This window comes from Plantactinospora sp. B24E8 (genome assembly GCF_039871735.1).
Lineage (GTDB): Bacteria > Actinomycetota > Actinomycetes > Mycobacteriales > Micromonosporaceae > Plantactinospora.
In genome coordinates this window covers 1-56,259 of record NZ_JBDPMH010000003.1, presented here as the reverse complement: position 1 = coordinate 56,259, position 56,259 = coordinate 1, and the positions used below count along the sequence as shown (strand labels likewise).

53 protein-coding genes (1 of these 53 only partly in view) are annotated in these 56,259 nt (G+C 70.2%); 16 read left to right on the top strand and 37 right to left on the bottom strand.

What is annotated here, in order from left to right:
- Positions 1-632 carry the 3' end of an aldehyde dehydrogenase family protein gene (locus tag ABGB21_RS06455; RefSeq protein WP_347676753.1) on the top strand. Its footprint begins 859 nt before the window's first position, so the window shows 632 of its 1,491 coding nt (coding positions 860-1,491); the start codon falls outside the window, past its left edge; it ends in the stop codon at positions 630-632.
- A 79-nt stretch (positions 633-711) separates the two neighbouring features.
- On the top strand, positions 712-1,374 hold the full coding sequence (locus tag ABGB21_RS06450) for a class I SAM-dependent methyltransferase (RefSeq protein WP_347651042.1): 663 nt from the start codon (positions 712-714) through the stop codon (positions 1,372-1,374).
- Positions 1,375-1,407: 33 nt separating this feature from the next.
- On the opposite strand, the gene ABGB21_RS06445 is transcribed toward ABGB21_RS06450, so the two are convergent.
- Genes ABGB21_RS06445 through ABGB21_RS06435 form a run of 3 tightly spaced genes read right to left on the bottom strand, consistent with a single transcriptional unit; the run spans position 1,408 to position 3,430 of the window.
- Positions 1,408-2,955, bottom strand: coding sequence for a hypothetical protein (locus ABGB21_RS06445; RefSeq protein ID WP_347676751.1), 1,548 nt, complete (start codon positions 2,953-2,955; stop codon positions 1,408-1,410).
- Positions 2,956-2,979: 24 nt separating this feature from the next.
- Positions 2,980-3,228, bottom strand: coding sequence for a hypothetical protein (locus ABGB21_RS06440; protein ID WP_347676749.1), 249 nt, complete (start codon positions 3,226-3,228; stop codon positions 2,980-2,982).
- A 25-nt stretch (positions 3,229-3,253) separates the two neighbouring features.
- Positions 3,254-3,430, bottom strand: a complete 177-nt coding sequence (locus ABGB21_RS06435) for a hypothetical protein (protein ID WP_347651045.1) — start codon at positions 3,428-3,430, stop codon at positions 3,254-3,256.
- A 277-nt stretch (positions 3,431-3,707) separates the two neighbouring features.
- Between ABGB21_RS06435 and ABGB21_RS06430 the strand changes: the two genes are divergently transcribed.
- Together ABGB21_RS06430 and ABGB21_RS06425 are read left to right on the top strand one after the other, a co-directional pair.
- Positions 3,708-4,607 carry a helix-turn-helix transcriptional regulator gene (locus tag ABGB21_RS06430; RefSeq protein ID WP_347677163.1) on the top strand — a complete coding sequence of 300 codons (900 nt, stop codon included), beginning with the start codon at positions 3,708-3,710 and terminating at the stop codon, positions 4,605-4,607.
- Entirely contained in the window at positions 4,594-4,797 is a 204-nt protein-coding gene (locus ABGB21_RS06425) for a DUF397 domain-containing protein (RefSeq protein WP_347651046.1), read from the top strand. Before ABGB21_RS06430 ends, ABGB21_RS06425 begins: the two co-directional genes overlap by 14 nt.
- Before the next feature lie 186 nt (positions 4,798-4,983).
- On the opposite strand, the gene ABGB21_RS06420 is transcribed toward ABGB21_RS06425, so the two are convergent.
- Positions 4,984-5,751 (bottom strand): helix-turn-helix transcriptional regulator, encoded by a 768-nt coding sequence (locus ABGB21_RS06420; protein ID WP_347651047.1) that lies wholly within the window; start codon positions 5,749-5,751, stop codon positions 4,984-4,986.
- Between ABGB21_RS06420 and ABGB21_RS06415 the strand changes: the two genes are divergently transcribed.
- On the top strand, positions 5,708-7,324 hold the full coding sequence (locus ABGB21_RS06415) for an FAD-dependent oxidoreductase (RefSeq protein WP_347676747.1): 1,617 nt from the start codon (positions 5,708-5,710) through the stop codon (positions 7,322-7,324). The two genes, ABGB21_RS06420 and ABGB21_RS06415, sit on opposite strands and share 44 nt — an antisense overlap.
- 65 nt (positions 7,325-7,389) lie before the next feature.
- On the opposite strand, the gene ABGB21_RS06410 is transcribed toward ABGB21_RS06415, so the two are convergent.
- From ABGB21_RS06410 to ABGB21_RS06375, 8 genes are all read right to left on the bottom strand, one after another.
- Positions 7,390-8,988 (bottom strand): FAD-dependent oxidoreductase, encoded by a 1,599-nt coding sequence (locus ABGB21_RS06410; protein ID WP_347676745.1) that lies wholly within the window; start codon positions 8,986-8,988, stop codon positions 7,390-7,392.
- A 148-nt stretch (positions 8,989-9,136) separates the two neighbouring features.
- Positions 9,137-10,273, bottom strand: a complete 1,137-nt coding sequence (locus ABGB21_RS06405) for a cellulase family glycosylhydrolase (protein ID WP_347651050.1) — start codon at positions 10,271-10,273, stop codon at positions 9,137-9,139.
- A gap of 55 nt (positions 10,274-10,328) precedes the next feature.
- Complete coding sequence (locus ABGB21_RS06400) at positions 10,329-11,216, bottom strand: carbohydrate ABC transporter permease (RefSeq protein WP_347651051.1); 888 nt, start codon at positions 11,214-11,216, stop codon at positions 10,329-10,331.
- Positions 11,213-12,124 (bottom strand): sugar ABC transporter permease, encoded by a 912-nt coding sequence (locus ABGB21_RS06395; RefSeq protein WP_347676743.1) that lies wholly within the window; start codon positions 12,122-12,124, stop codon positions 11,213-11,215. The genes ABGB21_RS06400 and ABGB21_RS06395 overlap by 4 nt, the downstream gene beginning before the upstream one ends.
- A 140-nt stretch (positions 12,125-12,264) precedes the next feature.
- A complete protein-coding gene (locus ABGB21_RS06390) occupies positions 12,265-13,623 on the bottom strand; it encodes an extracellular solute-binding protein (protein WP_347651053.1) in 1,359 nt (452 codons plus the stop codon).
- Between the two features lie 72 nt (positions 13,624-13,695).
- Positions 13,696-14,967, bottom strand: a complete 1,272-nt coding sequence (locus ABGB21_RS06385) for an enolase C-terminal domain-like protein (protein WP_347676741.1) — start codon at positions 14,965-14,967, stop codon at positions 13,696-13,698.
- Positions 14,964-15,860 (bottom strand): NAD(P)-dependent oxidoreductase, encoded by an 897-nt coding sequence (locus tag ABGB21_RS06380; RefSeq protein WP_347651055.1) that lies wholly within the window; start codon positions 15,858-15,860, stop codon positions 14,964-14,966. The genes ABGB21_RS06385 and ABGB21_RS06380 overlap by 4 nt, the downstream gene beginning before the upstream one ends.
- A 201-nt stretch (positions 15,861-16,061) precedes the next feature.
- Entirely contained in the window at positions 16,062-17,060 is a 999-nt protein-coding gene (locus tag ABGB21_RS06375; RefSeq protein WP_347651056.1) for a LacI family DNA-binding transcriptional regulator, read from the bottom strand.
- 139 nt (positions 17,061-17,199) lie between these two features.
- Between ABGB21_RS06375 and ABGB21_RS06370 the strand changes: the two genes are divergently transcribed.
- Positions 17,200-20,481, top strand: coding sequence for a glycosyl hydrolase (locus ABGB21_RS06370; RefSeq protein WP_347676739.1), 3,282 nt, complete (start codon positions 17,200-17,202; stop codon positions 20,479-20,481).
- A 75-nt stretch (positions 20,482-20,556) separates the two neighbouring features.
- Here ABGB21_RS06370 and nucS read toward each other — a convergent pair whose 3' ends face one another.
- Positions 20,557-21,216 carry an endonuclease NucS gene (nucS, locus tag ABGB21_RS06365; protein ID WP_347651058.1) on the bottom strand — a complete coding sequence of 220 codons (660 nt, stop codon included), beginning with the start codon at positions 21,214-21,216 and terminating at the stop codon, positions 20,557-20,559.
- Positions 21,217-21,289: 73 nt separating this feature from the next.
- Between nucS and ABGB21_RS06360 the strand changes: the two genes are divergently transcribed.
- The 3 genes from ABGB21_RS06360 to ABGB21_RS06350 all read left to right on the top strand — a co-directional run bounded on the left by ABGB21_RS06360 (position 21,290) and on the right by ABGB21_RS06350 (position 23,707).
- Positions 21,290-21,919: a DUF4126 domain-containing protein gene (locus ABGB21_RS06360; RefSeq protein ID WP_347651059.1), complete on the top strand. Its 630-nt coding sequence runs from the start codon at positions 21,290-21,292 to the stop codon at positions 21,917-21,919.
- A 65-nt stretch (positions 21,920-21,984) separates the two neighbouring features.
- Positions 21,985-22,833 (top strand): ABC transporter ATP-binding protein, encoded by an 849-nt coding sequence (locus ABGB21_RS06355; protein WP_347651060.1) that lies wholly within the window; start codon positions 21,985-21,987, stop codon positions 22,831-22,833.
- A gap of 22 nt (positions 22,834-22,855) precedes the next feature.
- The gene (locus tag ABGB21_RS06350) at positions 22,856-23,707 is read left to right on the top strand and encodes an ABC transporter permease (RefSeq protein WP_347676737.1); all 852 of its coding nucleotides are present in this window, start codon (positions 22,856-22,858) and stop codon (positions 23,705-23,707) included.
- Between the two features lie 47 nt (positions 23,708-23,754).
- Here the strand turns inward: ABGB21_RS06350 and ABGB21_RS06345 are convergent, their stop codons facing one another.
- Positions 23,755-24,603 carry a 3-hydroxyacyl-CoA dehydrogenase family protein gene (locus tag ABGB21_RS06345; RefSeq protein ID WP_347651062.1) on the bottom strand — a complete coding sequence of 283 codons (849 nt, stop codon included), beginning with the start codon at positions 24,601-24,603 and terminating at the stop codon, positions 23,755-23,757.
- 225 nt (positions 24,604-24,828) lie between these two features.
- Between ABGB21_RS06345 and ABGB21_RS06340 the strand changes: the two genes are divergently transcribed.
- The gene (locus ABGB21_RS06340; protein ID WP_347651063.1) at positions 24,829-26,277 is read left to right on the top strand and encodes a hypothetical protein; all 1,449 of its coding nucleotides are present in this window, start codon (positions 24,829-24,831) and stop codon (positions 26,275-26,277) included.
- A gap of 92 nt (positions 26,278-26,369) precedes the next feature.
- On the opposite strand, the gene ABGB21_RS06335 is transcribed toward ABGB21_RS06340, so the two are convergent.
- Entirely contained in the window at positions 26,370-26,933 is a 564-nt protein-coding gene (locus tag ABGB21_RS06335) for an NAD(P)H-dependent oxidoreductase (RefSeq protein ID WP_347651064.1), read from the bottom strand.
- 105 nt (positions 26,934-27,038) lie between these two features.
- Between ABGB21_RS06335 and ABGB21_RS06330 the strand changes: the two genes are divergently transcribed.
- Positions 27,039-27,608: a MarR family winged helix-turn-helix transcriptional regulator gene (locus tag ABGB21_RS06330; protein WP_347676735.1), complete on the top strand. Its 570-nt coding sequence runs from the start codon at positions 27,039-27,041 to the stop codon at positions 27,606-27,608.
- A gap of 59 nt (positions 27,609-27,667) precedes the next feature.
- Here the strand turns inward: ABGB21_RS06330 and murA are convergent, their stop codons facing one another.
- A complete protein-coding gene (gene murA / locus ABGB21_RS06325; protein WP_347677161.1) occupies positions 27,668-29,107 on the bottom strand; it encodes a UDP-N-acetylglucosamine 1-carboxyvinyltransferase in 1,440 nt (479 codons plus the stop codon).
- 64 nt (positions 29,108-29,171) lie between these two features.
- On the opposite strand from murA, the gene ABGB21_RS06320 reads away from it, so the two are divergent.
- Both ABGB21_RS06320 and ABGB21_RS06315 read left to right on the top strand, forming a co-directional pair.
- On the top strand, positions 29,172-29,744 hold the full coding sequence (locus ABGB21_RS06320) for a cob(I)yrinic acid a,c-diamide adenosyltransferase (protein WP_347651066.1): 573 nt from the start codon (positions 29,172-29,174) through the stop codon (positions 29,742-29,744).
- Positions 29,731-30,162, top strand: a complete 432-nt coding sequence (locus ABGB21_RS06315; RefSeq protein ID WP_347676733.1) for a VOC family protein — start codon at positions 29,731-29,733, stop codon at positions 30,160-30,162. The genes ABGB21_RS06320 and ABGB21_RS06315 overlap by 14 nt, the downstream gene beginning before the upstream one ends.
- Positions 30,163-30,258: 96 nt before the next feature.
- Here ABGB21_RS06315 and ABGB21_RS06310 read toward each other — a convergent pair whose 3' ends face one another.
- Positions 30,259-31,059, bottom strand: a complete 801-nt coding sequence (locus tag ABGB21_RS06310; protein WP_347676731.1) for a response regulator transcription factor — start codon at positions 31,057-31,059, stop codon at positions 30,259-30,261.
- Complete coding sequence (locus ABGB21_RS06305; protein WP_347651339.1) at positions 31,056-32,234, bottom strand: histidine kinase; 1,179 nt, start codon at positions 32,232-32,234, stop codon at positions 31,056-31,058. Before ABGB21_RS06305 ends, ABGB21_RS06310 begins: the two co-directional genes overlap by 4 nt.
- Before the next feature lie 165 nt (positions 32,235-32,399).
- Here ABGB21_RS06305 and ABGB21_RS06300 point away from each other — a divergent pair, with 165 nt between their 5' ends.
- Positions 32,400-33,008: an SAM-dependent methyltransferase gene (locus tag ABGB21_RS06300; RefSeq protein ID WP_347651069.1), complete on the top strand. Its 609-nt coding sequence runs from the start codon at positions 32,400-32,402 to the stop codon at positions 33,006-33,008.
- A 68-nt stretch (positions 33,009-33,076) separates the two neighbouring features.
- Here ABGB21_RS06300 and ABGB21_RS06295 read toward each other — a convergent pair whose 3' ends face one another.
- From ABGB21_RS06295 to ABGB21_RS06225, 15 genes are all read right to left on the bottom strand, one after another.
- On the bottom strand, positions 33,077-33,514 hold the full coding sequence (locus ABGB21_RS06295) for a DUF2550 domain-containing protein (protein ID WP_347651070.1): 438 nt from the start codon (positions 33,512-33,514) through the stop codon (positions 33,077-33,079).
- Positions 33,515-33,526: 12 nt separating this feature from the next.
- Positions 33,527-33,808 (bottom strand): F0F1 ATP synthase subunit epsilon, encoded by a 282-nt coding sequence (locus ABGB21_RS06290; protein ID WP_347651071.1) that lies wholly within the window; start codon positions 33,806-33,808, stop codon positions 33,527-33,529.
- A gap of 111 nt (positions 33,809-33,919) precedes the next feature.
- Positions 33,920-35,167 (bottom strand): LCP family protein, encoded by a 1,248-nt coding sequence (locus ABGB21_RS06285; protein ID WP_347651072.1) that lies wholly within the window; start codon positions 35,165-35,167, stop codon positions 33,920-33,922.
- 260 nt (positions 35,168-35,427) lie between these two features.
- Positions 35,428-36,645 (bottom strand): LCP family protein, encoded by a 1,218-nt coding sequence (locus tag ABGB21_RS06280; RefSeq protein ID WP_347651073.1) that lies wholly within the window; start codon positions 36,643-36,645, stop codon positions 35,428-35,430.
- A 314-nt stretch (positions 36,646-36,959) separates the two neighbouring features.
- Positions 36,960-38,390, bottom strand: a complete 1,431-nt coding sequence (gene atpD, locus ABGB21_RS06275) for a F0F1 ATP synthase subunit beta (protein ID WP_347651074.1) — start codon at positions 38,388-38,390, stop codon at positions 36,960-36,962.
- A complete protein-coding gene (locus ABGB21_RS06270; protein ID WP_347651075.1) occupies positions 38,390-39,328 on the bottom strand; it encodes a F0F1 ATP synthase subunit gamma in 939 nt (312 codons plus the stop codon). Before ABGB21_RS06270 ends, atpD begins: the two co-directional genes overlap by 1 nt.
- Positions 39,329-39,337: 9 nt before the next feature.
- Entirely contained in the window at positions 39,338-40,987 is a 1,650-nt protein-coding gene (gene atpA / locus ABGB21_RS06265; protein ID WP_347651076.1) for a F0F1 ATP synthase subunit alpha, read from the bottom strand.
- An 82-nt stretch (positions 40,988-41,069) separates the two neighbouring features.
- Positions 41,070-41,891 (bottom strand): F0F1 ATP synthase subunit delta, encoded by an 822-nt coding sequence (locus ABGB21_RS06260; protein ID WP_347651077.1) that lies wholly within the window; start codon positions 41,889-41,891, stop codon positions 41,070-41,072.
- The gene (locus ABGB21_RS06255) at positions 41,891-42,454 is read right to left on the bottom strand and encodes a F0F1 ATP synthase subunit B (RefSeq protein ID WP_347651078.1); all 564 of its coding nucleotides are present in this window, start codon (positions 42,452-42,454) and stop codon (positions 41,891-41,893) included. The genes ABGB21_RS06260 and ABGB21_RS06255 overlap by 1 nt, the downstream gene beginning before the upstream one ends.
- 27 nt (positions 42,455-42,481) lie before the next feature.
- Entirely contained in the window at positions 42,482-42,721 is a 240-nt protein-coding gene (locus ABGB21_RS06250; protein WP_347651079.1) for a F0F1 ATP synthase subunit C, read from the bottom strand.
- Positions 42,722-42,788: 67 nt separating this feature from the next.
- On the bottom strand, positions 42,789-43,592 hold the full coding sequence (atpB, locus tag ABGB21_RS06245) for a F0F1 ATP synthase subunit A (RefSeq protein ID WP_347651080.1): 804 nt from the start codon (positions 43,590-43,592) through the stop codon (positions 42,789-42,791).
- A 12-nt stretch (positions 43,593-43,604) separates the two neighbouring features.
- Positions 43,605-43,838, bottom strand: coding sequence for an AtpZ/AtpI family protein (locus tag ABGB21_RS06240; protein ID WP_331212841.1), 234 nt, complete (start codon positions 43,836-43,838; stop codon positions 43,605-43,607).
- Between the two features lie 217 nt (positions 43,839-44,055).
- Positions 44,056-44,445, bottom strand: coding sequence for a hypothetical protein (locus tag ABGB21_RS06235; protein ID WP_347677159.1), 390 nt, complete (start codon positions 44,443-44,445; stop codon positions 44,056-44,058).
- A 238-nt stretch (positions 44,446-44,683) separates the two neighbouring features.
- Positions 44,684-45,961 carry a serine hydroxymethyltransferase gene (gene glyA, locus ABGB21_RS06230; protein WP_347651082.1) on the bottom strand — a complete coding sequence of 426 codons (1,278 nt, stop codon included), beginning with the start codon at positions 45,959-45,961 and terminating at the stop codon, positions 44,684-44,686.
- Between the two features lie 67 nt (positions 45,962-46,028).
- On the bottom strand, positions 46,029-48,431 hold the full coding sequence (locus ABGB21_RS06225; protein WP_347651083.1) for a transglycosylase domain-containing protein: 2,403 nt from the start codon (positions 48,429-48,431) through the stop codon (positions 46,029-46,031).
- Between the two features lie 280 nt (positions 48,432-48,711).
- Between ABGB21_RS06225 and ABGB21_RS06220 the strand changes: the two genes are divergently transcribed.
- Positions 48,712-49,011: a helix-turn-helix transcriptional regulator gene (locus tag ABGB21_RS06220; protein WP_347651084.1), complete on the top strand. Its 300-nt coding sequence runs from the start codon at positions 48,712-48,714 to the stop codon at positions 49,009-49,011.
- A 298-nt stretch (positions 49,012-49,309) separates the two neighbouring features.
- On the opposite strand, the gene ABGB21_RS06215 is transcribed toward ABGB21_RS06220, so the two are convergent.
- The 3 genes from ABGB21_RS06215 to ABGB21_RS06205 form a co-directional block, all read right to left on the bottom strand.
- A complete protein-coding gene (locus ABGB21_RS06215) occupies positions 49,310-50,257 on the bottom strand; it encodes an aldo/keto reductase (protein WP_347651340.1) in 948 nt (315 codons plus the stop codon).
- Between the two features lie 139 nt (positions 50,258-50,396).
- Positions 50,397-51,203 (bottom strand): maleylpyruvate isomerase family mycothiol-dependent enzyme, encoded by an 807-nt coding sequence (locus tag ABGB21_RS06210; RefSeq protein ID WP_347651085.1) that lies wholly within the window; start codon positions 51,201-51,203, stop codon positions 50,397-50,399.
- Positions 51,204-51,230: 27 nt separating this feature from the next.
- The gene (locus ABGB21_RS06205) at positions 51,231-51,788 is read right to left on the bottom strand and encodes a TetR family transcriptional regulator (protein WP_347651086.1); all 558 of its coding nucleotides are present in this window, start codon (positions 51,786-51,788) and stop codon (positions 51,231-51,233) included.
- A 76-nt stretch (positions 51,789-51,864) separates the two neighbouring features.
- On the opposite strand from ABGB21_RS06205, the gene ABGB21_RS06200 reads away from it, so the two are divergent.
- On the top strand, positions 51,865-52,671 hold the full coding sequence (locus ABGB21_RS06200; protein ID WP_347651087.1) for a hypothetical protein: 807 nt from the start codon (positions 51,865-51,867) through the stop codon (positions 52,669-52,671).
- A gap of 122 nt (positions 52,672-52,793) precedes the next feature.
- On the opposite strand, the gene ABGB21_RS06195 is transcribed toward ABGB21_RS06200, so the two are convergent.
- Positions 52,794-55,859, bottom strand: coding sequence for an ice-binding family protein (locus tag ABGB21_RS06195; protein WP_347651088.1), 3,066 nt, complete (start codon positions 55,857-55,859; stop codon positions 52,794-52,796).
- Positions 55,860-56,259: the final 400 nt, after the last annotated feature.

The following is a 56,259-nucleotide window of genomic DNA, read 5'->3' as shown; positions in this document are numbered from 1 at the left end:
ACGCGGTGCACGACGCGTTTGTCGACAAGGTGGTGGAGCGGGCCGGCCGGCTCACCGTCGGGGTGGACGGTGCCGACATCGGGCCGATCACCATGCCCCGGCAGATCGAGGTGATCCGGCGGCACATCACCGACGCGGTCGCCCGGGGCGGGCGGGCGGTGCTCGGCGGCCCGGAGGCGGTGCAGCCGCCGTACGTCCGGCCGACCATCCTGCTCGGCGTGCCGGAGGACGCCGACGCCATCCGCGAGGAGACCTTCGGCCCGACCCTGACCATCAACCGGGTCGCCGACGCGGACGAGGCGGTGAGCCGGGCAAACGCGCTGCCGTACGGACTCGGCGGGTCGGTCTTCGGCCGTCGCCGGGCCACCGAGATCGCTGCCCGGATCCGGGCCGGAATGGTCGCGGTGAACTCCACGCTCACCTTCGTCGGAATGTCGACACTCCCGTTCGGCGGGGTCGGGGACTCGGGATTCGGCCGCATCCACGGCCCGGACGGGCTGCGGGAATTCGCCCGGTCGAAAGCCGTGACCAGACGACGTGGACCGTCGCCATTGCCCGCGATGACCTTTGAGCGGACTCCGGCCCAGGTCGAGCGCATTGTGAAAATGGCACGGATATTGTACGGGCGGTGAAATGTAACTAACCGATCGTGGCGACAAACAAGCGACTAGGACATCCCTCGCCGCTGCCCGCATCGGTACCGTTCGCCAAATGGGACTGCACGCGTTGCGATTCCGCCTGGTCGACAGCGAGAACTCCTGGGGAGCCCGGCGGCGACAGCGTCGGGCCGGTTGGCTCGCCGAGACGTTCCCGGACCTGGCCCAGATGTCCGTCATCGACCTCGGCGGCCGGGTGAGCACCTGGGCCCAGAGCGCGGTACGGCCGAAGCACGTGCACGTGGTGAACCTCGAGGAGGCACCGGCCGACGTACCGGACTGGGCCGAGGTCGACCACGGGGACGCCTGCGCGCTCCCGAAGCGGATCGCCAGCCGCCGCTACGACCTGGTCTTCTCCAACTCCGTCCTGGAGCACGTCGGCGGACACGAACGACGGCTCCGGTTCGCCGAGACGGTGCACGCGCTCGCCGACGCGCACTGGGTGCAGACGCCGTACCGCTACTTTCCGATCGAGCCCCACTGGATCGCGCCGGGGATGCAGTTCACCCCGGTCCGACTGCGGGTGGCGCTGGCCCGGCGCTGGCCGCTCGCGCACACCCGTCCGGACAGCCGAGAGATCGCGATCCAGCAGGTCCTCTGGACCGAGTTGGTGGACCGGTCGCAGATGCGGCACTACTTCCCGTACTCGGAGATCCGCGCGGAGCGGCTGGCCGGCCTGATCAAGTCCCTGATCGCGGTCCGCACCGGGCGCCCCTGAGCTGGCCCGGGTCGGCGCCGGAGGTGCCGGCGCTCACCCCGCCGGAGGTGCCGGCCAGGGCGGGTCGCGCAGGACCGGCCGACCGCCCCGGTGGCCGAGCCAACCGGCGAGGGCGGTGCCGAGCAGCGCGAGGGCGGTGCCGAGCAGGGCCGCTCCCCGGTAACCCGTCACCCCGCCCGCCCAGCCGGCGAACGGCAGCAGCGACCCGGCTGCGGTGAGGACGCCGACCGCGACGATAAGCAGCGGCCGGCGGGTCCCCCGGAGCCGTGCGGTCAGGACGACCGCGCCGACTACCCCGACCAGGATCAGCACCGCGCCCAACGGCGCCAGCGCCAGCGCTACCGGGACGCCCCCGATCCGGTACGCCGCGAGGCCGGCCAGCAGGAACGGGAGTCCGAGCACGGCGGTGGCCACGAACCAGCTCACCGAGGCACCGTCCGGTCGGGTCAGCAACCCACAGCCCAGGCAGATCGCCACGCACCCGAACATCAGCCCGAGGGCGATCTCCACTTGGAGCCCGTCGGGCGGTCGGCGCGGCTCCGGCAGCGGGACCGGCCTCGCCACCCTGGCGGAGTAGGCCCTGAACCCGATCCGGGACCAGGTACCGGTAACGTCCCGGACGGCTATCCCGTCCCTTCCGTTCGCCACCACCACGATGTGGCCGCCCGCCACCGAGCGTACCGCCAGCGCCCGGGAAACGACCTCGACGTCCGGGTCCCGTACGTCGTCGTAGTACCGGGCGAGCCATTGCCGATGCGGCTCGGAGACCTCCCAGCTCGTCCGCCAGGTGGCTGCCCCGTCCCGGCTCTCCTCGACCGCCAGCCGACCCGGGACCAGCCGGTAGCAGTGCTGGTCGGGGAGACAGACCTGCCGCTGCCGGACCGAGTCGTCGGGCAACTCCGAGGTCACGGCGTCGGTCTCCTCCGGGGTCATCTCCCGCCAGTCCCGTCCGTCCGGCCCACCGGCCCACCAGTCGAGTTGGTCGTCGCCCGGGCCGTAGTACGCGTTGGCCTCCCCGACCACCAGGGTGTCCCGCCAGACCCCGACGGCCTCCAGACTCGGGTACTGGGGCGCGCTGGTCGCGGCGACCGCCAGCAGCGCGCCGGGCAGCACCACGAACACGCCGATCCGGCGTACCGCCTGCCGGGTCGCCGGCCGGCGTCGGGCCCGGGTGTACGTCCACCAGGCGACGCCGAGCGCCGGCAGCGCCACCAGGTCGGTACGGTCGGCGAGCACCACCGACGGTCCGCTCAGCACACTCCAGAGCACGGACGCGGTCGCCGCCCCGACCGGGGTCGCCTTGACGACCGTGAAGACCACTCCGACCGTGGTCAGGGCGGTGACCGCCAGCGGGGTCGGGGCCAACCGCGGGAGCAGCCCGGCGAGTACGACGGCGAGCAGTGCCGGGGCGAAGAGCAGCCCGGCGACATCGCTGAGTTTGCCGGTGACCAGCCCGGGGTGGGCGGCCTTCCCGACGTGGTCGTTGACCACCAGCACCACCACGGCGAGCAGACTCACCGGACTGCCGAACCAGGCCAGCATCACCTGGAGCGTGTCGCTGCTCCGAACCCTGTCCCCCATGGCATCCACCATGTACGCGAAGAGTCACGAGTCCGCTGCGCTCGGGTGCCGAATCTGACTCGGAAAGTGGTCCGGGATCAGCAGGTCGACGAGGACGAGCAGGGCCTCGGCGGTCATGTCCCGCTGCCAGGCGACCTCGGCGAGCCGCGACATCGCCGCGTAGAAGCGGCTCTCCACCACCAGGTCGTGGGCGGAGAACTCGGCGGGCGGGCCCGTCCCGGCCGGCTCCGCGCCGACCCTGGCAGTGCTGCTGGCAGGTGACCGTCCTGACATTTCCCCGCCCGTCTCCATCGGAGTCTCAGCGGGCCCGGTGTCCGACGGTCGCGACCCGCCGGGACGCGGTCGTGCAGGCGAGGCAGTCGAGCGGGCTGCCGCAGGTGACGCACCACCTGGATTTCACCCTGAACGTCAGCAGTCCGGCGACGAAGCCGAACAGGGCGCAGCCGACGGCCACGAAGAGGATTCCGACCGACATGGTGCCCTCCTGCGGGTGGGAGGTCGGCGGGCAGTTGCCGCTACCCGCCGGCCTCCACGTGGAAGCCAGGGTCGACGCGGTCCCCCGGAGGTGGCCATCCGCCCTGCGCCGGCCCTGTGTCACAACCCGAACATCCCCCGTGACCTATTGCATAGGATGCGCTAGTCGATAGGACTTTGCAAGGTATGCACTAGCCCTATCTTCACTTGCCGACCCTGCCTTGCTGCTGGCGCGGGACGACAGGGACACTGCTAGCCGAAGTCGGAGCAAAGGGGATATCGATTTGCCCGCACGTCGGCAACCACCCACCGTGCGGCTGCGTCGGCTCGCCAGTGAGCTGCGTGGTCTGCGTACCGCCGCCAACCTGACCCGGGAAGAGGTGGCCGAGCAGACCGGTGTCAACCCCGCGACGCTCTACCGGATCGAGACGGCCCGGGTACGGCCACAGCGTCGTACCCTCCTCGCCCTGCTCGACAAGTACGGCGTGACCGACCAGGACCGCCGCGCCGAACTGGTCGACCTCTCCAGGCAGGCGACCCAGCTGGGCTGGCTGCAGGCGTACGAGTCGGAACTCCCCGAGGAGTACACCGCCTACATCAGCTTCGAGGCCGAGGCCCGCGGCGTCCGCAACTACGAGAGTCTGTTCATGCCCGGGCTGCTCCAGACCGAGAGCTACGCCCGGCACGTCATCCGGGGCGCACTCCCGTTGGCCAACGACGAGGAGACCGAACGCCGGGTGGAGGCGCGCCTGCAGCGCCAGGAGCTCATCACCAAGAAGCCACCACTGGAGTTGTGGGCGATTATCGACGAGGCGGCCATCCATCGTCTGGTCGGTGGGCCCGGCGTGATGGCGGGACAACTCGACGCGCTCGTACGGGCGGCCGCACACCCACACGTCACGGTGCAGGTGATCCCTTTCGAACGGGGCGCTCACCCGGGCATGCCTGGCTCGTTTGTCGTTATGGACTTTCCGGACGCGGCGGACCCCGACCTGGTCTACATCGACAGCATGGCGGGGGACCTGTTCCTGGAACGTGAGCCCGACGTACGGCGGTACACGGTGGTCTTCGAGCACCTGCGGGCGCTGGCTCTCGATCCTTCCAGTTCACTGCAAATGATCGAGACGAAAATACAGATTCTCAATGAGGAAGGGGGTTGGGGACATGAACGCCCCTGACCTTGGCGATGTGGTGTGGAAAAAGTCGAGCCGTTCTTCGGGAAACGGCCAGTGTGTCATGACGGCCCGCCTCGACCGGACGGTCGCCGTCTGTGACAGCAAGGATTTCACCGGCCCGGCTCTGGTCTTCGGTTCGGCCGCCTGGGCAGCCTTCACCGGCGCGGTCAAGGGCGACGCCATCGCCCGCTGACCCGGTCGGGAACGACCGTCGGACGTCGGAGGGTGGCCCTACTGGGACCGGGGGCGTGCGGACCCCGCGCACCACTACGACCTGCGGGAACAGGCGACCGGCCGCCGGGCCGACGGATTTCGTCGCGCGGTCCGTCGTGACCGCGGGTGGAAGTCGGGGCGCATGCGCCGCGTGGTTCAGGTCCAGTCAGAGGCGGCTGTCGTGCCGGTACTGCGATGGCGACTGGCCGGTGTGGTTGCGGAAGACCCGGCTGAGGTAGAACGCGCTGCGGTATCCACAGCGCTCGGCGATCGCCTGCAGTGTGTCGTCGGTTTCGGTCAGCAACTCCCGTGCCTTCTGCAGCCGGACTGTGCGGAGATATGCGACCGGCGTGACGCCCCGGACGGCTCGGAAGCGTCGGGAGAGCTGCGTTGGACTGATGCCGAGTGCGGCGGCCAGGTCGCCGAGCGAGAGGTCCGGAGAGGTGAAGTGGTCCAGGATCAGGACTGTCGCTCGCCGCACCAGTTCGTCTCCGGGCGCGTCGCGGCGGGCACGGAGCATCATCAGGATGAGGTCGGTGACAACATGAGCGGCCACCAGCCCGGGGTGGGCTTCGGCGGCTTCGAGCATCGCGAGATCGGCGCGGAAGCGGTCGACGTCCAGTACCCGGGTACGGCCGATCGGCGGCGCCACCTCTGTGCTGAAGCGCGCGTGGAAGAAGGATGTCGGGGTCCGCATCCGGCGCCAGAGCGTGCCACCCGGCGGGCAGACGACGATGTCGCCGTGCTTCGAAACCCCTCGCGGTCCGCCGGAGATCTCGAAAGTGAAGGATCCGGTCCTCGGCACCAGCAGGCACCAGTCGTCGTACCTGTCGAAGCTGAGGCTGAACTGGTCTCGGGACGGGGCGAGCAGGTAGCCGTCCAGCCTCACCATGGCAAAAAAGTATATGCGGACAGCCGGAATTGCCATGCCCATGGGGACTCCCGCAACGGCAGAGTGCATGGTCATGACCACTACAGCCGATGTCTGTGTCTACGGGGGAACGCCCGCGGGTTGCGTCGCCGCGATGACGGCGCGTCAGGAGGGCGCGTCCGTGATCCTCATCGAGCCGGGCCGGTGGCTTGGCGGCATGCTGAGCGCGGGAATCAAGCCCCGGCAGGACTGCCCGATCCCCGCGATCGCGGGCGGCCTGACAAACGACGTGGTCTTCGGCTTCGGGGACGACCCCCACAACGTCATGCTGGCCTTCCACGAGTGGATCGAGAGTGCCGGCGTCGAAGTGATCTTCGAGCGCCGGGTCCGTTCGGTGCGGCGGGAAGGCAACCGCATCACCGCCGTCCAGTTGGAGACCTCGCAGCCGGACCGGTGGGCTGTTCCGTTGCCGGCTTCGGAGTCGGTTCCCGACATCGTCGTGCGGGCGGCGGTCTTCATCGACGCCTCGTACGAGGGCGACCTGATGGCGCTGGCCAAGGTCCCCTACCGTACCGGACGCGAGTCACGAGACGCCTTCGGCGAACAGATCGCCGGCGTTCGCCCGGTCACGAACTGGACACCTGTCGACCCGTACGTCGTACCGGGAGACAGCACCAGCGGACTGCTGGCACTGGTGGAACGGGATCACGGTCTGTCCATCGGCGCGGCCGACGACTACACGCAGGCGTACAACTTCCGCTTCTACCTGACGACCGACCCCGCACGTCGGGCCGAACTCACTCCCCCCGACGACTACAACGCCGACGACTTCGAGCTGGTACGGCGTTACGTCCGACACCTGGGATCCGACGTCGAGGCGCTGCGCGGGATCTTCCCCGGTTGGCTCAACTCGGGTGAGTACAACTACCAGCGCGCGTCACTGATCACCAACGCACCTGTCGGAGTGAGCCGCCGTTACCAGGACGGCGACTGGAACGACCGTTCGCGACTGTGGCGCCACCACATCGACTATCTCCGCGGTATCCACCACTTCCTGTCGACCGATCCCGCCGTACCTGAGCAGTTCCGAGCGGAGACGGCGGCCTACGGCCTGGACGCGAGCGTCTTCCCGGACACCGACGGCTGGCCACCGCAGCTCTACGTGCGGGTGTCGCGGCGGCTCGCCGGGATCTACACGGTCACGTACGCGGACGTTGCCAACCAGACCGATCCCAGCGACAGTATCGGCCTCGCGCTGTTCGGCGTGGACGTCTACCCGGTACGGCGGATTCCGTACCGTGATCCGGAGACCGGGCAGCTCGGTGTGGCGACCGAGGGCGACATGTTTCTCGGCGGCCACCTGGGCACCGGCCAGCCGTACCCGATTCCCTACCGGGCTGTCACCCCGAAGCAGTCCGACTGCGGAAACCTGCTGGTCCCGGTCTGCCTGTCCGCCAGTCACATCGGCTACGCGGCAACCCGGATGGAACCGGTGTTCTGCGTCCTGGCCGAATCCGTGGCAGTCGCCGCGGTGCAGTCCCTGCGCGAACACACCGACGTGCAGGACATCGACGTCGCCCGGCTCCAAGCCCGACTCGTCGAGCGCGGCCAGGTCATCGCCTGGACCGCCACCTAGGCCGTCAGATCCGCACTCCCCACTCCCCGGGCGGTCCGTCGGAAGGTTCACCCTTCCGAGCAGACTCACGGTGCGCGGTGTTTGCGGATCTCGTCCGGCCAGGCGAGGGTGACGCCGAGGGTGTCGGTGAGCAGCCGCTGGTAGTCGGCCTGGTGGGTGTGGTCGGTGCGGACCTTGCGGGGCGGCACGCCCCGGTCGAGGCAGTACGCCGCCATGGCGCCGGCGGCCTCGCCGATGCTCCACTCGACCGGGTGCAGCCGGTAGCAGCCGTTGGTGATGTGGGTGGTGCCGATGTTCTTGCCGGCGGCGAGCAGGTTGTCGACCCGGATCGGGATGAGGGCGCCGAGCGGGATCTGGAACGGGTACGACTCGATGTCGACGTAGGTGCGCCCGGCGGTGCTGGGGTGCAGGTCGATGCGGTAGTGGCCGATGCCGACGCTGTCGACGAAGACCTGGCTGCCGGCCCCGGGTGGGCGGGCATCGACGCCGACGTGCTGTTCCAGGACTGTGAACTCGGCCTGGATGCGGCGTGACTCGCGAATGTAGGGGGCGATGGCAAGCCCGTCGGCGGTGCCGGTGATGTCGCCCCGCAGCCGTAGGCCGGGGTATCCGGTGCCGTCGCCGGCCGGGTGCGGCGCCTCGGTCTGCATCCAGTACAGGAACGACAGCGACAGGTCGCGGGCGCCGTCGAGCGCGGTGGCCCGGGTGGCGTCGTCGACGCCGAGCAGCGGGGTCTGCCAGTAGTCGATCTGCGGCCAGTTGACCAGGGTGACGTCGGCGAAGGCGGTACCGGTGAACTGGCGGGCGGCCAGGATGCGCCGGTAGTGCCACAGGTCGTCGGCGGGCCCGCTGCCGGGGTCACCGCGGAAGATGGGCCGGTTGCGCGTACCGAGGGTGACCGGTTCGACATCGATCCAGGACAGCTGCGGACCGGGCCAGAACGGGGCGACCGCGGTACGCCAGAAGTCGTAGCCTGCCGGGCGGTCGATGGTGTGATCCTCGCCGGGCCGGTGCTCCAGGGCGAAGCACCACGAGATCGCCTGCTGGTTGAGCGGGTCGGCGACCGGCAGCGCGTGAGGTTCGCCGGTGGTGTCCTGGCCTTCGGCGCCGATGACGTGCTCGACCCCGGCCAACGGCAGCAGGTCGCCGAGTTCGGTGGCGTCGAGGATGTAGTCGGCGGTGACGGTGAGGTCGCTGCCGTCGGGGCGGCGCAGGGTGACCGCGGTGACCTGCTCCCCGGCGGTGTCGGCCGCGACCGGTTCGTGCCGCAGCAGGACTGTCACGCGACCGGCGGACTGCCACGGTGCCAGCATCTGATCGATGACGGCAAGGGCGGAGCGGGGTTCGTGGCACAGCCGACTGACGTGCCCCAGGCCCGGGTTGAGCAGCGGATCGGCGGCGGCTCGCGGCGTCAGCGGATAGTTGTCGCGGTAGTGACGGCGGATGCGCCGTCGGAAGTCGGCGTAACTGACAGCGGTCAACTGGGTCTCGATCCAGGCGTTCTCGTCCGGTGGCACCGCCTGGCTGGTGAGCTGGCCGCCGAGCCACTCGGTGGCCTCGGCGAGTATCACCCTGCGGCCGAGCTTGGCGGTGGCCAGTGCGGCGGCAACGCCGCCGACTCCCCCGCCGACCACCAGAACGTCCGTCTGCAGCTCCGTACTCATGCAGTCGCTTTCCTTTCGCACCTCGGTGCATCGCCCGGTCTGCCCGGGGACGGGCTCCACCGGCGGTGGCGCCGCGGCCCAGCTGGTGTATGAGCTGACGTGGGGAGGGGGTCCCGGTCCGACGCAGGCAGCCGAGGGCCGCCGACACTCACCGGCGGCCCTCGCGTTCGATGCGTGGGCCGGCATCGGTTCCGAGCTGGGCGAACCATTCCGAGGCGAACTCCAGGTCCGGAACAGTTCCCAGCGGCAATCCGATGCCAGGTACGACACGTTCGGGTGGCGTGGGGTGAACCCGCAGCTCAGCGATCACGTCGCGGACCCGCGCCCCGACCGGCTTCACGACGTTCTCCGTGTCGATGAGACCGAGCCCGTACTCGAGTTCGTCGAAGCCGCGGAATCGGCGATCGATGTCATGTGACGCCCACCAGGTCACGGCGGTGACCTCCGGGATCGCGGCGATCCGCCGCAGCATCCGTTCGGCGAAGTCCGGCACCGTCGCCCGCTCGAGCCAGAGGTCGGACACGCCGACCTCCTGCACCCACAACGGCTTCCGCCGTCCGCCGAGAACCGCCAACGCGATCTGGGCAAGGTAGTCGGGGATCGCCCACGCGCCGCGCTCCTGCTCGCCGAACCGCGCCAGGGCCCCGGTGAAGTACGGCCAGGCGTGGATGGCGACCAGGTCCGAGACGTCGACCACCGTCTCCGCGGTGAGTGGGCAGTCACCGGTCATCCAGGGCTCGTGATCGACACCGACCGTCACCGGTACGCCCGGGGCCCCGGCGCGCGCCGCTGTGACCATGCGGCGCGCCCAGTCGTCGCAGGCGCCCGGTCCGAGCCGGGACCGTCGCATGAGGACGTTCGGCTCGTTCGCGATGTCAAGACACCACAGGGCCGGATGCGCCGAGACGGCCTTGGCGACCGCGGTCACCACCATCGCGGAGGCTTCCACCGCGACGGGGTCGGTGAAGGGATCGGCATCCCGCAACCAGGCGGGACGGAAGTCGAAGCCGCTCAACCAGCCGTCGAGCACGGTCGGGCAGACTGCCAGGCCGCGCGCTCCGGCGAGGTCGAGCAGGCGTACGAGCCGGTTGAGCATGGCCGAGGAGACGTACGCCGGGTTCGGTTGGAACAACGGCCACAGACATTGGATGCGTATGTGGTCGAAACCGAGGCCGGCGATGACGTCGAGGTCACGCGCGAGGTCGGCCTCGTTCCAGTCGACCCACGCGTACCACCAGTCGCGGCTGGGCAGGTAATTGACGCCGTAGCGAACCGATGTGCTCACCGGCCCAGCCGATCCGCGAGGAACGACGCTCGGAGCGGATTGCCGAGGTCCACGCTCACCCCTTCAGCGCTCCGGAGTTGCCGGCCGCCCTGAGGAACTGCCGCTGGAACACGAGGAAGAGCACCACCGGGATGATCACGGAGATGAACAGGGCACCCATGAACTGCGCGAAGTCGCCAGCGGTCTCCAGCCGCGGCAGGGCGACCGAGATCGGTTGGTCCTCCGGATTCGGCAACACCAGCAATGGCCACAGGAACTCCTTGTACGCCCCGACGAGTGTCAGCAGGCTCACCACGCCCAGGATCGGCCGTGACATCGGCAGCACGAGCGAGACGAAGACCCGGAAGGGACCCGCGCCGTCGATTCGGGCCGCCTCGAACAGATCGGCGGGAATGGCCGCGAAAAACCGTTGCATGAGCAGCACGTTGACCGCGTTGGCCGAGGCCGGCAGCCACACCGCCCACAGGGTTCCGATCAGGTTGACGTGCAGGAGCGGCAGATCCATCACGGTCAGGTAGAGCGAGACGAGCGAGATGACGCCGGGAATGAACAGCGTCGCAAGGATCGCCGCGAACACGGCCTTCGCGTACCTGGGCTTCAGGACGGCGAGGCCATAGCCACCGGTCGTCGCGACGACGAGGCCGAAGAACAGCGATCCCGCCATGAGCCAGAGCGTGTTGACGAAGTAGCGCGCAAAGTCGACCTTTGTCCACACCTCGGCGAAGGTGCTCCAGTGGATCCCGCTCGGCCAGAGCGAGAACGGCGCGGAGAGCGTCTCGGTGGTGGTCGATGTCGCGGCCTTGAACAGCCAGAACAACGGTCCCACACACAGGACGGCGAGAGTGGCGAAGACCAGCACCCGGGCGGCGACCAGGGCGATCCGTACGCCGGGTCGGCGCCGGTCGAGACGGGACAGGATGCTGCGTTCGGCGTCGGCGGTCACGACGTGCTCCAGTGCTTGGTCGCCCAGAGGTAGATCCAGGAGAGGCCCGACAGGGCGATCGCCAGCAGTAGGCTCAGGGCCGTCGCGCGCCCGTAGTCCCCGGAGACGAAGGCGTACCGGTAGATCAGCATGAGGATCGTGACCGTGCGGTTCTCGGGACCGCCATTGGTCATGATGTAGGGCTCGGTGAAAACCTGGAAGGTGCCGATCAACTGCAGTAGCAGCATCACGAGCAGCACGCCGCGCATCTGCGGCAGGGTGACGTGCCAAAAGCGCCGGAACGCACCCGCCCCGTCGGTTTCCGCAGCGTCATACAGCTCGGTCCGGATGCCCATCAGCGTGGCGAGATAGATGATGGTCGCGGTGCCGAACGACGCCCAGGTGGCCTGCAGCACGATCGAGGGCATGGCGAGGTCTCCGTCGTTGAGCCACGACAACGGGCCCAGCCCCACCCACCCGAGGATGGTGTTGAGCACGCCGGTCGGGCTCGGGTCGAAGAACGCCTTCCACAACAGGACGGCGACCACGGGCGGGAAGATCACGGGCAGGTACACGAGCGCCGAGGCCAGTCCCCGGCTGCGACGCAACTCCGCGATGAAGACCGCCAGGATCACCGGCACGGGAAAACCGATCACGAGTGCCAGCAGCGCGAACCACAGCGTGTTGAACGCCGCCGTCCCGAGCAGCGGATCGGCCAGGACTCGGGCGAAGTTGTCGAGGCCGATCCACTCGGTGGTGAGGAAATTGGTGCGCTGGAAGCTGAGCGGCAGTGACCGGAGGATCGGCCACCACGAGAACAACCCGAACGACAGCAGCAGGGGCAGGAAGAACACGAGCGTGGACAGTCCGCCCCGGCGTACCCAGCTGACGAGGCCGCGGGAACGACGGCTCGGCACGACTTCGGGCATGCGGTACGCCGGCCTGGACCGGGCAGGGGCGCTCAGGGGAATCACCTCGTCTGTTCGCGGGCGGATCTCTGTCGGGCCCCGGGATCCGCGCCGCGACAGGGACGATCGGGCAATGACCCTTCTTCGAAAAGGTTCAATGATCAGCCAGCGTCGATGATCGCCTGGACCTTGCGCTGGGCGTCCTTCAGCAGCGCGTCGATGTCGGCGTCCTGGCGGGTCAGGACCGCCTGGACCACGGTGTCGAGTGTCCCGTACGTCTCCTGCGCCTTTGCCGGCGGCTCCGGCACCAGGGCCAGCGTCTGCGCCGTGGCGAAGTACGCGGCGTAGTTCTGCCGCGGCACGTTGATGTAGTCCTTGACCCAGCCGAGGTACCGGTCGGTCGTCGCCTGGTCGAACAGCGGCAGCGCCGGGTCACCCACCGGTTGCTTGTCAGCGACCTTGGCCTTCGCGTCCGCGACGGCCTCCGCCTCGCTGTCGTACTTGCGGAAGTTGACGAACTCCAACCACTTGATCGCCGCTCTGGTCTCGGCGGCCGAGGCGCGCGGGTTGACGATCGCGACCGTACCGCCGCCGAGCGTACCCAGCCCCTGGGGCCCTTGCGGCAGCGGCGCGATGCCGAAGTCGTCGGGCTTCATGCCCATGTTCGCCACGACCACCTTGTACGCGTCCGCGCCCTGCACGAACATCCCGACCTTGCCGCCCGCGAACGCCTTCGTGGTGTCGTTGTAGCCGGTCAGGAAGTTCGCGCCGAAGGTGTTGTCCTCCCACCGCAGCGAACGGTAGAACTCCAGGACACTGCGGGTGGCGTTGTTGTCGACGGTCGCGTTCCTGCCGTCCGCCGACGCGATCGTGCTGCCGTTGGCGTAGCTCATCGCGGTGAGCACCCAGCCACCGGTGTTGTCCTTCGTCATGCTCGCGAAGCCCTGTACGCCGGTGGCCGTCTGGATCGCCTTCGCGGCGGCGCGTACCTCGTCCCACGTGGTCGGGGGCTTGTCGGGGTCGAGGCCCGCTTTCTTGAACAGGTCCCGGTTGTAGAACAGACCCATGCTGTACGCCTGGATCGGCACGCCGTAGATGCGGTCGCTCGCGTCCTTGGTCACCTTCAGGATGGCCGGGTTGATCCGGCTGACCACGGAGTCCGCGCCGATCGCGCTGGTGACGTCGGCGACCTGCTTACGGGCGATGAGGCCCTGCATCTCGGTGAAGGGGACGTAGAAGACGGTCGGCAGCTTGCCGCCCGCCAGCAGCGCCTGGAACGTCCGCACATCGAAGGTGGCCTCGTCGCCGACGACCTTGATGTCGGGGTTCGCCTTGGTGAACTCGGAGATGTTCCGGTTGAAGTTGTTGAGCTCCTCCGGGTGCCGACTCGTGGGCATGCCCGCGACGGTTATCGACACGGGTCCGGACGACTCGCTGTTCGACCCGCCGCATCCGGGGACGAGGGTGAGCGCCGCGCCGGCCAGGGCCAGCGCGAGCAGCCGGGTTCTTGTGCTTGTCATGACACTCCTCGGACAGTATTGGTGGTGGATCACTCGGTGTGGGTGGTACTACCGGTCAGGGAGCGCCGCCGGTCAGGGAGCGATGAGTCCGCCGTCCCGGCCCCGGACCCGCGCAGCCCACGCGTCGTGCCCGGAGAGCCCGGCGGGGAACCGGGCGGCGGCGGCCTCGTCGAGGTCGATTCCCCAGCCCGGCGCCTCGTTGGGGCGCAGCCAGCCGCGCTCGATACGCAGCGTCCCGGGGAAGACCTCGTGCACGGCGGGGGTGTACACGTGGCCTTCCTGGATGCCGAAGGCCGGGCTGGTGATGTCCAGCGCGACGTTGGCCGCCGCGCCGATCGGCGACGTGTCGCCCGGGGCGTGCCACGCCGTGCGTACGCCCACCAACTCCGCGGCGGCGGCGATCTTGCGTGCCGCGGTGAGGCCACCGATGCCGGAGATGTGGGAGCGGATGAAGTCGACGCCTCCGCCGAGCACGAGGCGCGCCGCGTCCGTCAGTGAGGTGGTCAGCTCGCCCACCGCGAGGGGCACCGGCGAGGCCGCCCGCACCTCGGGCAGGCGGTCCCAGTGCTCGGGGGCGATGACGTCTTCCAGGAAGTACAGGCGGTACGGCTCGAGCGAGCGGGCGAGCACGACGGCCTGCTTCGGTGAGAGTCGCGAGTGCACGTCGTGCAGCAGGGCGATGTCGGGGCCGAGCCGGGCTCGGGCCGCCGCGAAGAGTTCGGGGGTCCGCCGGAGGTACTCCTCGACGTCCCAGCCGCCCGGATACTGATGGTCGGTGGTGGTGGTGTGCGGCACCGCCGGGGCGCCGTAGTGCCCGGCACCCGGCTGGCCCGTCTGGAGCCGGATGTGCCGTAGCCCCTCATCCCGGAGACGTTCCGCCTGGTCGAGCGTGTCCTCGACGGTCGCGCCGGCGGCGTGTAGGTAGGTGTCGGCCGCTCCGCGTACCTTGCCACCGAGAAGTTCGTGCACCGGCCGCCCGGCCCGTTTTCCCGCGATGTCCCACAACGCCTGGTCGAGCCCGGAGATCGCGTTGTTGCCGACCGGGCCCTCCCGCCAGTAGGACGAGAACCGGGCGAGGCGAACGAGGTCCTCGATGTCGCCCGGGTAGCGGCCGACGACCAGCCGGGCGAGGTGCTCCTCCACGTAGGTCGCGACCGCGTGCCAGCGCTGGGTGAAGGTGGCGCAGCCCAGCCCGTACAGGCCGTCGTCGCTCGTCTCGACCTTGACGACCAGCAGTGGAATACCCTCCGGCGCGGTCGCGATCGCCCGGACCCGGGTGATGCGTACGTCGTCGGGCGCCTCCCAGGGCTGGGCGAAGGGGGACGCCCCGTCCTGCGTGCTCATGCGGTTGCCTCCAGGATGGATGTCTCGCCCTCGGCGAGCGAGACGACGGGAGCCCAGCCGAGTACCCGGCGTGCGGCGGACGTGTCGATCGGCGCGCGTCGCCCGTCGAAGCGTTGCCTGCGTTCGACGTCGGCGGCGTAGCGGTCGAGCAGGTCCTCGGTGGACTGGTCCAGGATGGTGTCCGCCGCGGCCACGAGCAGCGTGTGCATCCCGGAGATCGGCTGGGTGAGGCCGCGCAGGATCGCGTCGACGGCATCCGCCATCTCCAGGTACGCCCACCCCTCACGCGCGAGGCGCGCCTGTTCCCCGGGTATCGCGATCATGCGCCGCACCGTGTCCCGCAACGCCGCGAGTTCGCGGACGAGCGGGAAGCGCAGCGCAACGACGGTCATGTCCCAGCGGCTGCAGGCGAACGCGCCGATCCGCTCGTCGACCCACTTCGACAGCGAGTACGCGTCGTCGTGTGCCACCGGCGACGCCTCGTCCAGCGGGTAGTACGCCGGCATCACGTCGTGCCGATTCATCGGTATCCCGAAGGCGTTGATCGAGCTGGCGATGACCGCCCGGCGGATACCCGCCTCCCCCGCGCAGGCGAGAACCGTGAATGTCGCGGAGGTGTTCCCGACGAACACGGCCCGCGGCGTGTCGAGGTCGGGATGCGCCGTCGCCGCCAGGTGGACGACCGCGTCCACGTCCGTCAGCGCGTCCCGTACCAGGTCTTCGTCGGCGGCGTCGCCGGTGAGGACCCGGTCCGCCGGGGTCGGCGCGGACCAGGTACGGGACAGCGCGGTGACGGCGATGCCGCGGTCGACGAGCGCCTCGACCGTCGGCCGGCCAACGGTCCCGTCGGCACCGGTGACCAACACTCGGGTAGGTCGGATGAGCTCAGGCACGCCGGTGATCCTCACTGTCGGGAAACGATGTTGCGAAACTGCTTTCGCAGCAGAGAAGCACACGCCCCGGAGGATGTCAACAGTCGAATGCCGACGACCCGCTCCGGCGCACACCGAGGCATGACAGTCCGCTCAGGACTGTCGTGCGGTCAGGAACGCCGTACGGTGCGACTGCGCCGTCAGGAGGCCGCCAGCAGGCCGTCAGGAGGAAGGACCGAGCACCAGGGTCGGCGTCACGAGGTGCTCGCCGGGTGTCCGCTCGGACGAGAGGACGTCGGCGGCGGCGAGTCGGCCGAGCCGCTGCAGCTCCAGGTCGACGGTGGTGAGCCGGCGGATGCCCTGATCCAGCACGACGCCTTCCCAGTTGTCGACGCCGACGACGGCGATGTCCGCGGGCACCCGGAGGCCGCGCACGGCGCAGACCTCGAGCACACCCAGGCCGATGTGGTCGTTGCCGCAGAAGACGGCGTCGATCTCGACACCGGAGTCGAGCATCTCGGCCATCGCCGCGGCGCCCCAGTCGTGGGACCAGGACCCGTGCCGGGTCTCGCCGGCCTGCTCCAGCCCGGCAGCCTCCAGTTCCGCCCGCATGCCACGCTCACGCAGGCGGACGGCGATGCTGTCCCGACTGCCCGTGATGTGGGCGATCCGGGTAGCCCCGGTCGCCACCAGGTGCCGGGTCGCGAGGCGCCCCGCACCCTCGTTGTCGGGCAGGTAGACGACGTCCTCGAGATGGTCCGACGCGGCGAACGCGTACGTCACAGGGACGCCGAAATGGTGCGTCACCGAGTGCGACACGCGTTCGTGACCGTCCCCGACGACAAGAAGGCCGTCAATGCGACGTGCCTGGAGTGCCCGGATGCTCCTGGTCATCTGGCGCGGGACCAGCAGGTCCTCGTCGAATACCAGAGACGCCTGCTGCAGTTCGCCGAGTTGCAGTACCGCGCCGATGAGGACCGGACCTGCGAAGGTACTGGTCGCGCGGTAGGTCAGGACCCCGATGGTCCGGCTGCGTCCGAGCGCGAAGGAGCGGGCGAGCGCGTTCGGCTGGAAGTCGAGCCGCTCCGCGACCTCGCGCACCCGCGCCCGGGTCTCCGCCGAGATCCGATCTCCCCCGTTCAGGGCCTTGGACGCGGTGGAGATCGACACTCCGGCGATCGCCGCGATGTCGCTCAACCGGACGCTGCGGTTCGACGCCATGCCGAAAGCATACCGGCGCAGGGGCATTGACAGAGTTTGACCACCCGGTAAAAATTGGCGAACCGCGAAACCGGTTTCGCACCGCAAAGCCTCCCCGTCCCCCGATCGTGGTCATCCGATGCCCCATCGAGGAGTGCTCATGCTCAGGACAATCTCCCCGCTTTCCGAAAGGGCGCTGCCCCGCCGAACGCTCGCACTGCTGACATCCCTCGCCGCCGTCGCGGCGCTGCTGTCCGTCCCACAGCCCGCCGCCGCCGACCCCGGGCCCGTCGTGATCGGTGACTTCGAACAGGGCACCACCCCGTGGTTCCCGGTGACCACGGGCGGCGCCACAGCGACGCTGACGACCACCACCAACGCGCCCGCGGGCGGCACCGCAGCCGCCCGCATCCAGGCGAACGCGCCGAGCGGGACGGTCGAGATGGCGCGCGGCATCCCCTCGCTCGACCTGCGAAGACTCGACCTCTCGGTCCGCAGCGCCCAGCTGACCGGCCTGGTCCTGCGCCTCGTCGACAGCACCGGGCAGGCGCACCAGCAGACCCTCGCGCTCTCGCCCGGCACGCAGTGGCAGCAGCTGTCGGTCACCACCTTCGCGGGCGGAACCCAGTACATTCACTGGGGCGGTGCCAATGACGGCGTGTGGCACGGGCCGCTGAAGCAGATCTCGCTGCTGATCGACGCGTTCCGCATCTCACCCGGCCCCGCCGTGACGCTCGACGTCGACGACGTTGTCGTCCAGGGACCACCCCCGCTCGCCATCAAGCCGACCACGCTCGGCAACGTATTCACCACCGGCGATACCGTGTCGTTCGGCGTCGACACGGCCGCCACGTCACTGCGCTGGTCGGCACGGGACGCGTACGGAGGCGTCGTCGCCACCGGCTCCGGCACCCCGGCGCAGCTCGGAAACACCATCTCCCTCGGTACGCTCGGGACCGGCTGGTACACGGTTGACATAACCGCAGTCCAGCCCGACGGCACCACCGTCAACGGCGGCACGGACGTCTCGGTACTGCCCGCGACCACTGTCCGTGAACGACGCATCGGTGCCGCGACGCACTACGGTGGCCTCTGGCCGGGGGCCTCCGCGCCCCTGCTCGGGAAGGCCGGTCTCGGCTTCGCCCGCGACGAGGCGTACTGGTCGGAGGTCGAACGGGTCAGAGGCACGTACGTCTTCCCCGCCCGGGTCGAAAGCGCCACGGCTGCGCTACGCGCGACCGACGTGGACTTCCTGCAGATACTCGACTACGGCAACGCGCTCTACCACGCGGGAGAAGCACCCGCGACCGACGCCGGGCGGGCCGGCTTCGCCGGGTACGCCCAGGCATCCGTCGATCACTTCGGCACCGCACACGCGGCGTACGAGGTGTGGAACGAGTGGAACATCCGCGACGTGAACGGTCCCGCGGGGGCGACGCCGCAGAACTACGTCGCGCTGCTCGCCGCGACGGCCGCGAGAGTGAAGGCGACGCATCCGGACGCGACGCTGGCCGGGCCCGCCCTCGCGCCGATGAACGACTGGCAGGGCTGGCTCGACGGCTTCATCTCCGCCGGCGGCCTCGACCACCTCGACGCGTTCTCGACCCATCCGTACAACTTCACCGCCGAGCCGGAGACGTTCCGGACCCACGTGGCGACCCTGCGCCAGAAGTTCGCCGCGGCGGGCCACCCCGACCTGCCGATCTGGTTCACCGAGCACGGCTGGTACACGACGCCGAACCCGCCCGGCGTGACGCCTGCCGTACAGGCCCGCAACCTCGCGCGCGCACAACTGCTGAGCCTCGGCGACGGGATCGGGCGCTACACCGTCTACGACTTCAAGGACGACGGCACGAACCCGACCGATCCCGAGCACAACTTCGGGATGATCCGCAACGAGGCCGACGTTCGTGGCGCGTACGTCCCGAAGCCCGCGTTCACCGCTCAGGGCGTACTGACACGTCAGACGGCGGAGCGTCCCGTCCGCGCGGTCCTGTCGCTCGGCACCGGCCGCTACGGGGTCGAGTTCGGCCGACGTACCGGCGAGTCCGCTGACACCCGCATGCAGGCCCTGTGGGCACTGACGCCGCAGACCTGGAGCGTCCAGGCGACCGGCTCGGTGACGGTCACCAACCTCTACGGCGGTACGACCGTCGTAGAGCCCGACACCAGTGGACGGGTGCACGTCTCGGTGGGTGCGGAGCCGGTCTATCTGCGGGGCGCACTGGGCACGGTTACGACCGGCTCACCGTTCTCGCTGGCCGTGACGGGTGCCGTCGGTGGCAGCGCGCCGGATGCCACCTGGCACATCGCCAACACGGGGACGTCGGCCCGCCCCCTCTCGCTCGTCTCCGACGGGCTGACCACGCAGGCGACCGTGCCCGCCGGGGCCACGCAGGACGTCGCGGCGGCGCTCGCGCCCGCTCAGGTCGGGCAGCGCACCTGGACCGCGGTCGTACGGGAGGGAGGTCACGCGATCGGCGTCCTCACCGCTGCCGCGCAGGTTCTTCCCGCACTGCAGCTGACGGGTGAGCACGCGCTGAACGCCGCCGGCGCGGACGTGCTGCGACTACGGGTTCGCAACCGCGGCACGCATGCGGTACGCCTCGACGGCGTCACCTGGACCCTCGGCGGTTCGCAGGGAACGGTGCTCGCCGATGCGCAGGTGGCCGGCGGAGCCACGGCCGTACAGGATGTTCCACTCACCGCCTTCGGCGCGTGGTCGGCGACCGTCTCCGGACCTGCGACCGACAGCGTGAGCGGCATCGTCGTGGCGGCGAGTTCGGTGGCGGTGGACGTCCCGTACCAGACGATTCAGGTCGACGGCGTGCTGGATCCCGCCCTGAGGAACCTCCCGGCGCAGACGCTGGGGGAGGACGAGCAGGTGATCACCGGATGGCAGGGCCCGCAGGACCTCGGCGGAAGCCTGTGGATCACACACGACGACAGCCGGCTCTACCTCACGGCGCAGCTCGTCGACGACGTCCACGCGCAGCCCGCCAGGGGTACGGACATCTGGCAGGGTGACAGCCTCCAGGTCGGGTCCTCCCCCGGCTGGCCGGGCGAAGGCGGCAGGCCGGTAGGGGAGGTCGGCAGCGCCCTGACCGACGTGGGACCGGTCGACCTCACCCGGTGGCTGCCGGTGGGCGGCGGGACGGACGGCGTCACGGCCGTGGTGAAGCGGGACGAGCAGACGAAAACGACGACCTACGAGCTGGCTGCGACGTGGGCGGCGGTCGGGGTCGACCCGGCCAGTCGGATCATGGCCGCCACGATCGCGGTCAACGAGAACGACGGGTCGGGCCGCCGCGGCTGGAGCACCTGGGGCAGGGGTGTCGCCGAGGCGAAGGATCCGAGTCTGTTCCACGCCCTGCGGCTCATGCCCCCGGGCGGTGACGAGGTGGACCTGTCGACCCGGGCCCGGACGATCGACCGCCCCTGACAGCCCCCACCTGGACGGCGGCGGAGAGGCCGGCCCTCTCCGCCGCCGGCGGACCCGCCGCACCGAGGTGAGAGGTCAGAAAAGGGTCAGTTCGTCGCGCTTGATGCCGCGCAGCCGGTCGTAGTTGACCACCACGCACCGGATCCCCCGGTCGGCCGCGAGGACCCGGGCCTGCGGTTTGATCTCCTGCGCCGCGAAGACGCCGGAGACCGGCGCGAGCAACGGGTCCCGGTTGAGCAGTTCCAGGTAGCGGGTCAGCTGCTCCACCCCGTCGATCTCGCCGCGCCGCTTGACCTCCACCGCGACCGTGGCCCCGGCGCCGTCCCGGCAGAGCAGGTCGACCGGCCCGATCGCGGTCATGTACTCCCGGCGGATCAGCGTGAACCCGTCACCCAACTCGGTCGGGCTGGCGGCCAGCAACTCCTGCAGGTGCGCCTCCACACCGTCCTTGCGCAACCCGGGATCGACACCCAGCTCGTAGGACGTGTCCTGGAAGATCTCCTCCAGGGTGATCCGCAGTTCCTCGCCGGCCTTGTTGACCACCCGCCACACCCCGGGGGCCTCCTCCAGTTTGCACGGCGGGCTCATCCAGTTCAGTGGCTTGTACGCCCGGTCGTCGGCGTGGATCGAGACCGACCCGTCGGCCTTGACCATCAGCAATCGGGTCGCCAACGGCAGGTGTGCCGAGAGTCGTCCGACGTAGTCCACCGAGCACCGCGCAATCACCAACCGCACCCGACGAGGGTAGCCGAGCCCGCCGGCGACGCTCGGCGGGCCGGGCTGGCGAGTCGGTGCGATCCTGGATGCCGTGCTGGAAGCCCTCACCGGAACCGGTCTCGCCGCCTCGGCCGGACTGAACGCGTACATTCCCCTGCTCACCGTGGGCCTGCTGGCCCGCTTCAGCGACCTGGTCACCCTGCCCGGCGGCTGGCAGTGGCTCTCCAACGGCTGGGTACTGGCGATCCTGGTGGTGCTTCTCGGGATCGAGATCGTCGCCGACAAGGTGCCGGTGGTCGACCACGTCAACGATCTGGTGCAGACCGTGGTCCGGCCGACCGCCGGCGGGCTGGCGTTCGGTGCGGGTTCCGGCGCGGAGACGGTGACCGTGAGTAACCCGGGAGAGTTCTTCGGCTCCCACCAGTGGGTACCGGTCGTGGCCGGGGTGCTGATCGCGCTCGGCGTGCACGGGGTGAAGGCGGCCGCCCGACCGGTGATCAACGCCGGTACCGGCGGCATCGGCGCCCCGGTGGCGAGCACCGCCGAGGACGCGACGAGCATCCTCGCCTCGCTGGCCGCGCTCCTCTTCCCGGCCCTGGTGCTGATCTTCATCGTCGCGCTGGGCTTTTTTGTCGGGTGGATCGTCAGCCGCCGGCGGCGTCGCCGGCGGGAGCGGCAGGCGGCCCGGGCCGCCCGGGACGAGACGCTTGTCGAGTACTGACGGGGCTCGACATCGGGACACACCCGGTGTCCCCCGCTGCCGAGCCGTCACGCATAGTTGATGCCATGAGCGAGCAGGTGGCGATCTCCGTACAGGGGCTCCACAAGGCGTACGGCGGGAACGTCGCCGTGGGCGGCATCGACCTGTCGGTGTACCGGGGTGAGGTTTTTGCCCTGCTCGGGCCCAACGGCGCCGGCAAGACGACCACGGTGGAGATCCTGGAGGGCTACCGCCGTCGGGACACCGGCGAGGTCAGCGTGCTCGGCGTCGACCCGGACCGGGCGGACGCGGCCTGGCGCTCCCGGGTCGGGATCGTGCTCCAGGGCACCGGCGAGTTCGACGACCTGACCGTCGCCGAGGTGGTGCACCACTTCGCGGCGTTCTATCCGAACCCGGACGACCCGGACAAGGTCATCGACCGGGTCGGGCTGGCCGGCAAGGCACGGGCCCGGACACACACCCTCTCCGGCGGACAGAAGCGCCGGCTCGACGTCGCGCTCGGCATCGTCGGGCGCCCCGAACTGCTCTTCCTGGACGAGCCGACCACCGGCTTCGACCCGGAGGCCCGCCGCGAGTTCTGGGAGCTGATCCGCGACCTGGCCGCCGCCGGCACCACGATCGTGCTGACCACCCACTACCTGGACGAGGCCGAGTCGCTGGCCGACCGGGTCGGGGTGATCGCGGGCGGCCGGCTGGTCGAGGTGGCCACCCCCGCCCGGCTCGGCGACCGGGAAAATGCGCTGGCCACCGTCGCCTGGCGTACCCCGGACGGGACCGTGGAGCGCGCGGAGAGCGCGACGCCGACGGCGCTGGTCGCCGAACTGGCCGCGCGGTTCGGCGGCGAGGTCCCGGGCCTGACCGTGACCCGGCCCACCCTGGAAGACGTCTACCTACGGATGATCGGGCACCGATGAGCGAGCGAAGCGAGATCCGGGCATGAGCACCACCGCCACCACCCCGACCGCCGCCGCGCCGGCACCGCCGCGCGCCCGCCGGGTCGGCCCGCTCGCCCTCGCGGTCCGGCAGGGCCGGCTGGAGGTACGGCAGTTCCTGCGCAGCCGGGAGTCGGTCGTCTTCACCATGCTCTTCCCGGTGGTGATGATCCTGATCTTCGCGTCGATCTTCAAGGGCGAGATCGGCGGCGGGGTGCGGTTCACCCAGTACTTCGTCACCGGCATGATCGCCACCGGCCTGATGACCGTCGGGTTCCAGAGCCTGGCGATCCAGATCCCGATCGAACGCGACCGGGGAGTGCTCAAGCGGCTGCGCGGTACGCCGATGCCGAGGTGGGTCTACTTCGCCGGCAAGGTGATCATGGTGGCACTGATCGCCCTCGCCGAGACGGTCCTGCTGCTCGCGGTCGCGACCCTGCTCTTCGACCTCGACCTGCCCGACAGCGCCGCCCGCTGGCTCACCCTGCTCTGGGTGTCCGCGCTCGGCACCACCGCCTGCACCCTCTGCGGGATCGCCTTCTCCTCCCTGGCCCGCAGCGGACGCGGCGCCTCGGCGGTGGCCACCCCGGTCGCCCTGGTGCTCCAGTTCATCTCCGGCGTCTTCTTCGTCTTCACCGACCTGCCCACCTGGATGCAACAGGTTGCCGCGATCTTCCCGCTGAAGTGGATGTGCCAGGGGCTGCGCGCGGTCTTCCTGCCCGACACGTTCGCCGCCGCCGAACCCGCCGGCAGTTTCGAACTCGGCCGGGTCGCGATCGTCCTCGCCGTCTGGTGCGTGGTCGGTCTGGCGCTCTGCCTGACCACCTTCCGCTGGACCACCCGACGCGACGGCTGAGGTGTCGGGGAAGGCCACCTCCCGTACACCCCAGCCCGCGTCGACGGTCAGTAGGAGTAGAAGCCCTTGCCGGTCTTCCGACCCAGGTCACCGGCGGCGACCATGCGCTGGAGCAGCTCCGGCGGGAAGAACTTCTCGTCCGCGGTGTCGGTGTAGATGTTCCTCGTCGCGTTCAGCAGCACGTCCACCCCGGTCAGGTCGGTGGTGGCCAGCGGTCCCATGGCGTGACCGAAGCCGAGCCTGCAGGCGGTGTCCAGGTCCTCCGGGGAGATCACGCCGGACTCGACCAGCTTGACCGCCTCCATCACCAGGGCGGTGATCAGCCGGGTGGTGACAAAGCCGGCGATGTCCCGGTTGACCACCACCACGGTCTTGCCGATCTCCTCAGCGAAGGCCCGGACGGTGGCCAGCGTCTCGTCGCTGGTCTTGTAACCACGGACCAGTTCACAGAGCTTCATCATCGGAACCGGCGAGAAGAAGTGGGTGCCGACCACCGACTCCGGCCGCCCGGTCACCGCCGCGATCTGGGTGATCGGGATCGCCGAGGTGTTCGTCGCCAGGACCGCACCGGGCGCGCAGATCTTGTCCAGCGCCCGGAACACCTCCTGCTTGACCTCCAGCCGCTCGAAGACCGCCTCGACGACGATGTCCGCGTCCGCCGCCGCCTCCAGCTCCGTCGTCGGCTGGATCCGGGCCAGCGTCGCCTCCACGTCACCGGCCTCGATCACGCCCTTCGCGGCGAACTTCTCCAACGAGGTACGGATGCCGGCCAGTCCCCGGGCGGTGGCGGCGTCGTCGAGATCACGCAGGGTCACCCGCCAGCCCGCCTGTGCCGCGACCTGCGCGATACCCGACCCCATCAGCCCGGCTCCGATGACCGCGAGTCGACCCGCCATGTGCTCACTCCTCCGGCTGGATTGTCTTCTGGGAGCACCTTAACGCTCGCTCGGGCCGGCACTCCGGGAGCGATCCCGTACCCCGACCACCCCCGGGCCCGGGAAGCGCCGGAACCGACCGCCATCCAGCTCCGTCGCTGGCTCCCCCGGGCCATGTTTGGCACACTGCCTGTGGCCGTCGTCACGACGCGGCCGGCCCCCAGGACTGACCCGCAGGAGGACCTGTTGTTGAACCCGCCGGTCGCCGACGACATCCGGGAGGAGCCGGAGAACCCGGCCGAGGCCGGGGACGCGGACGCGGCCCGGCCCGGCGGCGCCCCGGACGCCCGCCCGGCCGGCCGGGTGACCGCCTGGGTGGAGTGGGCCCTGATCACGCTCGGCATGGTGGTGCTGGCGATCACCCCGCGCGGCGAGATGATCGGCGACGGCCTCGCCCGCTACCACGCGCTGACCGGGCTGCTCGAGCACCGCCAACTGGCGGACGACGCGTACTCGATGATCGGGCCGCTCTTCGCCACCCCGCTCTGGCTCGTCGGCCAGTGGGCCGGGGACGCCCAGCCCGTGGTGGCCCAGTACAACTTCCTGCTCTTCACGCTCGGCCTGGCAATGATCCACGCCCTGCTGCACCGGCGGATCGACGACCGACTGCTCCGTCGGTTCCTGCTGCTGCTGATCGCCGGCAGCATGATCGGCGCGCATCTGCAGGACTTCTACGGCGAGGTCTTCACCACCATGACGGTCGGCGTCGGGCTGCTCGCCGCGACGCTGCCCTGGACCGGACGCTGGACCCGGTTCGGCGGCTGGGTCGCGGTGGTGCTGGGGGTCGCCAACACCCCGGCCACCCTGCTGGCGCTCGGACTGGTCGTCGGTCTGCTCTGCCTGCGCCGGAGGCGGCTGCGGTACCTGGCGGTACCGCTGGCCGCGGTGCTCGTGATCATGGGCGAGGCGTGGCTGCGCTTCGGCAGCCCACTGCACAGTGAATACCTGGACAACGGCGGCGGCCCGACGGTCATGCCGTACTCGGGTGAGCCGGGGTTCTCCTATCCGTTCCTGCTCGGAGTCGTGGCCATCCTCTTCTCCTTCGGCCGGGGGCTGCTCTGGTTCACCCCCGGACTCTTCCTGCCGATCGGTCGACGGCTCCGGGAGGAGGGCGGGACGACCGGCGACGACGTCCGGTCGTTCTGGCTGCTGTGGACGGTTTTCGTGGCCGGCCTGGTGCTGGTCTACGCGTCCTGGTGGGCCTGGTACGGCGGCATGTACTGGGGGCCGAGGTTCTTCCTCTTCGCCATCCTGCCGGCCTGCCTGGGGCTGGCCGTCTGCCTCTGCGCCGAGCGGGCCGGGCCGTGGGCCAACCTGGCCGCCCTCGCCGCCGTCCTGCTCTCGGTCTGGGGCGCGGCCAACAGCCTGGTGTACGGGCAGGTCCGGCCCTTCGTCTGCTACGACAACAACTGGTACCTGGAAGCGCTCTGCCACTTCACCCCGGAGTACAGCGCGTTGTGGGCACCGTTGATGGAGGCGCCGCCGCTGACCGGGTTGCAGCGTCTCGCGCTCGCCGGTTACGCCCTGGTGCTGCTCTGGTTCACGGTGCCGCTGCTCGGCCGTCTGGGCCGGCAGGCCGGCACGGCCGTCCGGAACCATCCGGAACTGCTGGCCTGGCGCAACTGGCGCTGGTAGCTCCGCCGCTGTCCCGGGTACGGCGATGGAGGGTTCCGTGACCACCGCCGTACCCGGTTCAGACTCGGCGCCGGGTCAGCGGCGCCGTCGGGTCACTGCGCGGCGCGCAGCGGGGCGAGCGCGGCGCTCCAGGCCACGACCTGGTCCAGCATCATGTTCAGCGGGCCGATGTGGTACTCGGCCGGCTTGAAGACGCTGTAGTTCTCGAAGTCGGTGGCCAGCCCGAACGCCACCTGGGTCCGGACGTCCGCCATCATCAGCTCGCCGGCGATCAACCGCAGGTGCTCGACGGCCCGGGTGCCCCCGACCGAGCCGTAGCTGACGAACCCGACCGCCTTGTGGTTCCACTCGGCGAACAGGAAGTCGATCGCGTTCTTGAGCGCGCCGGAGGTGGAGTGGTTGTACTCCGGAGTCACCATGACGAAGCCGTCGAACGAAGCGATCTTGGCGGCCCACTCCAGGGTGTGCGGCTGGGCGTACTGCCCCATGGACGGCGGAATCGCCTCGTCCAGGTGTGGGAGCTTGTAGTCGAGCAGGTCGACCAGCTCGTACTCCGCGTCGCCGCGCTGGACCGCGTTGTCCAGCACCCAGCGGGCCACGGCCTCACCGTTGCGGCCGGGCCGGGTGCTACCGAGGATGATCCCAATCCTGGTCATACTGCTTGTTCCCTTCCAAATCTACGCAAGTTGCATGCGCTGTCGACTCAAGCAAATAGCGATTTTATTGCTTTGTCAAGCAACCGAGGTGGTAGTGTGGTTTCCATGACAGGCTCCCTGCCGCCGCTGAATCCCGAGGAGGAGGCGGTGGTCCGGGCCCTCGCCCGGGCCATCCTGGTCGTACCCCGGGCACTCGATGCCGACCTGTCCCGGGAACAGCGGATGTCGCTCAACGAGTACTCGGCGCTGCAGCACCTCTCGGAGGCCCCGGGCCGACAGATGCGGATGAGCGAACTCGCCGCCGCCTGTGACCTCTCGTTGAGCGGCATGACCCGGATCGTCAGCCGGCTGGAGCAGCCGGGCTACATCGTCCGGGAACGGTGCGTCGAGGACGCCCGCGGTTGGAACGCCGTCCTCACCGACGCCGGCCTGACCCGGCTGGAGCAGGCCTACCCGACCCAACTGGCGAGCGTACGGCGACACATCGTCGACCACCTCGAGGGTCTGGACCTCCGCCAGCTCGCCACCGCCCTGCAGAACCTGGCGACCACCGGAATCTGCGCGAACCATCCGGACGACGGCCGGGTTCCGCCCGCGCCACCGAACGGGCCGGACGACAACCGGCGGGCCGCCCCGGCGAACGGCCGGGCCACCGGTCTCGCGGCCAACTCCTGACTCCCGCACCGGAGCGGCACGGGAGCGGGAGCAGCCGGCCGTCGCCGGACACCGGGCGGTCATAACGTGAACGCCGGCTCTTCCGGCGCGGTGGCCCGCTCGACCTCGACGCCGAGCGCCCGCAGGTCCGCGATGAAGTCCGGGTAGCCACGATCCACGTGGTGTACGTGGGACACCTCGGTGACGCCGTCCGCGCAGAGCCCGGCGATCACCAGGCCGGCCCCGGCCCGGATGTCGGTGGCCCGGACCGGTGCGCTGGAGAGCCGCTCCCGTCCCCGGACGACCGCGTGGTGCCCGTCGGTCTTGATGTCCGCCCCCAGCCGGGCCATCTCGTTCACGAACATGAACCGGCCGTCGAAAATGTTCTCGGTGACCAGCGAGGCCCCCTCGCTGACCGAGGCCAACCCGATCGCCATCGGCAGCAGGTCGGTCGCGAATCCCGGGAACGGCAGGGTCACCACGTCGACCGCGGACGGCCGGCGGTCCAGCTGCACCCGGAACGCGTCGGTCCGGGTCTCCACCAGAGCACCGGCCGAGACCAGCTTGTCCAGCGCGATCTCCAGGAAGGCCGGGCTCACCCCGGTCACCGTCACGTCGCCCCGGGTCATCGCCGCCGCGAAGGCCCAGGTGCCGCCGACGATCCGGTCGCCGACCGTGGCGTGCCGTACCGGCCGCAGCTCGGGGACACCCTCGATCCGCAGGGTGGAGGTGCCGACCCCCTCGATCCGGGCGCCCATCCGGTTCAGCATCGTGCAGATGTCAACGATCTCCGGCTCCCGGGCCGCGTTGTCGATCTCGGTCATCCCGCTGGCCAGCACCGCCGCCATCACGAGGTTCTCGGTGGCGCCGACGCTGGGGAAATCGAGCCAGATGGTGGCGCCGTGCAGGCCCTGCGGTGCCGAGGCGATGACGAAGCCGTGTTCGCCGGAGATGTCGGCACCCATCCGGGCCAGCCCCGCCACGTGCATGTCCAGCCCTCGGGAGCCGATCGCGTCGCCGCCCGGGTGCGCCACCCGGACGTACCCCCGGCGGGCCAGCAGCGGGCCGAGCACGCAGATCGAGGCGCGGAGCCGGCGTACCAGGTCGTAGTCCGCCTCGGTGCCCGGCGCCTCCGGCACGTCGATCACCACCGAACAGGAGCGGGCCCCGTCGCCGCCCGCCGCCCCGACGCCACTGCCGGTGCCGGTGCCGGTGCCGGTGCCGACCGTCGCCGGGCCCACGTCGTCGACGAACGACACCTCACAGCCGAGCCGGCGCAACACCTCGCCCATGATGGCGATGTCGGTGATCCGGGGTACGTTCGTGATCACGCTCCGTCCCGGCGCGAGCAGGGCCGCCGCCATCAGTTTGAGCGCCGAGTTCTTGGCGCCGACCACGTGCACCTGGCCCGCCAGCCGGACCCCGCCACTGACTCTGATCACGTCCACGTCGCAGATCGTAGAGTCGTCGGCTCCCCCCGGCCCGGTACCGTCCGGCCAGCCCTGGACCGCTCCGGCCATCGGGTCCCCGCCCGCGCCCGGCCGGGCGGACGTGGTCGGTGCCGACATCCGTACGCTGTGCGTCATGGCCGTCCACCTCAACCGCATCTACACCAGGGCCGGCGACGCCGGCACGACCAGGCTGACCAACAACGAGAAGGTCGCGAAGACCGACCCCCGGATCACCGCGTACGCCGACGTGGACGAGTGCAACGCGGCGATCGGGGTGGCGCTGGCCCTCGGCCAGCTCGACGAGCGCCTCCGGGTGGTCCTCGGCCGGATCCAGAACGACCTCTTCGACGTCGGCGCGGACCTGTCCAATCCCGTCGAGCCGGAACCGGCGTACCCGCCGCTGCGGGTCACCCAGGAATACGTGGACCGGCTGGAGGGCTGGTGCGACGAGTTCAACGCGGAACTGGCCAAGCTCGACTCCTTCATCCTGCCCGGCGGCACTCCGGGTGCGTCGCTGCTGCACGTGGCCCGCACGATCGCCCGCCGCGCGGAACGTTCCGCGTGGGCGCTCGTCACTCATGAAGCGGATCGAACCAGTCCTCTTCCGGCAAAGTATCTCAACCGGCTCTCGGATCTGCTCTTCATCCTGGCAAGAACGGCAAATCCGAACGGCGATGTGCTATGGGTCCCCGGTGGCGAGCGTTGACCCCGTCCCACCGGTAGGCGGACTGCACCACGTCGAGATCTGGGTACCGGCGCTGGACCGTGCCGTGACGAGCTGGGGCTGGCTCCTCGGCGAACTCGGCTGGACCCCGTTCCAGGACTGGCCGGCCGGGCGGTCCTGGCGACTCGGCCACACCTACCTGGTGTTGGAGGAGTCGCCGGCGCTGTCCTCCCGCCGGCACGACCGGCTCGCCCCGGGCCTCAACCACCTGGCCTTCCACGCCGGCCCGCCCGCCGTCGTGGACCGGCTGGTCGCCGAAGCCCCGGCGTACGGCTGGACGTTGCTCTTCGCCGACCGCCACCCGTACGCCGGCGGGCCGGACAACTACGCCGGCTACCTGGCCGACGGGGCCTGGTTCGAGGTGGAACTCTGCGCCACGGTCCCCACCGGCGGTCACTGACCAGCGCCGGCCATCCGCCGGTGGTGGCCCGGCCGGGTCCGGCCGCCGTCGTCACCCCGGCAGGTCAACGTGCCGTGCCGTCGTCACTCCGGCAGGTCAACGTGCCGGCTGCGGGTCGGCGTCGTCACCGGCGCCGTCGTCACCGGTCCCGTCCCGCCCCGGGCCGAGGTGGCCGGAATCCCGACCGGACCCGGTCCGGACCCGGCCGTCGGGATCGACCGGACGGAACTCGTCGTCGACCAGCCCGAGCCGGTGCGCGACCACCGCCGCCTGCACCCGGTTGCGCAGCCCCAGCTTCTCCATCGCCGCCGAGACGTGCGTCTTGACCGTGGTCACGCCCAGGTGCATCCGGGCGGCGATCTCGGCGTTGGAGAGGCCAGCGCCGACCAGGGCCAGCACCTCACGCTCCCGTACGCTGAGCAGCCGGCGCGCCGACGGCCGGGCGTTGTCGGCCTCCCGCTCGGTCTCCTGGTGGTGTGCCCGCAACGCCCGGCTGACGATCCGGGACAGCACCGCCGAGGCCAGCAGCGGTTCGCCCCGGGCGGCCCGGCCGACCGCGTCGACCAGGTCCTCCGGAGCACCGTCCTTGACCAGGTAGCCGATCGCGCCGGCACCGAGCGCCCCGTAGATGTTGGCGTCGTCGGCGAAGGTGGTGAGGACCAGCACCCGGGTGGCGGGATGCTGGTCGAGGATCCGCCGGGTCGCCTCGATGCCGTCCATCCGGGGCATCCGCAGGTCCATCAGCACCACGTCCGGGCGAAGCCGTTCGGCGAGCCGGACCGCCTCCCGGCCGTCGCCGGCCTCGCCGACGATGTCGAAGCCGCTGGCGGTCCGCAGCAACAGGGTGACCCCGGCCCGGACCAGGGCCTGGTCGTCCACCACGAGGACCCGGATCATCGCCCCGCCCGGCCGCTCTGGTCGGTCCGGATCGGCCGGCACGTCGTCTTCTCCCGGATCGGCAGGTGGGCGGAGAGGCGCCAGCCACCGGCGCTGGTGGGGCCGGCCCGCAGGGTGCCGCCGAGCAGGCGTACGCGTTCCCGCATGCCGGCCAGCCCGTGCCCGGAGGGCGGGAGCAGGTTCGGTCGGGGATGCTCCGGACCGGTGTCGAGGACCTCGACCAGCAGGCCGGTGTCGTCGGGCCGGACGTCGACCGAGGCACTCGCCCCCGGCCCGGCGTGCTTCAGCGTGTTCGTCAGCCCCTCCTGGACGACCCGGGCGGCGGTGGTCCGTACCACCAGCGGGGCGTCGCCGATGTCGCTGGCCAGACTCATGCTGACCGCCACCCCGGCCGCCCGTACCCGCTGTTCGACGTCGGTGATCAACTGCTCCGGCTCGATCGGCGGGCCACCCGCGGTGACCGCGTCCGGATCCCGCAGCACCTCGAGCAACGCCCGCAGTTCGTCCAGCACCTGTCCGGCGGTGATCCGCAGTTCACCGAGCGCCTGCACCGCGTCGTCGACCCGACCGGTACGCCGGGCCGCGTACTGGGCCGCGCCCGCCTGCAGCGCGATGGCGCCGACGTGGTGCGCGACGATGTCGTGCAGGTCCCGGGCGATCGCCGCCCGCTCGGCCAACCGGGCCGCCCGGGTCTGGACCTCCTGCCGTGCCTCGGCCTCGCGGGCCCGTTCCTCGGCCGCCTGGGCGGCCCGGCGCAGCCCGCCCAGGTAGCGGGCCAGGGCGACCGGGGCGACGGCGATCCCGGCGAAGCCGGCGAGCTGGACGAAGCCCTGCTGTCCGGGGAGCAGTCCCTCGCTGCCCGGTCCGATCAGGTGCACCAGCGAGGCCCCGTACGCCAGACCGAGCGCCACCGTGGCCGTCGGCCAGTTGGCGGTGTACGCGATCAACCCCAGTGCGATCAGTGAACCGCACTGCGCGACGTCGCCGCTCAACGGCTCGGTCCAGTTGGCGGTCGCGAGCAGCAGGCACTCCACCACCAGCACCGGCCACGGCCAGCGGCGGACCGCCAGCAGGGCCAGCCCGGCGGTCAGCGAGACGACCAGGGCGAGCGGTTCACTCTGCACCACCGGCCAGCCGATCTTGACCAGGCCCAGGCTGCCGCCGAGAAGTCCCATCAGCACGTCTGGCCACCATCTTCGCGGTTCCCGCACCCGGCAACGATACGGAGGCGCGGGCGGAGCAGCTACTCCTGCCACCGGCCGTGCCGCCTCCTCCGAGTGGCCGGTATACCGGCCGTCCGTACGACCTCGGAGATGACCCGGTTCGCCTAGCTTCGGACCGTGCCCACCGAGATGATCTCGTTTCTGACACAGTTCGCGCGCAACCCGCTGGCGGTCGGCGCGGTCGCGCCGAGCAGTCTGCCGCTCGCCGAGCGGATCACCGCCACCATTCCGCGTACCGGTCAGCCGCTGGTCGTCGAACTCGGACCGGGCACCGGGTCGTTCACCAGGATGATCCAGCAGCGGCTCGCCGGTCAGGGTCGGCACCTCGCGCTCGAGATCAATCCGATGTTCGCGGACCTGCTGGCACGCCGGCATCCGGAGGTCGACGTGCTGGAGGCCGACGCCGGGTCGGTCGCCCGGCTGCTCGCCGAGCGGAACCTGCCCCGGGCCGAGGTGATCGTCAGCGGTCTGCCCTGGGCCGTCTTCACCGCCGAGCGGCAGCGGGAGATCCTGGTCGCGGTCGTCTCGGCGCTCGCCGACGACGGCGTCTTCACCACCTTCGCCTACCAGCACGCCCGGTGGGCGCCACCGGCCCGGCGACTGCACCGGATGCTGCGGGAACTCTTCGAGGAGGTGGTGGTCGGGGGCACGGTGTGGGCGAACCTGCCGCCGGCGGTGGTCTACCACTGTCGCCGCCCGATCCGGCAGCACACCGGGGTCTCCTGACCGTTCCGGTCGGCAGCGCGCTGGCGATCTCCTGACCGTTCCGGTCGGTGACGCCCCGGCGGGTCGGCTCAGTCCCGGAGCACCAAATGAGAAACCGCCCCCGGAGGGGCGGACTCGAGCCAGGAGAGGAATCCGGTGACCGTGGACGTCGCCATCGCGATCTCCACGGGCGCCTGGTGGCTGGTACAGCGGAGGATGACCCAGTCGGCGGGCATGATCAGCCGTTCCTGACCCTCGGGCAGCCGCCGGCGCTCGACGGCGAGGCCACGCCGGGAGAGCACCCGCTTCGGCCCGGCGAGGCTGAACATCCGGTACCAACGGAGCTCGGTCTCAGAGAGCCGGGCGAACCCCGGCGACCAGCCCCGGCCGTCCAGGAGGGTGGAGACCCGGACGCTGAGCCGAATGATTCCGCCGGACCTGGTGACCCAGGCCCGGCGGATGAAGAGTGCCGCGATCGCGACGAGCAGGACGAGGACGCCGACTCCGATCCATCGCAAGACCAGCATCGACGCCCCGGATCAGCGCGCTACGGACTCGGTGACGCGGCTGGCGCTCTCGGCCAGTACCGTGACCCCGGAACCGGTCACCGACAGGAATCCGCCGGTCACGTCGTAGCGGAGCTCCTCACCACCGGCCAGCTTGATCCGCACCTGTCCGGGCTCCGCGAGCTGACCCAGCAGCGGAGCGTGCCCCGGCAGCACCCCGAGCTCGCCCTCGGTCGTCCGGGCCACCACCATCTCGGCGTCGCCGGTCCAGATCTTCTCCTCGACGGCTACGAGCTCGACCTGTAGCTGTGCCACGCTGTCTCCTTGCTGCGGCGGCGGGATGGGCAAATTCTAGTCCGGCTCCCAGCATCGCTCCCAGCCGGGTGCCCGGCCCGGAGCGGATCGTCCGCTCCGGGCCGGGCCGGCTCACTTGACCTTGTTCAGCAGTTCCGGATGGGACATCACGAAGGTGTCGATCGTCCCCTCCTTCAGAGCGGCGAAGAACTCCCCGGCGATCGGCTTGAACGCCTCACCCCGGTAGCTGGTTCCCTCGAAGACACCGCCACCCGGCAGTTTGATCATCTGGATCGAGTCGGAGCGCAGGTTGCGCAGGGCCCAGCCGAAGTCCAGCAGCTTGTGGCCCCGACCGCTGAAGATCAGCGACTTCCCGGCCGCCTGCACCACCTTGTCGAGCTTGAGCGGGTTGGTCACCACGTCCTTGCTCAGCGCCTGGTCCGCCATGGCCCGGACGAACTGCTGCTGGTGCCGCTGCCGTCCGTAGTCGCCGTCGGTGACCCCGTTCTCCGGGTAGCGCTGCCGGACGTAGTCCAGCGCCTGCCAGCCCTCCAGGTGGTGGGTGCCCTTCTTGTACGACGCCTGCGGGCCGAGGTAACCGCCGCCGCCCGGCTTCAGCGTGCGCTGCTTGCCGTTCGGCTGCTTGTGCTCGGACTTGACGTTCTGGTCGACGTACATCGTGACACCACCCATCGCGTCGACGATCTTCTGGAAGCCGCCGAAGTTGATGATCGCGCCCGCGTCGAACCGCTTGATCCCGGTGACCTTGCTGACCGTCAGCGAGAGCAGTTCGAAGCCCTGGGCGGCGTCGGGAAGGTTCTTCTTCGGGTTGTGGCTGCCGTACGACATCGCGGCGTTCAACTTGGTCGTGTCACCGCTGAAGTTCGCCTTCTGGAACGGAGGGATCTGCACCACCAGGTCCCGGGGCAACGAGAAGAGGTACGCCGAGTCGAGCGACGCGTTCACGTGCAGGACCATGACCGAGTCGGCCAGCGGCGGTACGTCCGGTCGCCGGGGGTCGATACCGACCAGCAGGATGTTCAGCGGACCCTTGATGTCCACCTTCTTGACCTCGGTGACCCCGGCCGCCTCGTCCCCGAAGAGGTCCTCCTGCTGGACCGCGCCCTCGAACCGGGCGAGCACCGCCTCGAACCCGACCAGACTGCCCCCGCTGAGCACGACGAGCACGATCCCGAAGATCAGGCAGACCCGGGCCCACCTGGGCACCGTGGACTTCTTCCGCCGACCCTCCCGGATCGTCCGCGCGCTGCTCGACCAGCCCTTGCCACCGCCACCGCCGCCGTCCGGTCGGCTTCCGTCCGACCGACGGGTACGTCTGTCGGACCGGCCAGCGCCCTTGCCGCCTTCGCTCACCCGCATCTCTCCGTTCGTCCCACGCCTCTGCCGGCGCGCCTCACCCGTACAGCCCGGTCGGGCGCGGGTCTGCGCGCCCCGTCCTTCACGATCCGTTCCGCCGCCGGCGGCTTGTCCACGGGCACGCGCGCCGCGCGTGCCCACCACGGTGGGTACGCGTCCGGACTCCGACCGCGTCTGGCGACGCTCGGATCCCGCCGACCCGACGGTGGGACGGCGCCGGGCGGCGGTGGCACCACCGCTCGGCGTCGACCCGTCAGGTCAGGTCACTTGACCTTGTTCAACAGCTTGGGATTCGACATCACGAAGGTGTCGATGGTCCCGTCCCGCAGGGCGGCGAAGAAGTCGTCGGCGATCGGGTCGAACCGCTCGCCCCTGTAGTCGCCGCCCTCGACCACACCGCCACCCGGCAGTTTGATCATCTGAATGGTGTCGGAGCGCAGGTTGCGCAGGGCCCAGCCGAAGTCCAACAGTCGGTGGCCCCGACCGCTGAAGATCAGCGACTTCCCGGCCGCCTGCACCACCTTGTCGAGCTTGAGCGGATTGGTCACCACGTCCTTGCTCAGCGCCTGGTCCGCCATGGCCCGGACGAACTGCTGCTGGTGCCGCTGCCGGTCGTAGTCGCCGTTGGGCAGGCCGTACCGCTGCCGGACGTAGTCCAGCGCCTCCCAGCCCTCCAGGTGGCGGGTGCCCTTCTTGTACTCCTTCTGCGGACCGAGGTAACCGCCGCCGCCCGGCTTCAGCGTGCGCTGCTTGCCGTTCGGCTGCTTGTGCTCGGACTTGACGTTCTGGTCGATGTACATGGTGACACCGCCCATCGCGTCGACGATCTTCTGGAAGCCGCCGAAGTTGATGATCGCGCCCGCGTCGAACCGCTTGATCCCGGTGACCTTGCTGACCGTCTGGGAGAGCAGTTCGAAGCCCTGCGCCGCGCTCGGCAACTCGCCCGGCACCTTGCTGCCGTGCGCCATCGCGCCGTTCAGCTTCTCCAGGCCACCGGGGTAGTTGGCCTTGTCGAACCGCGGGATCTGGACCAGCAGGTCCCGGGGCAGCGAGAAGAGGTACGCCGAGTCGAGCGTCGCGTTGGCGTGCAGGATCATGATCGAGTCGGCCAGCGGCGGAGTCTCCGGGTTCCGGGGATCGATGCCGACCAGCAGGATGTTCAGCGGGCCTTTGATGTCCGCCACCTTCGGCGCCCCAGCACCGGCCTCGTCGCCGAAGAGGTCGGCTTCGGTCACCGCACCCTCGAAGCGGGCGAGCGCCATCTGGAAACCACCCAGCGACACGCCGCTGAGGACCACGAGCACCGCGCCGAAGATCGTACAGAGCCGGGCCCAGCGGGGCGCCCGGGACTTCTTCTCCTTCGCCGGCCCGCCCTGCCCCGCCCGCCCCTTGCCGGTGCGAACCCTGCCTTCGCGGACCGGGCCCGCCTCGACACCACCGGGTCGCGCGGCGTCCGAACGGCCACCGGGCTGCCTCAGCACCGGGTACTCCCGGTTCGGGCGGCCGGCTCTCCCGCCCGGTCGGCCTCCGCCCTTGCCGCCTTCACTCACCAGCTTCTCCGTTCGTAGCGCCCCGTAGAGAAGGACGAGCCCACCGGGCAGAGACGTTGCAGAGATTAACGCCGGATTTGCTTGACCGCCAACGGCGGTCCGCGTTAATAACGCGTTACGAAAGGGTCGGAAACGGGTCAAGGACGAAGAAAGGTCTGGGACGACCTGACCACGACCAGCAGAAACGACAAAGGACCGCGTCGGACGAAACCGACGCGGTCCTGTCGTGTGAGCTGGCCCTCGAACTAGTCCTTCATCAGCTCGCGGGCGTTGCGCTCCAGGTCGTCCAGGCCACCGCACATGAAGAACGCCTGCTCGGGGAAGTGGTCGTACTCACCCTCGGCGATCTTCTTGAACGCCTCGACGGTGTCCTTGACCGGCACGTACGAGCCCTTGATGCCGGTGAAGACCTCGGCCGCGTACGTGTTCTGGGAGAGGAACCGCTCGATCCGACGGGCCCGGCCGACGGTGAGCTTGTCCTCCTCCGACAGCTCCTCGATACCGAGGATGGCGATGATGTCCTGCAGGTCCTTGTAGCGCTGCAGGATCCGCTTCACCTCGGAGGCGACCGCGAAGTGCTCGGCGCCGACGAACTCCGGGGCGAGGATCCGCGACGAGGACGCCAGCGGGTCCACCGCCGGGTAGATGCCCTTGTCGGAGATCGACCGCTCCAGGTTGGTGGTGGCGTCGAGGTGGGCGAAGGTGGTGGCCGGCGCCGGGTCGGTGTAGTCGTCCGCCGGCACGTAGATCGCCTGCATCGAGGTGATCGCCTGGCCCCGGACCGAGGTGATCCGCTCCTGCAGCTCGCCCATCTCGTCCGCCAGGGTCGGCTGGTAGCCCACCGCGCTCGGCATCCGGCCGAGCAGGGTGGAGACCTCCGAACCGGCCTGGGTGAACCGGAAGATGTTGTCGATGAAGAGCAGCACTTCCTGCTTGTTCACGTCCCGGAAGTACTCCGCCATGGTCAGCGCGGAGAGCGCCACCCGCAGCCGGGTGCCCGGCGGCTCGTCCATCTGGCCGTAGACCAGCGCGGTCTTGTCGATGACGCCGGACTCGGTCATCTCGTGGATGAGGTCGTTGCCCTCACGGGTCCGCTCACCCACACCGGCGAAGACCGAGGTACCACCGAAGTTGTTCGCCACCCGGGTGATCATCTCCTGGATGAGCACCGTCTTGCCGACGCCGGCACCGCCGAACAGGCCGATCTTGCCACCCTTGACGTACGGGGCGAGCAGGTCGATGACCTTGATGCCGGTCTCCAGCATCTCGGTCTTCGGCTCCAGGTCCGCGAAGGCGGGCGCCTTGCGGTGGATCACCCAGCGGTCGGAGGCCTCGAACTTCTCGCCCTCCTTGAGGTTCAGCACCTCGCCGATGGCGTTGAAGACGTGACCCTTGACCGCGTCACCGACCGGCACGGTGATCGGCGAACCGGTGTCGCGTACCTCGGTGCCCCGGACCACACCGTCGGTCGGCTGCATCGAGATCGCCCGGATCATGTTGTCGCCCAGGTGCTGGGCGACCTCCAGGGTGAGGGTCTTGCGCCCGCCGGAGAGTTCCACGTCCAGCTGGAGGGCGTTGAAGATCTCGGGCATGCCATCGCGCGGGAACTCGGCGTCGATGACCGGGCCGATGACCCGGACCACCCGGCCCGTCGCGGTCTTAACTGGAGCAGTCATCACACTTCACTTCCCGACGCGGCCAGCGCGTTGGCGCCGCCGACGATCTCGCTGATCTCCTGGGTGATGCCGGCCTGGCGGGCCGAGTTCATCTCGCGCGTGTACTTCTCGATCATCTCTTCGGCGTTGTCGGTCGCGCTCTTCATCGCCCGACGACGCGAGGCGGACTCGCTCGCCGCCGACTCGATCAACGCCGCGTAGATCCGCGTGTTGATGTACTTCGGCAGCAGCGCGTCGAGCAGCGCCTCCGCCTCCGGCTCGAACTCGTACGCCGGCAGCGGGGTGTTCGCCTCGCTGCGCGGCCGGGTCTCGACCTCCATCGGACCGATGATCCGGGTCACCGGGGTCTGGGACATCAGCGACTTGAACTGCGTGTAGACGATGTGCAGCTCGTCGACGCCGAGCACCCCGTCGATGCCCGGGCCGCCGCCGTCGACGTCGTCCGCGCCGGAGACGAACGCCTTGACCAGCGTGTCACCGACCTGCTTGGCGTCCTCGAAGGTCGGCTGCTCGGAGAAGCCGGTCCAGCTCGCCTCGACCTTGCGCTGCCGGAACCGGTAGTAACCGACCCCCTTGCGGCCGATCACGTACAGCACCGGCTCCTTGCCGTCGGCCCGCAGCCGCGCGATCAGCGACTCGGCCGCCTTGACCGCGTTGGAGGTGTATCCACCGGCCAGACCACGGTCGCTGGTGACCACGACCACCCCCGCCCGGCGCACCTTCGGCCGGGCGGTCAACAGCGGGTGGTCGATGCTCGCGTTGGAGGCCAGCGCCGTGAGCACGCCGGTGATGGCCTGGGCGTACGGCAGCGAGGCCTCGACCCGGGACTGGGCCTTGGCGAGCCGACTCGTCGCGACGAGCTCCATCGCCTTGGTGATCTTCTTCATCGACTTCGCCGAGCGGATCCGTTGACGAAGAACGCGAACCTGGGCAGCCACGGGTCAGCCCTACTTCTCGTCCGACGCGGGCTCGCCGTCCCGGTACCGGGTGACGGTCTCGCGGTCCTGCTCGCCCTCCAGCGGCTGGGCCGGCGCCTCGTTGATCCGCACGCCGTCCTCCTTGCCGAGGAACATCTGCTTGAACCGGGTGACGGCCTCGTTCAGGGAGTTGATGATGTCGTCGTCCCAGTTGTTGTCCGCGATCGACTGCATCGTCGGCTTGTACTGGTGACGGAGGAACTCCAGGAACTCGGACTCGAAGCGCCGGACCTCACCGATCGCGATGTCGTCCAGCTTGCCCTCGGTGCCGATCCAGACCGAGACCACCTGCTCCTCCACCGGGAAGGGCGAGTAGTTGGTCTGCTTCAGCAGCTCGACCAGCCGGGCACCCCGGCTGAGCTGGTCCTGCGAGGCCTTGTCCAGGTCCGAGGCGAGGGCGGCGAACGCCTCCAGCTCGCGGTACTGGGCGAGGTCCAGGCGGAGCCGGCCGGCGACCTTCTTCATCGGCTTGACCTGCGCGGCACCACCGACCCGGGAGACCGAGGTACCCACGTTGATCGCCGGCCGGACACCCTGGTTGAACAGGTCCGTCTCCAGGAAGATCTGGCCGTCGGTGATCGAGATGACGTTGGTCGGGATGAACGCCGAGATGTCGTTGCCCTTGGTCTCGATGATCGGCAGACCGGTCATCGAGCCGCCGCCCATCTCGTCGGAGAGCTTCGCGCAGCGCTCCAGCAGCCGGGAGTGCAGGTAGAAGACGTCACCCGGGTACGCCTCACGGCCCGGCGGGCGACGCAGCAGCAGCGACACGGCCCGGTACGCCTCGGCCTGCTTGGTCAGGTCGTCGAAGACGATCAGGACGTGCTTGCCGCCGTACATCCAGTGCTGGCCGATCGACGAGCCGGCGTACGGGGCGATGTACTTGAAGCCGGCCGGGTCGGAGGCGGGCGACGCGACGATGGTGGTGTACTCCATCGCGCCGTGCTCCTCGAGCAGGCCCTTCACCGAGGCGATGGTCGAGCCCTTCTGCCCGATCGCCACGTAGATGCAGCGGACCTGCTTCGCCGGGTCGCCGGAGAGCCAGTTGTCACGCTGGTTGAGGATGGTGTCCAGGGCGACCGTGGTCTTGCCGGTACGCCGGTCACCGATGATCAGCTGCCGCTGGCCCCGGCCGATCGCGGTCATCGCGTCGATGGCCTTGAGACCGGTCTGCAGCGCCTCGCTGACGGACTGCCGGGCCATCACGTTCGGGGCCTGCAGCTCCAGCTCGCGGTAGCCCTCGTTGGCGATGTCGCCGAGGCCGTCGATCGGCTCGCCGAGCGGGTTGACCACCCGGCCGAGGAACGCGTCGCCGACCGGCACCGAGAGCACCCGGCCGGTGCGCTTGACGCGCTGCCCCTCCTCGATCCCGCCGTAGTCACCGAGGACCACGACGCCGATGTCCCGGACGTCGAGGTTCAGCGCGACACCGAGGGTGCCGTCCTCGAACTCGAGCAGCTCGTTGGTCATGGTCGAGGGCAGGCCCTCGACGTGGGCGATGCCGTCACCGGCGTCGGCGACGGTGCCGACCTCCTCACGGGAGACGTCGGGCGAATAGGAGGAGACGTAGCGCTCCAGCGCGCCGCGGATCTCCTCCGACGAGATGGTCAGCTCGGCCATCCTCTTCTTCCTCTATTCAGGGCCCGGTTAACCGGAACGGCGTGGATGTCTGCTCAGCGCTCTGCGTACGCGTCGAGGGAACTCAACGCTTCGCGAGCGCGTTTCGGGTGTCGGTGAGGCGGCGCAGGATCGTGCCGTCGTAGAGGTCCGAACCGATCCGGACGCTCAGGCCGCCGAGCACCGAGGGGTCCACCGTCTGCTTGACGGAGACCTCTCGACCGTATAGCTCGGTGAGCTTGGCGCCCAGCCGGCGTTCCTCGTCGTCGGAGAGCGGGGCCGCGACCGTGACGTACGCGACCTGGCGGTCCCGCCGGTCCGCGGCCAACTCGACGAGCCGGGTCAGCGCCCCGGTGAAGGAGCGCCCACCGAACCCGGCGAGCGCCACCTCGACCAGCTTGACCGTGACCGCCGAGGCCTTGCCGGCCAGCAGCGACCCGGTCAGCTCGGCCCGCTGCGCCACCGGCGCGATCGGGTCGGAGAGCACGTTGCTCAGCTCCGGGTTGGCGGCGACCAGCTGACCGAAGCGGAACAACTCGTCCTCCACCTCGCCCAGCTCCCCGGCGCGGTCGGCGCTGGCCAGCAGCGCCTCCACACCGAGCCGCTCGGTCCCCGCCAACAGCTCCGACGGGGCCGACCAGCGGCCGCCGACCAGCGTGCCGAGCAGTTCGCGGGCGTCGGCGCCGATCTTGTCGCCGACCAGGTTGCCCAGCAGGCCGACCCGGTCCTCACCGGCCCGGGCCGGGTCGGAGAGGGCCCGGCGCAGCCGCGGCTCCCGCCGCAGCAGGCCGGCGACCAGACCGATCTGGTCACCGGTGCTGGCGACCTCGTCGGCCGCGGCCGCCCCGGCGTACGCGTCGAGACGCTGCCGCGCGGCGGCGTACGACTCCCGGCTTGCGGCCTGCATCAGCTCGTCCTCACGGCGGAGCCGTTGGCGCCGTTACCGGCCCCGACGCCCTCCAGGTCGGCGAGGAACCGCTCGACGGTGCCCTTGCGGCGGGCCTCGTCGGCCAGCGACTCACCGACGATCCGGCCGGCCAGGTCGACCGCGATGGTGCCCACCTCGGTACGCAGCTCGCGCACGATGGTGGCCCGCTCGGCGGCGAGCTGGTCCTTGCCGGCCTGGATGATCCGCTCGGACTCCTCGCGGGCCTTGGCCAGCACGTCCGAACGGATGCCCTCGGCGTCGGCCCGCGCGTCGTCGCGGATCTTCGCCGCGTCGGTGCGCGCCTCGGCGAGCTGCGCGCGGTACTGCTCCAGCAGCTGGTTGGCCTCGGCCTGCGCGGCCTCGGCACGCTTGATGCCGCCCTCGATCGCGTCGACCCGGGCCTGGAACGTCTGCTCCATGCGCGGGAAGACGAACTTAATCAGTACGAAGCAGAGCAGCGCAAAGGCGACCGAGCCGACCACGATCTCCTGCCAGAGCGGCACGATCGGGTTGTGGCCACCCTCGGCGGCGAGACTGAACATCCGGAACCTCCCGTTCGAGGGGTACGGCTAGTTGCCGAAGGCGTAGCCGAAGGCGATGCCCAGCAGGGCGAGCAGCTCGATGACGGCGAAGCCGATCCAGACGTACGGCAGGGTCAGGCGGGACGACTCCGGCTGGCGGGCGGTCGACTGGATGTAGGCGCTGAAGACCAGGCCGACACCGATACCCGGGCCGATGGCCGCGAGGCCGTAGCCGATGGAGCTGAGGCTGCCGGTGATTTCGACGGCGGCGAGGGTCGACGACAACATTGGTTGGTTCCTCCTGAGATCACGCGTGACGGTTCACGCGGGACGACAACGGTGTGCGGTTGTGGGCTCAGTGTTCGTCAGCGAGCGCGCCCTGCACGTAGCTCGCGCTCAGCACGGTGAAGATGTACGCCTGCAGGACGATGACCAGGGCCTCCAGGAAGGTGATCGCGATCGACACCGCCCAGGACAGCACCGAGATCGGCTTCAGGAAGAAGGCGTCGGCGTTCAGCAGCACGAACCCGCCGAGCGTGAAGACCAGCAGGATGATGTGTCCGGCGAACAGGTTGGCGAACAACCGCAGCGCCAGCGAGACCGGCCGGGCGATGAAGGTCGAGATGATCTCGATCGGGATCAGCAGCGGCTGCATGAACCACGGTGCCGGCGGCATCAGCGAATGCTTCATGAACTTCGCGAAACCGTGGTGTCGGATGCCGACCCAGATGAACATCACGTAGCTGATGATCGCCAGAATCGCCGGAAAGGCGATGTGTGTGTTCGGCGAGATCTGCACGCCCGGGATGATCTGCCAGAGGTTGTTCATGAGGATGAACACGAACAGCGTGGTGAAGTACGGCGCGAACGCGACTCCACGGTGCCCGATCATGTCCACCGCGATGTTGTTCCGGACGAAGCCGTAGATCGACTCGGCGATCCACTGCTTCCTCGTCGGCACCAGCTGCGGCTTCCGGTAGCTCAGCAGGAAGAAGATGATCAGGATGCCGACGGACACCCAGACCAGTGCGGTGAACTTGGTGAACCAGTACGAGTTGTGCTCGCCCCACGGCACGATGGCCGGCAGGAAGAAGTCCTCCACGCTGGGTGGAAACGGAATGTCGCCCTCTGCCGCGAGGACGATCGACTGTCCGATCACCGCGTCCCTTCCCTAGCTAGGGGTGCCAAGTCGGCGGATGACCAGGTAGACGCCCCCGGCCCCGCCGAGCAGGAACCCGATCCCGGTGGCCAGACCACCGGTGTCGAGCCACTGGTCGACCAACCAACCGATGAAACCCCACACCGCCAGACCTCCGATGAGGTATCCGAGCGCGGTGTAGCCAGCGCCGGACTCGGGCGGAGGGCCTGAGCCGCCTGCGGGCTGGGGGGTTTGGTCACCGGTCATGACGGCCGAACGATATCAGCCGGGGATACCAGGCTGAGCCTCACCCCCCGCACAACCCTGGTTGTGTGGGCAGCTGGGTGGGCGCGTCGTCTCCCCGGCACGCTACTCCGGTTCGGCCCACTCAGGAATGACCGATCACTGACAGTTTGCTGTGGCGTCCCACGAAGCGGACCGACGCCGAACCGGACGGCGCCACGCGAGGCGTCCGGAAGCCGCCTCAGCCGTCGGTCGCGCGCCGCAGCCGGGCCTGGTGGATCCGGGTGACCCACCAGATGTTCGCCCCGGTCCAGACCACCACACCGACCATGACCCCGACGCCGAACGGCCGAAGACCAGCCCAGCCGCTGCCGGCCACCCCGGCCATCACCACACCGAGCACGGTGAACTTCACGATGTACATGCCCAGCCCGGACGGGAGCACCAGTCTCGGGTCCACCGAGTCGGCCCAGGCGATCACCAGGGTGGAGAGGAGATAACTGACCGTGACCACGCCGACGCCGGTGGCCGCCCCGAGCGCGCCGACGCCACCGGCGGCCAGCCCACCGACCACGGCGGCCAGGACCAGCAGCGCCAGCGAGGCACCGAGCACCGTCGGCAGGTGCGCCAGCCGCCAGTGCCGGTCTCCCCAACCGGTGCCGGCAGTCGGCGCCCCGGCCGGATCGTCCGGCGTGTCGCCGCCGCGCGGCGTGTCGACACCGGTCGCCACGCCGGTGGCCGACACGCCCGTGTCCGCCACGCCGCCGTTCGCCACGCCGCCGTTCGCCACGCCGCCGTTCGCCACGCCGCCGTCCGCCACGCCGCCGCCCACCACGCCGGTGGTCGCCCCGGCCACCCGCCCCGCCGGCTCAGCCACGGGGGTACGCCGGAAACGCCGTCACCAGCTCGGTGACCTCGGTGGCGACCCGGGCGAGGGTGTCGGTGCCCCCGGGTCCGGCCGGGTCGGTCCGTACCGCCCGGGAGATCAGGTCGGCGATCCGCCGCATCTCCGGCTCCTTCATGCCCTGGGTGGTGACGCTCGGCGTACCGACCCGGATCCCGGAGGCGACCATCGGCTTCTCCGGGTCGTACGGGATCGCGTTCTTGTTCAGCGTGATGCCGGCGGCATCACACCGGGCCTCGGCGTCCCGACCGGTCACCCCGAGCGTCCGCAGGTCGATCAGGGCCAGATGGGTGTCGGTGCCGCCGGAGACCGGCCGCATCCCCGCCTCGGCGAGGGCGCCGGCCAGCGCCTTCGCGTTCTGGACCACCTGGGCAGCGTACGCCTGGAACTCGGGGGACGCCGCCTCGCGCAGGGCGACCGCCTTGGCGGCGACGGCGTGCATCAGCGGGCCGCCCTGGGTGAACGGGAAGACGGCCTTGTCGATCCGCTCGGCGAGCGAGTCGCGACACAGGATCATTCCGCCGCGCGGCCCGCGCAGCACCTTGTGGGTGGTGGCGCAGACCACGTCGGCGTACGGCACCGGGGACGGGATCGCCCCGCCGGCGACCAGTCCGATGAAGTGGGCCGCGTCCACCATCAGGTACGCGTCGACCTCGTCGGCGATCTCCCGGAACCGGGCGAAGTCGATCAGGCGGGGGTAGGCGGTCGCCCCACAGATGATCATCTTGGGTCGGTGTGCCAGGGCGAGGTCCCGCACCTCGTCGTAGTCGATCACCTCGCTGTCCCGGCGTACCCGGTAGCCGACCGTGTCGAACCACTTCCCGGAGAAGTTGACCCGGCTGCCGTGGGTCAGGTGGCCGCCGTGCGGCAGGTCCATCGCCAGCACCGTGTCGCCGGGCTGGACCAGTGCCGCGTACGCGGCCAGGTTGGCGCTCGCCCCGGAGTGCGGCTGCAGGTTCGCGTGCTCGGCCCCGAACAGCGCCTTCGCCCGGTCGATGCCGATCTGCTCGGCCCGGTCCACCTGGGCACACCCGCCGTAGTACCGCCGCCCCGGATAGCCCTCGGCGTACTTGTTGGTCAGGGTCGAGCCGAGCGCGGCCAGTACCGCCGGCGAGGTCAGGTTCTCGCTGGCGATCAACTGCAACCCGCCCCGGAGCCGGTCCAGCTCGCCGAGCACCACCGCCGCGATCTCCGGATCGGTCTCGGTCAGCTCACCGAAGTCCGGCCCCCAGAAGAGCGTCACCTCGCCACTCCACACCCACAGCCACTCATCCCCCGAGTGTAGGGAAGGGCCGCCGGCGGGGTCGGGCTCAGAGCGGTGGCGGGGCCGGGGCGGTCGGGGGCGGCGTACTCGAAGGCGGCACCGTCGACCGGGGTACGCCGGGGCGTGGTACCACGACGGTCGGGCGCGGGACCACCGGTCGCGGCACGGTCGCGGTCGGCACCGGCACCGGCACCGGCGGTACGGGAGGCACAGCCGGCGGAGGTGCCGTCGGCGGCAGCGCCGGTCCCGGCTCCGGCACCGGCACGACCGGCACCGCCCCCGGCGGCGGAGCCCCGGGGCCCGACGAAGGCACGCCCGGACCGCCGGTACCCGGTGGCGGGGTCAGGTCGTCGGCGCTGCTGCCGAGGGCGATCTCCCGTTCCGGCGCGGTGAAGGCACGGCGGGGCTGGTCACGCAGGGCGAACGCCATGGTGTGCGCCACCGCGGCGATCACCCGCCGCTGCACCGCCTGCCCGACCGCGTCACTCGGGTCGTCCGGGTTGGCGGCGATCGCCGCCGCGGCGAGTTGCGGGGTGTACGCCACGAACGTCTCGGTCGCGTACCCCTCGGCGCTGCCGGTCTTGCCGGCCACCGGCTGGTCGCCGAGGATCCGGGTCACCTCCGGCGCGCTGCCGCCGTTGCACTGCCCGTACGCGGAGGGGTTGCCGACCGGGCAGCGGGCCGCGTCGGTGGCCGCCCGGGCGATTTCCGGGCTGAGCATCTTTCCGCAGGTCGGGGTGGCGGACGGCAGGGGTCGGCCGGTCGGGTCGACGATCGCGGTCACGGGCAGCGGTTTGCAGTACGTCCCGTCGGCGGCCAGCGTCGCGTACGCGTTGGCCAGGTCGAGCGGGGTGGTGGCGGAGACCCCGAGGGTGAACGCCCCCCACTGGTCCGTCCCGTACGTCGCCAGCCGGGCGTCGCTGGAGGCGCGGAAGACGATGCCGAGCCGTTCCGCCATCCGGACCGCCTGGTCGACGCCGATCCGGCGGGCGAGCGCCACGAAGTAGGTGTTCACCGAGCGGCCGAAGGCGGTCCACATGGTGTGGTAGCCGTCCATCCAGGCGGGGTTGGAGTTGGTGGGGCACCAGTAGCCGCCGCAGCTGTCCGGGCTGTCCACCGGATAGTCGGTGACCAGCCGGCTCGGGGCGACGTAGCCGGCCCGCAGCGGGATACCGGCCTCCAGGGCGGCGAGCAGGGTGAAGATCTTGAAGGTGGAGCCCGCCTGGTAGCCGGCGATGTCACCACCACCGGCGATCAACTGGTTCACCGTGTTCGGATAGTTGCCCTGCCCGGGCGGGTTCGGGTCGAGCCGGTAGTTCCGGTTCACCGCGAAGGCCAGGATCCTGCCGGTGCCGGGCTGCACCACCGCCATCGGCGCGGCCCGCCGGTCGTTCCGGTCGTACACCTGGAGGGTCTGGGCCATCGCGGCGGCCTGCACCGTCAGGTCGAGGGTGGCGGTGATCCGGTAGCCGCCCCGGCGCAGGTTCTGCCGCCGCTCGTCGACGGTGTCGCCGAACGCCGGATTGTCGTTCCACCACTGCCGGAAGTAGTCGCAGAAGAAGCCCCAGTCGGAGTGGGCGTCCGGGATCCCGGCGCAGTCGTTCGGCTCCGCCCCGGGCCGCAGCCCGAGCGGCGCGGCCTGGGTACGGATCGCGGTCTCGGCGGTGATCACCCCGGTCTCGGCGAGCTGACCCAGTACGTAGCCGCGCCGGCTGAGGGCGGCGTCGGTGTCGCCGCCGATCGGGGTGTCCGTCTCCGGTGACCGGACCAGCCCGGCGAGCAGCGCCGCCTCGGGCAGGGTCAGCCGGCTGGCCGGCTTGGAGAAGTAGCGCTGGCTGGCCGCCGCGATCCCGTACGCCCCGGCGCCGAAGTAGGCGATGTTCAGGTAGCGGCTCAGGATCTCGTCCTTGCTCAGTCGCCGTTCCAGCGCGAGCGCGTACCGCATCTCCTGGATCTTGCGGCCGGCGTTCGGGGCGACCGCCTCGGCCCGCTGCTCCGGGGTGAGGTTCGGGTCGGTCTTGAGCACGTTGCGGACGTACTGCATGGTCAGCGTGGAGGCGCCCTGGCGTACCTCACCGCCCCGGTTGGCGACCACGGCGCGGAGCACGCCGCGCAGGTCGACGCCGCCGTGCTCGTGGAACCGGATGTCCTCGGCCGCGACGATCGCCTGCCGCATCACCGGGGCGACCTGGTCGAGCGGGATGTTCGTCCGGTTCTCGTCGTAGAACGAGGTGATCAGGGTCTTGCCGTCGCTGGCGTAGAGGTAGGAGCGCTGGGCGGTCGGCGGCACCCGCAGGTCCTGCGGCAGGTCCTCGTAGCGGGTGCTGACGGACCTCAGCCCCAGCGCGCCCAGCACGTACACCGGCAGCAGCGCGGCGGCCAGGATGGTGCCGGCCAGCAGCCCGGCCAGCGTCAGGGTCCAGAGCTGGTTGAGCCGCAGCCGCAGCATGGGCGCTCCTCGGGCGGAAACAGGCAGGCGTACGACGCGGCCCGGCGGCCGGTCCCTCGACCAGCGTGCCGCCCGATTCCCGACGCCGCACGCGTTTCGCGCGAATCCGGGACGAATTCACGATCAGGGGTGATTCCACCCTCGCCCTCGCTCCGGACTACGCGCCCCGGGCTTGGTGACGCAAGGCTGGCCACTGGAACCGTTGGTACCGGGAGAACATCCCAATGGCGGAGCAACGTTTCGAGCAGCACCTGATCGAACGCAAAAACAAGGAGGGGCCATGAGCGGCCGGCGGTGGAGTGATGTGAAGGCCGAGGCAATGGCGCAGCAGCCGTGGCTGGCTAGTGCCGAGGCGCAGGGTCAGCGGGCTGCGATTCGCGCCGAGAATCTCGGCCGTATCCGGGGGCATGAGTTGGCCGAGATGCGCAAGTCGGCCGGACTCACCCAGACCGAGGTGGCGGCGGCCCTCGGGGTCAGCCAGGCCCGAATCTCCCAGATCGAACACGGCCAGGTAGGCGCTGAAGGAGACGTTGGATCTGCTATCCACGGCCGGGGCGACCGAGCAGATTCGTCAAGCTGAGTCCGATCTCGCTGCGGGCGAGGGTATCGGTGCCGATGAGGTGCTCCAGCTCCTGGTCGCCCGGGCGGAGCGAGAGGCATGTAGCTGACCAGGCGTACCGCCCCGGGTTGATCGGCTTACGACCCGGTTGCCACCCCCGACTCGATGCCGGCACACCACGGTCTCACGCCGCTGGCCGCGATGGCGCACTCCTCGCGCCCCATTCGTCCCAGGTAGCCGGTACCTGCATCCGGGTCATCGCCGGCCGAGGCGTCCGCAAGTGTGATCAGCGGCCCTGGAAGCTCACCGGGCACCGCGTTCAGCGGATGGCGGAAATCTCCTCGACGAAACGGTAGGGGTAGTCCGGTGTCTCCGGCGCGCTGACCTCGTCGAGCTGCGCGACGATCGTCTGGTCCAGGCGCAGCCCCGCAGCCGGCAGCGAGGCGGCGAGCTGGCCGGCGGTCCGCGCACCGACCAGGGCCGCCGTGACCCCGGGACGTTGGAGGACCCAGGCCAGAGCCAGTTGTGCCGGCGGAACCCCGGCCTCGCCGGCGAGGCGCACCAGGGTCTCCACGATCCGCCAGGTGCGCTCGGTGCCCCGGCGCCCGAGGGCCTCCAGACCGCGGTTCGGGTCGTCTCCGAGCCGACTGCCGGCCGGCGGCCGCTCGTCGCGGCGGTACTTGCCGGTCAGCCAGCCGGCCCCCAAGGGCCCCCAGACCATCGTGCCCATGTCGAGCGCCTCGGCGGCCGGCATGATCTCCCATTCCGGCTCCCGGACCAGCAGGCTGTACTGGGGTTGCAGCGAAACGGGCGGCCTGGTGCCATATTGCCGGCACAGGGCGTGGGCGAGGCTGGTCTGCCAGCCGGGGAAGTTGCTCAACCCGACGTGGGCCACCTTGCCGGCGGCCTGCGCCTCCTCGGCGAACGTCGCAAACTCGTCGAGCGGGACCCGCGGATCCGGGCCATGCGCCTGGTAGATGTCCACGCGCTCGACGCCCAGCCGGGACAGGCTGGCGTCGAGCGCACGGTGGAGATAGTCCCGGCTGAGGCCGGCACCGGGCTGGCCGGTGATCGGAAACCGGGCCTTGGTGGCAATGACCATTTGGTCACGAACCCCGGCGTTCTTGTTCAGCCAGCGCCCGATGATCCGCTCGCTCTCCCCGTCGGAGTAGACGTCAGCCGTGTCGATCAGCGTGCCACCGGCCGCCACGTAGGCGTCGAGGATCTCGTGCGAAAGTTGCTCGTCGGACTCCTGGCCGAACGTCATCGTTCCCAACGCGAAGCAGGAGACCCGAGGGCCGGCGGTACCGAAGGTGCGCTGTTCCATAATCAGTTCACTCCGCGATGGCTCGACAACGGTTGGTTCGTTCGGCTCCGACGCCGTACAGGTGGCGCACCATCAGGTCCTACTCATCCGGCTCCCAGGCGATGAGCAGGTCGAAGATGCGCCGGTCGCCGTCGAGTTCCAGGGCGTCCAGCGGGAGGCGGCCGTAGAACGCCGCCAGGACCAGTTGACTGGCCGTACCCCGGGCGGAGGCGTAGGCCACCTCCGGCTGGTCGACGGCGGGCGTCGTGTCGGACACGGGCAGCCGGGCTGTCCGGGCGCCGTCGGCCGAGACCCAGTTGCGCCAGGAGCGGCCCTCGGTGGCGTGGTAGTCGACGACAGCCGGCTCGTGCGGCCAGGCGGCCGTCGTCGCGAAGCAGGTGGAGAGGAATTCCTCGACTCCGTCGAGCGCCACCTCGTCCGGCAGTGGCTGCGGGGCGCCCACGGTGAGCTGGGCGTCGTACGTGTGCACCGCGATCTCCTGGAGCTGGTGTCGGGCGACGGCGCCACAGGTCTGCGGCGACTGCGAGGCACCCCACCACGTCCAGCAGCCGCGATCCGGGCCGGCCTCGCGCAGTGCGTCCAGTAGCTGCCGCGTCGAGGCGGCCAGCCAGTCCAGCAGGGCCGCCCGCTCCCGAGGCGCTTCCGGGCCCTCGAACGCCGCCTTGGCCGAGGCGTCCGGCCCGGCGGCAACGGTGGCGGCCCAGGCCCGGCGCCCCTCGCCCAGGTGCCGCGCCAGCTCGAACAGCGTCCACTCCGGGCAGGTCGGCACCTGCACGTCGAGGCTGGGCGCGGCGGCGACCGCGGCACGGAAGGCGGTCGACCGTTCGTCGATCAGCCGCAGCAGGGTGGGGAACTCCAAGGCGTTGTGCACGCTGCTGTCTACCACCACGCAACGGCAGTTGGACAGCGGGTTTCACCGGTCGGCACGCAGGCCGTCGAGCACGACGTCGAGATAGCGGCGGGTGAGCGCCGCCCGCTCGGCCGGGGTCGCGTGGACCGAGGCGGCGAATACCACCCCGCACATCAGGCGTACCACGTCCGCGTGCTCGACGCCGGGACGGATCAGGCCCGCCGCGCGTACCCGGCCGAGCAGCTCGGCGGTCAGGGCGTTCAGGCGACCCACGACCTCGGCCGTCTCCGGCAGCTCGTGTGTGGCAGCGGCGAAGACCGGCTGCACGGCGGCGTCGGCCAGCTGCGCGTCGATGCCGGCGGTCAGGAAATTGGCGAACGCGCCCCACGCGTCGTCGTCGGCCAGGACCCTTTCCGCGTACGCGACCAGCTCTTCCAGGCTCGGGCGGGCCAGCGTCTCGAGCAGCGCCTCCGGGGTCGGGAAGTGGCGGTAGACCGTGGCGACGCCGATCTCCGCCTCGCGGGCGACGTCGTTGAGCCGCAACGGCCGCTGCTCGACCAGGAAGGCGCGGCCGGTGTCGACGATGTGCTGCCAGTTGCGGGCAGCGTCCCTGCGGGTCACGGTGACCAGGATAACCGGATAGCTCATCCGCTTGCGTTTACCCTCGAAGTGGATAGGTTATCCGGGAGGGGTTGTCATGGAGATCGAAGCGGCGGGCCGGACCCGCACCTACACCCTTGTCGAGCCGGAGGACGGCCACGACCGCCTGCTGCTCGTCTTCCACGGCTCCCGGCAGAACGCGGCCAAGCACCGCACCTTCACCGGTGGCGCGTTCGACACGATCCCCGGCACGGCCGTCGCCTACCTCGACGGCTACCGGGGCAACTGGAACGACGCACGTACGGCCAGCCGCTTCCCGGCCCGCCTCGCCGGCGTCGACGACGTGGCGTTCGCCGAAGCGGTGGTCAAGCAGCACGCGGACGGGCGGGAGGTCTACGCGGCCGGCTACTCCAACGGCGGTGGCATGGTGATCCGGCTGCTGCACGAACACCCCGACCTGATCGCCGGCGCGACGGTCATCGCGGCCCAACAACCGGCGCCCGCCAACTTCCTCGTGCCCGGTCTGCCCGTCGTACCGAAGCCGGTCCTCCTGCTGCACGGCACGGCCGACCGGATCGTGCCGTACGAGGGCGGCGAGATGTCGGCCTGGGCCCGCTTCGCCTTCCGGGTCGGCGGGGAGATGCTGTCCACGCCCGACACCGCCGCCTATTTCGCGCAACGCAACGGCATCACGGCGCCGCCCGTGACGGTCGAGCTGTCCGAGGAGATCAGCCGCACCGACTACCGCCAGGACGGGCACGCCCCGGTCCGGCTCTACACCGTGCGCGGCGGTGGCCACACCATCCCGGGACCGCACCCGGCGCCCCGGCTGGTCGGCCGCACCAGCCACGACCTGCACACCACCGCCGCGATGGCCGAGTTCCTCTGGATCAGCACAGGTTGACGCCTGAATCGCCGTCGGCGGGCGCCGCCCCGTTGCACCGCCCGCCGGGCCGCCACCGTGCCGGCACCCCGGCACCGTGAATCACTCTCCTCGAACCACGGCTGTTCCGTGGGAGGCCGAGGTCAGACGACGAACCGTCGGCGTCGGATCAGCCGGTGGCTGAGCACGAGGAGCGCCACACCGAGACCGATCATGGCCAGGGCGATGACGACGTAGGTGGAGATCCGGCTGCCGGTGACCGGCAGTACCGGGCCGACCGTGATGGTTGCCGAGGCGGCGGAACCAGGGCCGCTCTCGACCGAGGTGACCGCGACCGTCGTGTTGACCTTCGTGCCGGCGGTGGTGCCGGTGACGTTGACCGACACCGTGCAACTCCCGCCAGCCGGCAGCGTGGCGGTGAACAGGCTGATGCTGCCGCTACCGGGCTCGGCGACGACGGTTCCAGAGGCGCAGTTGGTCTGCGCGGCGTTCGGCGTGGCGACCACCAGTCCCGAGGGAAGGTTGTCGACGAAGCTGACGCCCGTCAGGGCCGTACCCGGGTTGGGATTGGTGAGGGTGAACGTCAGTGACGTCGTCCCGTTGCGGGGGATGACCGGGCTTCCGAAGGCCTTGGCGAACCCCGGTGCTTCGGCGGCCTGGACCGTGACGCTCGCCAGGGCGGGAGTGCCCGGGCCACTCTCGTTCGAGTCGACCGGGCCACTCGAATTCACCTTCGTACCGCTGGTGGTTCCGGTGACGTTGACCGAGAAGGTGCAGCTCCCGTCGGCCGGCAGGGTGGCGCCGGTCAGGCTGATCGTGCCACCACCGGCGGTGGCGGTGATCGTGCCACCACCACACGAACCGGTCAGCCCGTTCGGCGTGGCCACCACCAGACCGTCCGGCAGCGTGTCGGTGAAGCCGACGCCGGTCAACGCCGTGACCGTGTTCGGGTTGCTCAGGGTGAAACTCAGCGCCGTCGTCCCGTCGGACGGGATGGTCGTGTCCGCGAAGGCCTTGACGATCGTCGGTGCGATGACCGCCCTGACCGTGATGCTCGCCGCGGCGCGGGCGCCGGGGCCGCTCTCGTTCGAGTCGACCGGCCCACTCGTGTTCACCTTCGTACCACTGGTCGTGCCTGTGACATTGACCGAGAAGGTACAACTGCCACCCGCCGGCAGAGTGGCCCCGGCCAGGCTGATCGTGCCACCACCAGCCGTCGCGGTGATCGTGCCACCACCACACGAACCGGTCAGCCCATTCGGCGTCGCCACCACCAGACCCGCCGGCAGCGCGTCACTGAAGTTCACCCCGGTCATCGCCGTACCCGGGTTGGGGTTGGTCAGGGTGAAACTCAACGCCGTCGTCCCGTCGGACGGGACGGTGGCGTCCTCGAAGGACTTGCTGATCGTCGGCGGCGCGACCACCGGGGCGGCGACCGCGACGCTCGCCGCGGCGGGGGCTCCCGGGCCACTCTCGTTCGAGTCGACCGGGCCACTCGAATTCACCTTCGTACCACTGGTCGTGCTGGTGACATTGACCGAGAAGGTACAACTGCCACCCGCCGGCAGAGTGGCCCCGGCCAGGCTGATCGTGCCACCACCGGCCGTCGCGGTGATCGTGCCACCACCACACGAACCGGTCAGCCCATTCGGCGTCGCCACCACCAGACCCGCCGGCAGCGCGTCACTGAAGTTCACCCCGGTCAACGCCGTACCCGGGTTGGGATTTGTGAGCGTGAAGTCGAGCGTGGTCGTCCCGCCGAGCGGAATGACGGCGTCGTCGAACGCCTTGGCGATCGTCGGCGGCGCGACCACTTCGGCGCCGACCGCGACGCTCGCCGAGGCGGGGGCTCCCGGGCCACTCTCGTTCGAGTCGACCGGGCCACTCGAATTCACCTTCGTACCACTGGTCGTGCTGGTGACGTTAACCGAGAAGGTGCAACTGCCACCCGCCGGCAGGGTCGCGCCGGCCAGGCTGATCGTGCCACCACCAGCCGTCGCGGTGATCGTGCCACCACCACACGAACCGGTCAGCCCATTCGGCGTGGCCACCACCAGACCCGCCGGCAGCGTGTCACTGAAGTTCACCCCGGTCAACGCCGTACCCGGGTTGGGGTTGGTCAGGGTGAAACTCAACGCCGTCGTCCCGCCGAGCGGAATGACGGCGTCGTCGAACGCCTTGGCGATCGTCGGCGGCGCGACGACCGGCGCGGCAACGGTGACGCTCGCCGAGGCGGCGGCACCCGGGCCGCTCTCGTTCGAGTCGACCGGGCCACTCGAATTCACCTTCGTACCACTGGTCGTGCTGGTGACGTTCACCGAGAAAGTGCAACTACCACCCGCCGGCAGGCTCGCCCCGGCCAGGCTGATCGTGCCACCACCAGCCGTCGCGGTGATCGTGCCACCACCACACGAACCAGTCACGCCGCTGGGACTGGCGACCACCAGCCCGGCGGGCAGCGCGTCACTGAAGTTGACCCCGGTCAGCCCCGTACCGCCGTTGGGGTTGGTGAGCGTGAAAGTCAACGCCGTCGTCCCGCCGAGCGGAATGATGGCGTCGTCGAACGCCTTGGCGATCGTCGGCGGCGCGATGGACGGGGCGCAGAACGGCCGGGTGATCGTGTTGTTGATCAGCGTGACGGAGCCGTTCCGGGCCAACACCCGTCCGGCCACGGTGGCCCCTTCGCCCAGCGTCGCCGACTGCAGCGCCAGGATGCTTCCGACGAAGACCGTCCTGGTGTTCAGGGTCGCCGAGCTGGTCACCTGCCAGAACACATTGCACGCCTGGGCGCCCCGGGTCAGGACGACCCGGCTGTCGGTCGCGGTGATCAGGTCGGATCCCGCCTGGAAGATGAAGACCGAGTTGGGATCGTTCTGGCCGTCCAGCGTGAGCGTGCCGGTCAGCGCCATGGTGGCCGGCGACTCGTACACCCCCGCGACCAGGGTCTGGCCACCGAGGTCCGCACTCACGGTCGCGGTCGCGGGCTGCGCGGCAGCGAAGTTGTACGCCGTGGTCAGCGCGTCCTGGGCCTGCATCGCCTCGGTGTCACCGACGTGGATCTCACCGTTCACCACGGGGGCGCCGGTGAGCGATGTGCCCGGCCAGACGCCCAGGTCCCCGTTGATGACCGAGGGACCGACCGGAGGCGGGACGTCGGTGACCGCCTGGCCCGCCAACACCCCGTAGGTCTCGGCCACTCCCAACGGCACCGGAGGCTGGGCCCACGCCGCCGGCATCCCCACGAGCCCAACGAGGATCGTCGTAGCGCCGATGACTCCTGCCATCGACGTCGCAGACCAACGGCGTGTACGACGCACGCGAGCCACACGGTTCACCGTCACGGATTCCCCCACCAATCACGATCCTGGCCCCTCGGCCGGATCACCTCCTAACAGGGCGTAACGATGTCAATTGCCTTAAGTCACCCTTAGGGAGATAATGTCCCCGACGTATCCGCCAGGATGTGAACAGCTGTCGGGGCCCCGGAACGTGTCAAGGATTTGAGGCCAGCGGGAGTTATGCGGCCTGAGGTTCCGCCTCTGGTTTGTTGATCCAAACGTGTTCGGGTAGATCGAGGATCTTCGGTAGGAGCCGGTTGGTGCCGAAGCG

Excerpts from the sequence above, each read along its gene's own strand:
- ABGB21_RS06240 (WP_331212841.1), bottom strand. The coding sequence starts at position 43,838 with ATGACCGGTGACCAAACCCCCCAGCCCGCAGGCGGCTCAGGCCCTCCG.
- ABGB21_RS06330 (WP_347676735.1), top strand. The coding sequence starts at position 27,039 with ATGACAGGCTCCCTGCCGCCGCTGAATCCCGAGGAGGAGGCGGTGGTC.
- ABGB21_RS06355 (WP_347651060.1), top strand. The coding sequence starts at position 21,985 with ATGAGCGAGCAGGTGGCGATCTCCGTACAGGGGCTCCACAAGGCGTAC.
- ABGB21_RS06335 (WP_347651064.1), bottom strand. The coding sequence starts at position 26,933 with ATGACCAGGATTGGGATCATCCTCGGTAGCACCCGGCCCGGCCGCAAC.
- ABGB21_RS06370 (WP_347676739.1), top strand. The coding sequence starts at position 17,200 with ATGCTCAGGACAATCTCCCCGCTTTCCGAAAGGGCGCTGCCCCGCCGA.
- atpD (WP_347651074.1), bottom strand. The coding sequence starts at position 38,390 with ATGACTGCTCCAGTTAAGACCGCGACGGGCCGGGTGGTCCGGGTCATC.
- ABGB21_RS06415 (WP_347676747.1), top strand. The coding sequence starts at position 5,708 with ATGGCAAAAAAGTATATGCGGACAGCCGGAATTGCCATGCCCATGGGG.
- ABGB21_RS06200 (WP_347651087.1), top strand. The coding sequence starts at position 51,865 with ATGGAGATCGAAGCGGCGGGCCGGACCCGCACCTACACCCTTGTCGAG.
- ABGB21_RS06260 (WP_347651077.1), bottom strand. The coding sequence starts at position 41,891 with ATGCAGGCCGCAAGCCGGGAGTCGTACGCCGCCGCGCGGCAGCGTCTC.
- ABGB21_RS06425 (WP_347651046.1), top strand. The coding sequence starts at position 4,594 with ATGAACGCCCCTGACCTTGGCGATGTGGTGTGGAAAAAGTCGAGCCGT.
- ABGB21_RS06310 (WP_347676731.1), bottom strand. The coding sequence starts at position 31,059 with ATGATCCGGGTCCTCGTGGTGGACGACCAGGCCCTGGTCCGGGCCGGG.
- ABGB21_RS06345 (WP_347651062.1), bottom strand. The coding sequence starts at position 24,603 with ATGGCGGGTCGACTCGCGGTCATCGGAGCCGGGCTGATGGGGTCGGGT.
- ABGB21_RS06375 (WP_347651056.1), bottom strand. The coding sequence starts at position 17,060 with ATGGCGTCGAACCGCAGCGTCCGGTTGAGCGACATCGCGGCGATCGCC.
- ABGB21_RS06215 (WP_347651340.1), bottom strand. The coding sequence starts at position 50,257 with ATGACGTTCGGCCAGGAGTCCGACGAGCAACTTTCGCACGAGATCCTC.
- ABGB21_RS06445 (WP_347676751.1), bottom strand. The coding sequence starts at position 2,955 with ATGGGGGACAGGGTTCGGAGCAGCGACACGCTCCAGGTGATGCTGGCC.
- ABGB21_RS06305 (WP_347651339.1), bottom strand. The coding sequence starts at position 32,234 with ATGGGACTTCTCGGCGGCAGCCTGGGCCTGGTCAAGATCGGCTGGCCG.
- ABGB21_RS06225 (WP_347651083.1), bottom strand. The coding sequence starts at position 48,431 with ATGCTGCGGCTGCGGCTCAACCAGCTCTGGACCCTGACGCTGGCCGGG.
- ABGB21_RS06390 (WP_347651053.1), bottom strand. The coding sequence starts at position 13,623 with ATGACAAGCACAAGAACCCGGCTGCTCGCGCTGGCCCTGGCCGGCGCG.
- atpA (WP_347651076.1), bottom strand. The coding sequence starts at position 40,987 with ATGGCCGAGCTGACCATCTCGTCGGAGGAGATCCGCGGCGCGCTGGAG.
- ABGB21_RS06320 (WP_347651066.1), top strand. The coding sequence starts at position 29,172 with ATGGCCGTCCACCTCAACCGCATCTACACCAGGGCCGGCGACGCCGGC.
- ABGB21_RS06440 (WP_347676749.1), bottom strand. The coding sequence starts at position 3,228 with ATGTCAGGACGGTCACCTGCCAGCAGCACTGCCAGGGTCGGCGCGGAG.
- ABGB21_RS06250 (WP_347651079.1), bottom strand. The coding sequence starts at position 42,721 with ATGTTGTCGTCGACCCTCGCCGCCGTCGAAATCACCGGCAGCCTCAGC.
- ABGB21_RS06420 (WP_347651047.1), bottom strand. The coding sequence starts at position 5,751 with ATGGGCATGGCAATTCCGGCTGTCCGCATATACTTTTTTGCCATGGTG.
- ABGB21_RS06435 (WP_347651045.1), bottom strand. The coding sequence starts at position 3,430 with ATGTCGGTCGGAATCCTCTTCGTGGCCGTCGGCTGCGCCCTGTTCGGC.
- ABGB21_RS06295 (WP_347651070.1), bottom strand. The coding sequence starts at position 33,514 with ATGCTGGTCTTGCGATGGATCGGAGTCGGCGTCCTCGTCCTGCTCGTC.
- ABGB21_RS06395 (WP_347676743.1), bottom strand. The coding sequence starts at position 12,124 with ATGCCCGAAGTCGTGCCGAGCCGTCGTTCCCGCGGCCTCGTCAGCTGG.
- murA (WP_347677161.1), bottom strand. The coding sequence starts at position 29,107 with ATGGCCGGAGCGGTCCAGGGCTGGCCGGACGGTACCGGGCCGGGGGGA.
- ABGB21_RS06220 (WP_347651084.1), top strand. The coding sequence starts at position 48,712 with ATGAGCGGCCGGCGGTGGAGTGATGTGAAGGCCGAGGCAATGGCGCAG.
- ABGB21_RS06410 (WP_347676745.1), bottom strand. The coding sequence starts at position 8,988 with ATGAGTACGGAGCTGCAGACGGACGTTCTGGTGGTCGGCGGGGGAGTC.
- ABGB21_RS06285 (WP_347651072.1), bottom strand. The coding sequence starts at position 35,167 with ATGCGGGTGAGCGAAGGCGGCAAGGGCGCTGGCCGGTCCGACAGACGT.
- ABGB21_RS06255 (WP_347651078.1), bottom strand. The coding sequence starts at position 42,454 with ATGTTCAGTCTCGCCGCCGAGGGTGGCCACAACCCGATCGTGCCGCTC.
- ABGB21_RS06450 (WP_347651042.1), top strand. The coding sequence starts at position 712 with ATGGGACTGCACGCGTTGCGATTCCGCCTGGTCGACAGCGAGAACTCC.
- ABGB21_RS06385 (WP_347676741.1), bottom strand. The coding sequence starts at position 14,967 with ATGAGCACGCAGGACGGGGCGTCCCCCTTCGCCCAGCCCTGGGAGGCG.
- ABGB21_RS06350 (WP_347676737.1), top strand. The coding sequence starts at position 22,856 with ATGAGCACCACCGCCACCACCCCGACCGCCGCCGCGCCGGCACCGCCG.